The 56,013-nt window shown below is 57.7% G+C and carries 58 protein-coding genes, 1 tRNA gene and 1 riboswitch (2 of these 60 running past the window's edge); of the genes, 33 read left to right on the top strand and 26 right to left on the bottom strand.

The genetic code is table 11. The annotated features are described in order from the left end of the window. Positions 1–162: the 5' portion of an alpha/beta hydrolase gene (locus AC2FGB_RS00570; RefSeq protein ID WP_496693370.1), read on the bottom strand. It extends 819 nt beyond the left edge of the window; only the first 162 of its 981 coding nucleotides appear in the window; its start codon is at positions 160–162; the stop codon falls past the left edge of the window. Next, positions 162–911: an alpha/beta fold hydrolase gene (locus AC2FGB_RS00565; protein WP_282027330.1), complete on the bottom strand. Its 750-nt coding sequence runs from the start codon at positions 909–911 to the stop codon at positions 162–164. The genes AC2FGB_RS00570 and AC2FGB_RS00565 overlap by 1 nt, the downstream gene beginning before the upstream one ends. A gap of 218 nt (positions 912–1,129) precedes the next feature. On the opposite strand from AC2FGB_RS00565, the gene thrS reads away from it, so the two are divergent. The 5 genes from thrS to AC2FGB_RS00540 all read left to right on the top strand — a co-directional run bounded on the left by thrS (position 1,130) and on the right by AC2FGB_RS00540 (position 5,817). Continuing rightward, on the top strand, positions 1,130–3,088 hold the full coding sequence (gene thrS / locus AC2FGB_RS00560; protein ID WP_142632989.1) for a threonine--tRNA ligase: 1,959 nt from the start codon (positions 1,130–1,132) through the stop codon (positions 3,086–3,088). 221 nt (positions 3,089–3,309) lie between these two features. Further along, complete coding sequence (locus AC2FGB_RS00555; RefSeq protein ID WP_142632987.1) at positions 3,310–3,612, top strand: BufA1 family periplasmic bufferin-type metallophore; 303 nt, start codon at positions 3,310–3,312, stop codon at positions 3,610–3,612. A gap of 74 nt (positions 3,613–3,686) precedes the next feature. Continuing rightward, positions 3,687–4,544 carry an MNIO family bufferin maturase gene (gene bufB / locus AC2FGB_RS00550; RefSeq protein WP_281971867.1) on the top strand — a complete coding sequence of 286 codons (858 nt, stop codon included), beginning with the start codon at positions 3,687–3,689 and terminating at the stop codon, positions 4,542–4,544. Continuing rightward, a complete protein-coding gene (locus tag AC2FGB_RS00545) occupies positions 4,541–5,302 on the top strand; it encodes an HvfC/BufC family peptide modification chaperone (protein WP_496688542.1) in 762 nt (253 codons plus the stop codon). Before bufB ends, AC2FGB_RS00545 begins: the two co-directional genes overlap by 4 nt. Continuing rightward, on the top strand, positions 5,299–5,817 hold the full coding sequence (locus AC2FGB_RS00540) for a DoxX family membrane protein (RefSeq protein ID WP_281971865.1): 519 nt from the start codon (positions 5,299–5,301) through the stop codon (positions 5,815–5,817). Before AC2FGB_RS00545 ends, AC2FGB_RS00540 begins: the two co-directional genes overlap by 4 nt. A gap of 1 nt (position 5,818) precedes the next feature. Here AC2FGB_RS00540 and AC2FGB_RS00535 read toward each other — a convergent pair whose 3' ends face one another. Beyond that, on the bottom strand, positions 5,819–6,187 hold the full coding sequence (locus tag AC2FGB_RS00535; RefSeq protein ID WP_142632981.1) for a hypothetical protein: 369 nt from the start codon (positions 6,185–6,187) through the stop codon (positions 5,819–5,821). Positions 6,188–6,228: 41 nt separating this feature from the next. Then, complete coding sequence (locus AC2FGB_RS00530; protein ID WP_281972388.1) at positions 6,229–6,546, bottom strand: ArsC/Spx/MgsR family protein; 318 nt, start codon at positions 6,544–6,546, stop codon at positions 6,229–6,231. 216 nt (positions 6,547–6,762) lie between these two features. Here AC2FGB_RS00530 and AC2FGB_RS00525 point away from each other — a divergent pair, with 216 nt between their 5' ends. Continuing rightward, positions 6,763–6,969, top strand: coding sequence for a cold-shock protein (locus tag AC2FGB_RS00525; protein WP_142632979.1), 207 nt, complete (start codon positions 6,763–6,765; stop codon positions 6,967–6,969). A gap of 435 nt (positions 6,970–7,404) precedes the next feature. Here AC2FGB_RS00525 and thyX read toward each other — a convergent pair whose 3' ends face one another. Further along, on the bottom strand, positions 7,405–8,316 hold the full coding sequence (gene thyX, locus AC2FGB_RS00520) for an FAD-dependent thymidylate synthase (protein WP_281971864.1): 912 nt from the start codon (positions 8,314–8,316) through the stop codon (positions 7,405–7,407). 175 nt (positions 8,317–8,491) lie between these two features. Here thyX and AC2FGB_RS00515 point away from each other — a divergent pair, with 175 nt between their 5' ends. Genes AC2FGB_RS00515 through AC2FGB_RS00505 form a run of 3 tightly spaced genes read left to right on the top strand, consistent with a single transcriptional unit; the run spans position 8,492 to position 10,346 of the window. Then, positions 8,492–8,920, top strand: coding sequence for a VOC family protein (locus AC2FGB_RS00515; RefSeq protein ID WP_142632976.1), 429 nt, complete (start codon positions 8,492–8,494; stop codon positions 8,918–8,920). Beyond that, complete coding sequence (locus AC2FGB_RS00510; RefSeq protein ID WP_271947892.1) at positions 8,917–9,621, top strand: DUF1194 domain-containing protein; 705 nt, start codon at positions 8,917–8,919, stop codon at positions 9,619–9,621. Before AC2FGB_RS00515 ends, AC2FGB_RS00510 begins: the two co-directional genes overlap by 4 nt. Further along, on the top strand, positions 9,618–10,346 hold the full coding sequence (locus tag AC2FGB_RS00505) for a DUF1194 domain-containing protein (protein WP_496693369.1): 729 nt from the start codon (positions 9,618–9,620) through the stop codon (positions 10,344–10,346). The genes AC2FGB_RS00510 and AC2FGB_RS00505 overlap by 4 nt, the downstream gene beginning before the upstream one ends. Here AC2FGB_RS00505 and AC2FGB_RS00500 read toward each other — a convergent pair. The 3 genes from AC2FGB_RS00500 to AC2FGB_RS00490 all read right to left on the bottom strand — a co-directional run bounded on the left by AC2FGB_RS00500 (position 10,340) and on the right by AC2FGB_RS00490 (position 11,561). Next, the gene (locus tag AC2FGB_RS00500) at positions 10,340–10,837 is read right to left on the bottom strand and encodes a MarR family winged helix-turn-helix transcriptional regulator (protein WP_496688549.1); all 498 of its coding nucleotides are present in this window, start codon (positions 10,835–10,837) and stop codon (positions 10,340–10,342) included. The genes AC2FGB_RS00505 and AC2FGB_RS00500 overlap by 7 nt on opposite strands. A gap of 77 nt (positions 10,838–10,914) precedes the next feature. Then, on the bottom strand, positions 10,915–11,139 hold the full coding sequence (locus AC2FGB_RS00495) for a succinate dehydrogenase assembly factor 2 (protein WP_281971861.1): 225 nt from the start codon (positions 11,137–11,139) through the stop codon (positions 10,915–10,917). Positions 11,140–11,171: 32 nt separating this feature from the next. Beyond that, complete coding sequence (locus AC2FGB_RS00490; protein ID WP_142632968.1) at positions 11,172–11,561, bottom strand: helix-turn-helix domain-containing protein; 390 nt, start codon at positions 11,559–11,561, stop codon at positions 11,172–11,174. 92 nt (positions 11,562–11,653) lie between these two features. On the opposite strand from AC2FGB_RS00490, the gene AC2FGB_RS00485 reads away from it, so the two are divergent. Beyond that, positions 11,654–12,856: a pyridoxal phosphate-dependent aminotransferase gene (locus tag AC2FGB_RS00485; RefSeq protein ID WP_496693368.1), complete on the top strand. Its 1,203-nt coding sequence runs from the start codon at positions 11,654–11,656 to the stop codon at positions 12,854–12,856. An 11-nt stretch (positions 12,857–12,867) separates the two neighbouring features. Continuing rightward, a complete protein-coding gene (locus tag AC2FGB_RS00480; RefSeq protein ID WP_281971859.1) occupies positions 12,868–13,269 on the top strand; it encodes a hypothetical protein in 402 nt (133 codons plus the stop codon). A 7-nt stretch (positions 13,270–13,276) separates the two neighbouring features. Here the strand turns inward: AC2FGB_RS00480 and AC2FGB_RS00475 are convergent, their stop codons facing one another. Continuing rightward, entirely contained in the window at positions 13,277–14,641 is a 1,365-nt protein-coding gene (locus tag AC2FGB_RS00475) for an MATE family efflux transporter (protein WP_496677908.1), read from the bottom strand. A 104-nt stretch (positions 14,642–14,745) separates the two neighbouring features. After that, a complete protein-coding gene (gene ppk2 / locus AC2FGB_RS00470; protein WP_281971857.1) occupies positions 14,746–15,672 on the bottom strand; it encodes a polyphosphate kinase 2 in 927 nt (308 codons plus the stop codon). Between the two features lie 110 nt (positions 15,673–15,782). On the opposite strand from ppk2, the gene AC2FGB_RS00465 reads away from it, so the two are divergent. Next, the gene (locus tag AC2FGB_RS00465) at positions 15,783–16,658 is read left to right on the top strand and encodes an alpha/beta fold hydrolase (RefSeq protein ID WP_496693367.1); all 876 of its coding nucleotides are present in this window, start codon (positions 15,783–15,785) and stop codon (positions 16,656–16,658) included. 3 nt (positions 16,659–16,661) lie between these two features. On the opposite strand, the gene AC2FGB_RS00460 is transcribed toward AC2FGB_RS00465, so the two are convergent. Beyond that, the gene (locus tag AC2FGB_RS00460; RefSeq protein ID WP_282021855.1) at positions 16,662–17,270 is read right to left on the bottom strand and encodes a carboxymuconolactone decarboxylase family protein; all 609 of its coding nucleotides are present in this window, start codon (positions 17,268–17,270) and stop codon (positions 16,662–16,664) included. Positions 17,271–17,535: 265 nt separating this feature from the next. On the opposite strand from AC2FGB_RS00460, the gene AC2FGB_RS00455 reads away from it, so the two are divergent. The 3 genes from AC2FGB_RS00455 to AC2FGB_RS00445 all read left to right on the top strand — a co-directional run bounded on the left by AC2FGB_RS00455 (position 17,536) and on the right by AC2FGB_RS00445 (position 21,367). Beyond that, positions 17,536–18,096, top strand: coding sequence for an NYN domain-containing protein (locus AC2FGB_RS00455; protein WP_246097118.1), 561 nt, complete (start codon positions 17,536–17,538; stop codon positions 18,094–18,096). Between the two features lie 214 nt (positions 18,097–18,310). After that, positions 18,311–20,269 carry a DNA topoisomerase IV subunit B gene (gene parE / locus AC2FGB_RS00450; protein ID WP_496677913.1) on the top strand — a complete coding sequence of 653 codons (1,959 nt, stop codon included), beginning with the start codon at positions 18,311–18,313 and terminating at the stop codon, positions 20,267–20,269. Positions 20,270–20,914: 645 nt separating this feature from the next. Continuing rightward, positions 20,915–21,367 (top strand): hypothetical protein, encoded by a 453-nt coding sequence (locus tag AC2FGB_RS00445; RefSeq protein WP_496688561.1) that lies wholly within the window; start codon positions 20,915–20,917, stop codon positions 21,365–21,367. Between the two features lie 90 nt (positions 21,368–21,457). Here AC2FGB_RS00445 and AC2FGB_RS00440 read toward each other — a convergent pair whose 3' ends face one another. The 9 genes from AC2FGB_RS00440 to AC2FGB_RS00400 all read right to left on the bottom strand — a co-directional run bounded on the left by AC2FGB_RS00440 (position 21,458) and on the right by AC2FGB_RS00400 (position 31,933). Beyond that, entirely contained in the window at positions 21,458–22,228 is a 771-nt protein-coding gene (locus tag AC2FGB_RS00440; protein WP_496693366.1) for an alpha/beta hydrolase, read from the bottom strand. Between the two features lie 59 nt (positions 22,229–22,287). Then, entirely contained in the window at positions 22,288–23,433 is a 1,146-nt protein-coding gene (locus AC2FGB_RS00435; RefSeq protein WP_496693365.1) for an iron-containing alcohol dehydrogenase, read from the bottom strand. Then, on the bottom strand, positions 23,430–24,812 hold the full coding sequence (locus AC2FGB_RS00430) for an aldehyde dehydrogenase family protein (RefSeq protein WP_496688567.1): 1,383 nt from the start codon (positions 24,810–24,812) through the stop codon (positions 23,430–23,432). Before AC2FGB_RS00430 ends, AC2FGB_RS00435 begins: the two co-directional genes overlap by 4 nt. A 130-nt stretch (positions 24,813–24,942) precedes the next feature. Next, positions 24,943–26,304, bottom strand: a complete 1,362-nt coding sequence (locus AC2FGB_RS00425) for a glutamine synthetase family protein (RefSeq protein ID WP_281971850.1) — start codon at positions 26,302–26,304, stop codon at positions 24,943–24,945. 57 nt (positions 26,305–26,361) lie between these two features. Continuing rightward, positions 26,362–28,047, bottom strand: a complete 1,686-nt coding sequence (locus AC2FGB_RS00420; protein WP_142632940.1) for a Na/Pi cotransporter family protein — start codon at positions 28,045–28,047, stop codon at positions 26,362–26,364. Positions 28,048–28,193: 146 nt separating this feature from the next. Continuing rightward, positions 28,194–29,228: a TRAP transporter substrate-binding protein gene (locus tag AC2FGB_RS00415; protein WP_142632938.1), complete on the bottom strand. Its 1,035-nt coding sequence runs from the start codon at positions 29,226–29,228 to the stop codon at positions 28,194–28,196. Between the two features lie 52 nt (positions 29,229–29,280). After that, positions 29,281–30,600, bottom strand: a complete 1,320-nt coding sequence (locus tag AC2FGB_RS00410; RefSeq protein WP_281971849.1) for a TRAP transporter large permease — start codon at positions 30,598–30,600, stop codon at positions 29,281–29,283. Beyond that, on the bottom strand, positions 30,597–31,169 hold the full coding sequence (locus AC2FGB_RS00405) for a TRAP transporter small permease subunit (RefSeq protein WP_496693364.1): 573 nt from the start codon (positions 31,167–31,169) through the stop codon (positions 30,597–30,599). Before AC2FGB_RS00405 ends, AC2FGB_RS00410 begins: the two co-directional genes overlap by 4 nt. Before the next feature lie 8 nt (positions 31,170–31,177). Beyond that, entirely contained in the window at positions 31,178–31,933 is a 756-nt protein-coding gene (locus AC2FGB_RS00400; protein WP_496693363.1) for an N-formylglutamate amidohydrolase, read from the bottom strand. Positions 31,934–32,089: 156 nt separating this feature from the next. On the opposite strand from AC2FGB_RS00400, the gene AC2FGB_RS00395 reads away from it, so the two are divergent. Next, positions 32,090–32,959, top strand: coding sequence for a MurR/RpiR family transcriptional regulator (locus AC2FGB_RS00395; RefSeq protein WP_496693361.1), 870 nt, complete (start codon positions 32,090–32,092; stop codon positions 32,957–32,959). Between the two features lie 838 nt (positions 32,960–33,797). Here AC2FGB_RS00395 and AC2FGB_RS00390 read toward each other — a convergent pair. After that, positions 33,798–34,472 carry a TIGR04283 family arsenosugar biosynthesis glycosyltransferase gene (locus tag AC2FGB_RS00390; RefSeq protein WP_496688573.1) on the bottom strand — a complete coding sequence of 225 codons (675 nt, stop codon included), beginning with the start codon at positions 34,470–34,472 and terminating at the stop codon, positions 33,798–33,800. Positions 34,473–34,545: 73 nt separating this feature from the next. On the opposite strand from AC2FGB_RS00390, the gene ygfZ reads away from it, so the two are divergent. Further along, a complete protein-coding gene (gene ygfZ / locus AC2FGB_RS00385) occupies positions 34,546–35,283 on the top strand; it encodes a CAF17-like 4Fe-4S cluster assembly/insertion protein YgfZ (protein WP_496693360.1) in 738 nt (245 codons plus the stop codon). Positions 35,284–35,389: 106 nt separating this feature from the next. Next, on the top strand, positions 35,390–36,328 hold the full coding sequence (locus AC2FGB_RS00380) for an ABC transporter transmembrane domain-containing protein (RefSeq protein WP_496688577.1): 939 nt from the start codon (positions 35,390–35,392) through the stop codon (positions 36,326–36,328). Positions 36,329–36,391: 63 nt separating this feature from the next. Here the strand turns inward: AC2FGB_RS00380 and efp are convergent, their stop codons facing one another. Next, on the bottom strand, positions 36,392–36,955 hold the full coding sequence (gene efp, locus AC2FGB_RS00375; RefSeq protein WP_496693359.1) for an elongation factor P: 564 nt from the start codon (positions 36,953–36,955) through the stop codon (positions 36,392–36,394). Positions 36,956–37,173: 218 nt separating this feature from the next. Here efp and AC2FGB_RS00370 point away from each other — a divergent pair, with 218 nt between their 5' ends. Both AC2FGB_RS00370 and AC2FGB_RS00365 read left to right on the top strand, forming a co-directional pair. Next, complete coding sequence (locus AC2FGB_RS00370; RefSeq protein WP_108785849.1) at positions 37,174–37,494, top strand: DUF6280 family protein; 321 nt, start codon at positions 37,174–37,176, stop codon at positions 37,492–37,494. A gap of 204 nt (positions 37,495–37,698) precedes the next feature. After that, positions 37,699–39,156, top strand: coding sequence for a cobyric acid synthase (locus AC2FGB_RS00365; RefSeq protein ID WP_282027318.1), 1,458 nt, complete (start codon positions 37,699–37,701; stop codon positions 39,154–39,156). A 3-nt stretch (positions 39,157–39,159) separates the two neighbouring features. Here AC2FGB_RS00365 and AC2FGB_RS00360 read toward each other — a convergent pair whose 3' ends face one another. From AC2FGB_RS00360 to AC2FGB_RS00350, 3 genes are all read right to left on the bottom strand, one after another. Next, positions 39,160–39,876: a hypothetical protein gene (locus AC2FGB_RS00360; protein WP_496693358.1), complete on the bottom strand. Its 717-nt coding sequence runs from the start codon at positions 39,874–39,876 to the stop codon at positions 39,160–39,162. 75 nt (positions 39,877–39,951) lie between these two features. Beyond that, positions 39,952–41,370, bottom strand: a complete 1,419-nt coding sequence (locus AC2FGB_RS00355; RefSeq protein ID WP_496693357.1) for a TolC family outer membrane protein — start codon at positions 41,368–41,370, stop codon at positions 39,952–39,954. 95 nt (positions 41,371–41,465) lie between these two features. Then, positions 41,466–42,119: a protein-L-isoaspartate O-methyltransferase family protein gene (locus AC2FGB_RS00350; protein ID WP_142635071.1), complete on the bottom strand. Its 654-nt coding sequence runs from the start codon at positions 42,117–42,119 to the stop codon at positions 41,466–41,468. A 228-nt stretch (positions 42,120–42,347) separates the two neighbouring features. Between AC2FGB_RS00350 and AC2FGB_RS00345 the strand changes: the two genes are divergently transcribed. The 8 genes from AC2FGB_RS00345 (at position 42,348) to cobJ (ending at position 51,028) form a co-directional block, all read left to right on the top strand. Continuing rightward, positions 42,348–42,421: transfer RNA gene (locus AC2FGB_RS00345), tRNA-Cys, on the top strand. Between the two features lie 351 nt (positions 42,422–42,772). Continuing rightward, positions 42,773–42,979: riboswitch (cobalamin riboswitch) on the top strand. Between the two features lie 92 nt (positions 42,980–43,071). Then, positions 43,072–43,446: a DUF1636 family protein gene (locus AC2FGB_RS00340; RefSeq protein WP_142632902.1), complete on the top strand. Its 375-nt coding sequence runs from the start codon at positions 43,072–43,074 to the stop codon at positions 43,444–43,446. A gap of 2 nt (positions 43,447–43,448) precedes the next feature. Then, positions 43,449–44,504, top strand: coding sequence for a cobalamin biosynthesis protein CobW (gene cobW / locus AC2FGB_RS00335; RefSeq protein ID WP_142632900.1), 1,056 nt, complete (start codon positions 43,449–43,451; stop codon positions 44,502–44,504). 3 nt (positions 44,505–44,507) lie between these two features. Beyond that, a complete protein-coding gene (cobN, locus tag AC2FGB_RS00330; RefSeq protein WP_281994385.1) occupies positions 44,508–47,801 on the top strand; it encodes a cobaltochelatase subunit CobN in 3,294 nt (1,097 codons plus the stop codon). Further along, a complete protein-coding gene (gene cobG, locus AC2FGB_RS00325) occupies positions 47,798–48,925 on the top strand; it encodes a precorrin-3B synthase (RefSeq protein WP_496693356.1) in 1,128 nt (375 codons plus the stop codon). Before cobN ends, cobG begins: the two co-directional genes overlap by 4 nt. Beyond that, positions 48,925–49,554: a precorrin-8X methylmutase gene (locus tag AC2FGB_RS00320; protein ID WP_496693355.1), complete on the top strand. Its 630-nt coding sequence runs from the start codon at positions 48,925–48,927 to the stop codon at positions 49,552–49,554. Before cobG ends, AC2FGB_RS00320 begins: the two co-directional genes overlap by 1 nt. Then, entirely contained in the window at positions 49,551–50,279 is a 729-nt protein-coding gene (locus AC2FGB_RS00315; RefSeq protein ID WP_496688603.1) for a precorrin-2 C(20)-methyltransferase, read from the top strand. The genes AC2FGB_RS00320 and AC2FGB_RS00315 overlap by 4 nt, the downstream gene beginning before the upstream one ends. Beyond that, positions 50,276–51,028: a precorrin-3B C(17)-methyltransferase gene (gene cobJ, locus AC2FGB_RS00310; RefSeq protein WP_271947958.1), complete on the top strand. Its 753-nt coding sequence runs from the start codon at positions 50,276–50,278 to the stop codon at positions 51,026–51,028. Before AC2FGB_RS00315 ends, cobJ begins: the two co-directional genes overlap by 4 nt. On the opposite strand, the gene AC2FGB_RS00305 is transcribed toward cobJ, so the two are convergent. Further along, entirely contained in the window at positions 51,001–51,750 is a 750-nt protein-coding gene (locus AC2FGB_RS00305) for a cobalt-precorrin-6A reductase (RefSeq protein WP_271947960.1), read from the bottom strand. The genes cobJ and AC2FGB_RS00305 overlap by 28 nt on opposite strands. Here AC2FGB_RS00305 and cbiE point away from each other — a divergent pair. The 5 genes in view from cbiE to cobA are tightly spaced (each overlapping or abutting the next) and all read left to right on the top strand, a layout consistent with a single transcriptional unit that may run on beyond the window. Then, a complete protein-coding gene (cbiE, locus tag AC2FGB_RS00300; RefSeq protein WP_281994383.1) occupies positions 51,749–52,948 on the top strand; it encodes a precorrin-6y C5,15-methyltransferase (decarboxylating) subunit CbiE in 1,200 nt (399 codons plus the stop codon). The two genes, AC2FGB_RS00305 and cbiE, sit on opposite strands and share 2 nt — an antisense overlap. Beyond that, positions 52,945–53,313 (top strand): cobalamin biosynthesis protein, encoded by a 369-nt coding sequence (locus AC2FGB_RS00295; protein ID WP_271948085.1) that lies wholly within the window; start codon positions 52,945–52,947, stop codon positions 53,311–53,313. The genes cbiE and AC2FGB_RS00295 overlap by 4 nt, the downstream gene beginning before the upstream one ends. Next, the gene (gene cobM / locus AC2FGB_RS00290) at positions 53,310–54,104 is read left to right on the top strand and encodes a precorrin-4 C(11)-methyltransferase (RefSeq protein ID WP_271947964.1); all 795 of its coding nucleotides are present in this window, start codon (positions 53,310–53,312) and stop codon (positions 54,102–54,104) included. The genes AC2FGB_RS00295 and cobM overlap by 4 nt, the downstream gene beginning before the upstream one ends. Then, a complete protein-coding gene (locus AC2FGB_RS00285; RefSeq protein WP_496693354.1) occupies positions 54,091–55,413 on the top strand; it encodes a cobyrinic acid a,c-diamide synthase CobB in 1,323 nt (440 codons plus the stop codon). The genes cobM and AC2FGB_RS00285 overlap by 14 nt, the downstream gene beginning before the upstream one ends. After that, a protein-coding gene (gene cobA / locus AC2FGB_RS00280; RefSeq protein ID WP_496693353.1) for a uroporphyrinogen-III C-methyltransferase crosses the window boundary here: on the top strand, positions 55,410–56,013 show its 5' portion. It continues 125 nt past the right edge of the window; only the first 604 of its 729 coding nucleotides appear in the window; it begins with the start codon at positions 55,410–55,412; the stop codon falls past the right edge of the window. Before AC2FGB_RS00285 ends, cobA begins: the two co-directional genes overlap by 4 nt.

Here is a 56,013-nt window from a genome sequence, read left to right as displayed (position 1 = left end):
GGCGAATGCAGATTCCACACTTTCGAAATAGACCTGCACCCCTTCACCGAATTTGCGCGCGTCAAATGTTGGGGCCAGATCAACCTTCTCACGCGGGCCAAACCAATAGATCAGGCCAAACGCAACGATCAATGTCAGAAAAACGCGACCCAATATCCGCATTATTGGGCTGCCATCACATCGAGAACGGCTTGTTCGATCAACCCAAGGCATGGGCCATCCGAAAAGCGATGATCGGCGTGCTTGATCAATGACAGGCGCATATCGGGCCCGAACGCATGTTCAATCAGGCGCACTGCTGTTCCGATTGAAACCGCTGTGTCTTCGGTACCTTGCAAAAACCGCACGGGAAAAGGCATATGCAGAGGCTTGCGCAGGACCAAATGTTGGCGACCATCTTCGATCATCCGTTTGGTCACGATGTAAGGCTCCATATAGTCCGAAGGCAGCTCGACATGGCCAACAGTTTCCAGTGCCTGTTTCTGGTTTTTCGAGAATGAAGCCCAATACCCGTCCTCGGTAAAATCCGGCGCAGCAGCGATGGTCACCATTCCCTGAATCCGATCTGGCAGCGCTTTGGCCAACAGCAGCGCCTGCCACCCCCCCATGGACGAGCCGACAACAATCAGCGGCCCATCCGTCAATTCCGTGATCGCGGCCAGCGTATCCTCATGCCAGTCACCAATGCATCCTTCTTCGAACTTGCCCCCGCTTTCACCGTGACCTGAATAGTCGAACCGCAGAAATGAATGGCCACGCCCCTTCGCCCAGGCCTCCAAATGCACCGCCTTGGTGCCTTCCATATCGGATTTGAGCCCGCCCAGAAACACGATGGTCGGCCCGGTGCCCTCGCTTTTGTGATAGGCCAGCCGCCGTCCCTGCGCCGTTTCCAGAAAATTCGTCGCTGCCATGACACCCTCTTTTCTTTTTCCGATATCATGCACGCCCCACCCCCAAGTGCAATTCCCAGATCCCCCTTCATCTGGCCAAAAATACCTCTGGGAGCGCGAGGGGCCGGCCCCTCGCGCCGGCCCTTGACAGGTTCACCCCCACCTGACAAATGAAGCGAACACAACATAACCCGCAACCGGGCGTTCAGTGGGCGCCAAACCGACGAGGAGAGCCAGCCATGGCCTTGGACGCACAGTCAATCTCTCTCACTTTTCCTGACGGCAATGCACGATCCTATGACGTGGGTGTAACCCCTGCGCAGGTGGCCGCCGACATCTCGACCTCACTGGCCAAAAAGGCCATCTCAGCCACGGTGAATGGCCAGCATTGGGATCTGCAATGGCCCATTGAATCTGATGCCGAAATCGCCCTGCACACCATGAAAGATGAAGATCAGGCAAACGAACTGATCCGCCACGACCTGGCTCATATCATGGCCCGCGCCGTGCAGGAGATCTGGCCCGATACCAAAGTCACCATCGGCCCCGTCATCGAAAACGGCTGGTACTACGATTTCGACCGGGCCGAGCCATTTACGCCCGAAGACCTCGGCGCGATTGAGAAAAAGATGAAGGAAATCATCAACAAACGCGACACCGTGACCACCGAGGTCTGGGACCGTCAGCGCGCGATTGATTTCTACACCGAAAACAACGAGCCCTATAAGGTCGAACTGATCGACGCCATACCGGGCGACGAGCCATTGCGCATGTACTGGCATGGCGACTGGCAGGACCTGTGCCGTGGCCCGCATCTTCAGCATACCGGCCAGGTTCCGGGCGATGCGTTCAAGCTGATGTCCATCGCCGGCGCCTATTGGCGCGGTGACAGCGACCGTGCGATGCTGCAACGCATCTATGGCGTGGCTTTTACCGGCAAGGAAAAGCTGAAAGCGCACCTGCACATGCTGGAAGAGGCTGCCAAGCGTGACCACCGCAAGCTGGGCCGCGAAATGAACCTGTTCCACATGCAGGAAGAGGCTCCGGGCCAGATCTTCTGGCATCCGAATGGCTGGAAGATCTATACCACCCTGCAGGACTATATGCGCCGCATGCAGGAACGTGACGGCTATGTCGAAGTCAACACACCGCAGGTTGTTGACCGCAAATTGTGGGAAGCCTCGGGCCACTGGGACAAGTATCAGGAAAACATGTTCATCGTCGAAGTCGACGAGGAACATGCCCGTGAAAAGGCCGTGAACGCCCTGAAGCCGATGAATTGTCCCTGCCACGTGCAGGTGTTCAATCAGGGTCTGAAATCCTATCGCGATCTGCCTCTGCGCATGGCCGAGTTCGGGTCTTGCGCGCGGTACGAACCCTCTGGCGCGCTGCATGGTATCATGCGGGTGCGCGGCTTTACCCAGGACGATGGGCATATTTTCTGCGCCGAAGATCAGATCGAATCTGAAACCGCAAAATTCATCGCGTTTCTGTCGAAGGTCTATGCCGATCTCGGTTTCCATGATTGGACCATCAAGCTCTCGACGCGCCCGGAAAAACGCATCGGGTCGGATGAAAGCTGGGATCTGGTCGAAAAAGCCCTGGGTGACGCCTGCAAGGCCGCAGGATACGACTATGAGCTTCTCGAAGGCGAAGGCGCCTTCTACGGACCCAAGCTTGAATTCACCCTGACCGACGCGATCGGCCGTACTTGGCAATGCGGCACCCTTCAGGTGGACCCCAACCTGCCCGAGCGGCTGGACGCCAATTTCATTGGCGCGGACGGATCGAAGCACCGCCCCTTCATGCTGCATCGTGCAACGCTGGGTTCGTTCGAACGGTTCATCGGCATCCTGATCGAAGAACACGCGGGCAAATTGCCCTTCTGGCTGGCCCCGCGTCAGGTCGTGGTCGCTTCGATCACCTCCGAGGCTGACGGTTACGTGCAGGAAGTGGTTGAGACACTCAAGGCCGCAGGTGTCCGAGCCGAGGCGGATATCCGCAACGAAAAGATCAACTATAAGGTTCGTGAACACTCGGTCGGCAAAGTTCCGGTCATTCTGGCCGTCGGTCACCGTGAAGTTGAGGACCGCACAGTCAGTGTCCGTCGTCTTGGTGAGAAACAGACACAAGTGCAGCCGCTTGAAGCTGTAACAAATGAACTGTCGCGGGCCGCTACGCCGCCCGACCTGCTGTAACAATCAGCGGCAAATTGCACAAAATCCGGCCCTCTCTGAGGGGCCGGATTGAAACATTTGCGTTTTATCTCTTCTAAAACAAACTATTAGTTTGCAAGATGTCATGACAGTCATTGACGGGCTCGTGAGACACAGGCTCGTGAATTCAACTGTGACCTGCAACCCATTACCTTTGTCATTGTCGAACACAGACATACGCAGTCATCAAAAGGATAACCGAGATGTCGAACACCGCTAAATCCCTTGTCATCGCTAGCGCCGTAGCCGCAGCCGTTTCAGGCATGGCCACAACTGCATCCGCACAAGCCAAAGAAAAGTGCTATGGCGTTTCTCTGGCCGGTCAGAACGATTGTGCCGCCGGTCCTGGCACCACGTGCGCGGGCACCTCGACTGTTGATTATCAGGGCAATGCCTGGACGCTGGTAGATGCCGGCACCTGCGCCGATATCGACCTGCCTCAGTCAGCTGACGGCGCTGCCCGCAAGGGATCGCTCGAGCCGCTGGAGCGCGACCTGCCGGCATAAGCCTGAGTTTTTGCCAAATCTGAGGGGCGGGCAAGTATCGCCCGCCTCTTTTTTCAAGACCGCGAGGTTACCAGATGCTGGACAGCACAATCCGATCGAACAGGCTGCCTGCGGCACCAGGCGTCGGCTATAAGCCTCAGCATTTCCAGCAGATTCTGGATCACCCGCAACCGGTCGCATGGCTGGAAATCCACGCCGAGAATTACATGGGCGATGGTGGCCGCCCGCTGGCACAGCTGCGGCACTTGTCGGAACACTTCCCGATTTCCGTCCACGGCGTTGGCCTGTCCATCGGCAGTGAAGGCCCGCTGGATACCGACCACCTGGCCCGTTTGAAACACCTCGTCGGCTGGCTCAACCCCGCCAGCTTTTCCGAACATCTGGCCTGGTCGACACATGACAGTCACTTCCTGAATGATCTGTTGCCCCTGCCCTATACCGACGCAACCCTTGCACGGATTTGCGATCATATCGACCAAGTTCAGAATGTCGTTGGGCGACAGATGCTACTTGAAAACCCGTCAAGCTATCTAGCATTTGATGAAAGCACGTGGTCCGAACCCGACTTCCTGCGCGAAATTTCGGGCCGCACCGGATGCGGGCTCTTGCTGGATGTGAATAACGTTTTCGTATCGGCGACAAATCTCGACTTCTCACCGCAGAGCTATATCGACGCCTATCCGCTGGACAAGGTTGGTGAGATCCACCTTGGCGGGCATGATGAGGATGAAGACGACCACGGGCTTCCCTTGTTGATCGATAGCCACGGGCGAGAAGTGGTTGATCCGGTTTGGGCTCTTCTGAATTATGTGCTTGAACAATCGGGACCAAAACCTGTTCTGGTGGAATGGGATACCGACGTCCCTGATTGGCCTGTCTTGCGTGCCGAAGCCGATCGCGCCCAAGCGGCACTGGACCGCATTCCAGCATGAGCGTGTCGCAAGAAGAGTTTCATCTGGCTTTGCTGGATCCAGCCATGTCGGTGCCTGAGGGCCTTGTAGACGCGTCGGATCAGCCGGCGGGACGGCGTTTCAGTGTTTATCGCAACAATGTTGCCGTTTCGCTGACCGAAGCCATGCATCAGGCCTTCCCGGTTATCGCCAAGTTGCTGGGTTCGCAAAACATGGACGGGTTGGCCGGGCTTTTTCTGCGCAGCCACCCACCAACCTCGCCGTTGATGATGTTCTATGGCGAAGCGTTTCCGGATTTCCTGGCCGGGATGGATCAGCTGTCGCATATCGGGTACCTGCCCGATGTGGCGCGACTGGAACTGGCCCTTCGCCGATCTTACCACGCGGAGGACAGCGTGCCAGCGCCGGACGACGCATTAGCCGTGCCACCCGAAGATCTTTTCCGGGCCCGATTGGAATTCGCACCTTCGATGCAGATCTTGCGCTCGGACTGGCCCATCTTTTCGATATGGCGGTTCAATACCGAAGACGGCGCACCGAAACCCCAAGCTGGTGCTGAAGATACCCTGATCACGCGCCGCGAATATGATCCTGTTCCTCAGGCCCTGCCGCAAGGCGGGGCGGGTTGGATCGCCGCTATGCAGGCCGGAAACACAATCGGGCAGGCATTTGAAAACACTACCGAAACCACCCCGGATTTTGATCTTGGGGCCACTCTGGCGCTGCTGTTACAGGGCGGCGCTATCACTTCTGTGACTATTGAAAGGCTGGCAACATGACTGCCCTGATCTCTCTTCATAACAACGTCCTGGGACGGATCGACAGCTCGGCCAACTGGCTGACACCAACCCTGGCGCGTCTTGTCTTTGTTGCCGTGTTGCTTGTCTACTACTGGAACTCAGCCACCCTGAAAATCGACGGATCGATTTTCTCTCCGTCAGCGGGGGCGTTTGGGCAGATTTTCCCCAAAGCGGCAGAGGCCGTACTTTATGACGTAACCCAGATGACTTTTTTCCAACGCGTCGTAATCTTTCTGGGAACAGCCGCCGAATTTGTCCTGCCAGCCTTGTTGCTGATCGGCCTGCTGACCCGGGTGGCAGCCCTTGGGATGATTGGGTTTGTTTGGGTCCAGACCATTGTCGACGTGACCGGTCATGGCGTCAAACTGGGAGGCCTGTTCGACAACGCACTTACTTTGATGGATCAGCGCGTGATGTGGACTTTCCTGTTTCTGGTCATCGCGATAAACGGCGCAGGCCCGATCTCGATCGATCGCATCCTGCGCCTGAAGTAACTCAGAAATGTGCCTTGGGCTCGTCCGGTTTACCCGCGGCCAGCCCAAGGAGACCCGCCACGGCGGCAAAGGCGACCGGGAACATGGTGAACACATTGAACCCGAACGCATAATACATCCCAGCCGCAGAAATCAGCAGCAACACGCCACCAATCAGAGCGCGGGCATGTGCCATCGCCCCGCCCGCAATAGCCAATAAAGGCGCAAGGATCGCCGCGGTTCGGATCAACTGCGCATTGTCCACCTGCTCGGCAATCCCGTCGATTTCGCCAAACCTGTCGATCAACTCGACATATCCATAGCCAACAAACCCGACCAACATGCCGATCAGACCGGCAACTACCCCTAAAATCATCGCTGCGTTACGCATTTAGAACCCTCTAGCTTGCGACCAACCACATAAGTACCCACTCAGCCAACGCCAAGGGCTGCCTGCGTTTCAGCCGTCCAGCCCAGATAAAGTGCACCGTCTTTCTCAACAAGCGGTCGCTTCATTAAGGTTGGGTGTTCCTGCAAGAGTTCCAGCGGCTCTTTTTTGCGCTGCTCTGCATCCAACCCGCGCCACGTTGTCGACCTGGTATTGAGCAAAGCCTCGCCGAAACGTTTTAGGGCCTGCGCCAGTACCGCATCCGGCACACCTTGCGCGCGAACATCGATAAAATCCGAACCCTCAAGCAATTTCAAAGCCTTACGGCAAGTATCGCAAGTCTTCAATCCATATACGCGCATTTTCAGGCTGCTCCTGTTTCGATCTTGATAATGGGCAAATTCGCCAGTGTATTCCGGTATTTCTTGATTTTTTACTTCACCGTGCAATGTTGAAAAAGACGAAACACGTAATTCGGGCCGTGTCGTGTGGACGAGACGGTGATGTGTTGCGGTTACGTCAATCGCTACCCCCACCAATTTTGTGGGACAACGTGCAAGTAGAAGGAGACACGGGAAATGCCAACTGGCACCGTGAAATGGTTCAATACCACCAAAGGCTATGGGTTTATTGCCCCTGATGAAGGCGGCAAGGACGTATTTGTTCACATCTCGGCCGTTGAAAGATCTGGTCTTACCGGACTCGCTGACAATCAGAAGGTCGCTTACGAACTGGAAGACGGACGTGACGGCCGACAAATGGCTTCAGATTTGAAGCCACTGTAAAATCCCGTTACTGCGGGTACGAAAATCAGGACAACGGCCAATTTCAGGCCGTTGGCCATCGAAAGTGATGTGCCTATTCTCGCGCCCTGCTGCTTTCGGGGCGCGTGGTTCAATTTTTCCACATGGCACGATTCAGGACGTACTGGTCGCACAGGTGACCACTATCGTCCAGTTGCCGGATTATCTAGTCCACACTTCCATCAGTTGTTCAGGATCGCACATCCCGGCTCTTGCCCGGTCAGAGGTGAACTGGAGCGCAAGTTTTTGGTGCATGTAGCCGTGGGTTCGCAAATCACCATCGACGATGGGGGGACTCGGCCTGTGCCACGCGAGGCAGGAACAGGGTCAGACAACCGGTTTTGATCAAAACTGAAAGTGTCATGAAACGATCGCAACCATTTCATGACGCCCCGTATAGACAGACCGCAAGCGCACTCAACTTTCCTTGATGATCGCCTCGAACTCACGCCATTCCCGCCCGGTCATGCCCGAGTTTTCCTGCGTGACCGTCTCTCCGGCCAACATCCGACGCAGGCTGTCGACCATCTGCGCGGAAAGATTGACCGCACCCAGGCGGTAATCTTCAAACGCCTTATAGGCGGCCGGCACCCAATCAGCGACGATCTTGCACATGGCATCGGCGTAAACACGAATTTCGTATTGGGCATGAGGATCCGCGCGCAGACGCAGGAAGTGGAACAGGTTGTGCAGGTCAACCTTCCAGTACCATTGCGTGTAGATATTCGCCGGAAGGTTCATCCGCGCCAGTTCACGCGCTAGCCCTTGCTGCCCGTCCTGACCCATCATCGCCTCGTAATTGTCATAACAACGCGCGCTGTCAGCTTTCAAAATCTCAAGGACGCGCGCGGCTTCTTCGCCCTGCAACGTATCGCCGCGACCCTGATTGTTGATCTCGGACTGCGCGGACACGTGCTCGGGTGCCGGGATATAGAATTCACGGTCCAAAATCGAATAGCGCGCCGAATATTCATTCACATTCGCTGTCCGGTGCCGAATCCACTGTCGCGCGACAAAAACCGGTAACTTGACGTGCAACTTTATCTCGCACATCTCAAACGGGGTCGAGTGCCAGTGCCGCATCAGATAGCGGATCAACCCTTCGTCATTTTGCACTGATTTGGTGCCCTTGCCATAGGACACGCGTGCGGCCTGACAAATCGCAGCGTCATCACCCATATAGTCGATCACGCGCACAAAACCGTGGTCCAGAACCTGATGCGCCGTGTACAGGTGTTCCTCCATCCCCGCAGCTACAACACGGCGTGTTGGATGCGATTGCGCCCGTTGCGCTTCGATCTCGGCCAGTTGGTCAGAGGACAGCGGCATGAAATTTCCTTTCCAGCAATGAGTCGCCTGCCACTATATATCGCCAATCAAAAGACAGGAACCGCGATATGTGCGCCCACATTTGCATTTTCAGAATTGTGTCCGTGCGGCCTCTCGACACGTGATGTACGCGCGCTAAGGTGCAGGGCATCACCGGAACAGAAAGGAACCCGCAATGGGGCTCACTTACCTCCACACCATGGTTCGCGTGAAGGACCTGGACAAATCCATGGCGTTTTACAAGTTGCTGGGCCTTAAGGAAACGCGCCGCTATGACAGCGAACAGGGGCGGTTTTCCCTGATCTTCATGGCTCCTGCTGGGCAAGAGGATCGACCAATCGAGTTGACCTATAACTGGGATGGGGATGACGATCTGCCCAACGACAGCCGCCATTTCGGCCATCTCGCCTATGGAGTCGACAATATTTATGAAACCTGCCAGCACCTGCAGGACAATGGAGTCGTGATCAACCGGCCACCGCGCGACGGCCGAATGGCGTTTGTCAGGTCACCCGACAATATCTCGGTAGAGTTGCTACAAAACGGTGATGCGCTGGAACCGGCCGAACCCTGGGCCAGCATGGAAAGCACCGGGCACTGGTGATCCGCTGGTTGATCACACTGGGCCTAGCCTTTTTAGCCAGCCCTCTGCGGGCCGAGCCCTGTCGCCTTGCGCTTGCGCTGGCAATGGACATTTCAACATCGGTAAGCGCAGAAGAGGACGCGCTGCAAAGGCAGGGCCTTGCCGCAGCGTTGGTTGCCCCCGAGGTGACCGAGGCCTTCTTTTCCTCGCCGATGCCGGTCGCGCTGGCTGTTTATGAATGGAGCGGCCGGGACGTTCAGCATATCATACTGGGCTGGACGATGATCAACACGCAGACCGATTTGCTGGTGGCAGCGACCACGATACAGCAATCGGTCCGATCAGACAGCGACTCGGCCACGGCGATGGGGTATGCGCTGGCCTTTGGGGCGACGCTGATGCAGCAGGCCCCGACATGTCTTTTTCAAACCATTGATCTGTCAGGTGACGGTTCGAACAACGATGGATATGGCCCGGATTCCGCCTATCGGCATTTTCCCTTTGAGAATACGATTGTGAATGGCCTGGTCATTAATGCCGCCGACTTCGAAGGCGAGCTGTATCTGATTCCCTTTTTTGAAAACAATGTCCTGTACGGCCCCGGCGCGTTCCTGGAAATCGCCGACGGGTTCCAGGATTTCGAACGCGCCATGCGGCGCAAACTTGAACGCGAACTAAAAGGTATGCAGATCGGCGCATTGTCGGGCCCCGGCCAGCGATGATACGTGCGCTTGCAACGATAGTCAGCATATCGGCCACCTCTGCGGCATCAGAATGCCGCCATGCTTTGGCTTTGGGCCTGGATGTGTCGGGATCGGTCGACAGCTCGGAATACCGGTTACAGCTTGGCGGCTTGGCAGGTGCTTTGCGCAGGCCCGAGATTAAGCAACTCTTTCTTTCAAACACAGCAAACCCGGTACACATCGCGATTTATGAGTGGAGCGAACCCGGCCACCAACGCCTGTTATTGGGCTGGACCGCAGTACAATCGGACCTCGATCTGGAGCGCATAGCCACCCTGCTCGACCATGTGAAACGCAGCGGCGCTCCGCAAGGAACCGCCGTCGGGTCCGCCATGCTGTTCGGTGCCGAACTTTTGGGCCAGAAACCCGATTGCTGGAAGCGGACATTGGATCTGTCGGGGGACGGAAAGCACAATATCGGCCTGCATCCAAGAAATGCGAAACAGACGCTCTCTGACGACGGTATCACGATCAATGGACTGGTCATCGGTGCCGACGACCCTGACATCGGTAGCACCCGCTATGTTCAGGTCGGAGAGCTGCTGGCCTATTTCAAAGCATGGGTCATCCTTGGCCCCGGCGCCTTTGTTGAGGTTGCCCTGGGCTTTGACGATTACGAAGAAGCAATGACCCGTAAACTGATCCGCGAACTTGAAGGCCTGATCCTATCGGATGCGGGACAGAGGCCGACCAAGCATCAGTAGATATAGCGGATCTGATCCGTCCAATACCGTTCTACCCGCCGCAATGCTCCGGTAATGTCTTCGATCCCTTCCAGTCCAAGCACGCCGCGCGATTGTAGGCCTTCGGCATGTCTCGAAAACAGCTCGGAGACGATATCGCGGATTTCCCGGCCCTGTGGCGTCAACCGGACACGCACCGAACGGCGGTCTATTTCGCAACGTTGATGGTGCATATACCCCATCTCGACCAATTTCTTGAGGTTGTAGCTGACATTGCTGCCTTGATAGTAGCCGCGGCTTTTCAATTCACCAGCGGTAACCTCATGATCTCCGATATTGAACAAAAGCAACGCTTGAACCGCGTTGATCTCAAGAACTCCGACCCGTTCAAACTCATCTTTGATGACGTCCAACAACAAACGATGAAGCCGCTCGACCAGAGCAAGTGCCTCAAGATAGCTGGTCATGAAGCCTTTGACCCCCGGCGCGGAGACCTGCATTTCCAAACTCATACGATCCTCCGATTCATTCGCGCAGTTTCAGGCAGAATGAAGCGAAAAGCCGAAAAATCAGTTAAGCTGGATAATCTTTATTTTTGAAAGGTTTGTGCGATTTCGGAAACAAGGTCCGAGAATTGGGCAGGTGGCAGGACCTGACCGGTGACCCATTGATACAGGTCCTGATCATTCTCGTGCAACAGGGCGTCGTAAACATCCAGCCCTGTTGCATCCATGGAGTCCAGATTGCGGTCTGCATAGGCAGCCAGAATCAGATCCATCTCTTTGATGCCGCGTCGCATGGAACGCATTTTCATCCGTTTGATCCTGACATTGCGCGGTTCGGCCACTATTCCGCCTCCAGCATCATGCGCACACGTTTCTCCAGCCTTGCAGCCCGCTCGGCGCTAGCGCGCATCTCGCCTCGGATTGAACGAAGCTCGGATACGATTCCGGCCAGGTCAGGTGCGTTTTCTCCAGCCTCGACAGGGGCGTCCATCCCGTCGCCCTCGCCGGTGAGAAGCCACATGATCGAAACGTTGATCATGCCTGCCATCATCGACAGTCGGTTGGCCCGGGGCTCAGACAGATCATTTTCCCAGGCGGCAATCGTAGACTTCTTGACACCCAGCCTGCGGGCCAGATGTGCCTGCGTCATCCCCGCTGCTTCACGCGCCCCTGCCAGCCGGTCTCCGAATGTCGCCGCGTCGGGTCCGTACCAGTCATTTTCGTCGTTCATCGGGGTCTCCAAATCTCTTGTTTTATATCGCTTGATCGTCGTTCAGGCGCACCCTATGACAGTCAGGCTAAACATACAAACTGAGGCCGACCATGAGTTTCCTGTCTGCGACACTGTCACGCGTAAAACCATCTCCAACAATCGCGATGACAGCCAAGGCGGCCGAATTAAAGGCAGCCGGACGAGACGTAATCGGCCTAAGCGCCGGGGAGCCAGATTTCGACACGCCCCAAAACATCAAGGATGCTGCGGTGGCGGCCATCGCTGCTGGAAAGACCAAATACACCGCGCCCGATGGCATACCAGAGCTGAAGCAGGCGGTTTGCGCCAAGATGAAACGTGATCATGGACTGGACTATTCGCCTGCTCAGATCTCGGTCGGAACCGGTGGCAAGCAGACGCTGTATAACGCGCTGATGGCCACCATGAACGCAGGCGATGAGGTGGTCATACCTGCACCTTATTGGGTTAGCTATCCCGATATGGTTCTTCTGGCCGGGGGAACGCCTGTGACAGTTGAAACGACCTTGGAGAACAGTTTCAAACTAACCGCTGAACAGCTTGAGGCAGCAATTACACCAAGGACCAAATGGTTCATCTTCAACTCTCCGTCCAACCCAACCGGTGCAGGGTATAGCCGTGCGGAATTGAGAGCTTTGACCGATGTCCTGATCAGGTACCCGCATGTTTGGGTAATGACGGATGATATGTACGAGCATCTGGCCTATGACGGGTTTGAGTTCTGCACACCGGCAGAAGTCGAGCCCAGGCTTTATGACCGCACCCTGACCTGCAATGGTGTATCCAAAGCCTATGCTATGACTGGCTGGCGGATTGGCTATGCAGCAGGGCCTGCCGAATTGATTGCGGCAATGCGCAAGGTTCAGTCTCAATCGACCTCGAACCCCTGCTCGATCAGCCAATGGGCGGCGGTAGAGGCGCTGAACGGTACACAGTCCTTTCTGGCCCCGAACAATGAAACGTTCAAACGCCGCCGTGATCTGGTCATCAGCATGCTGAACCAGATCGAAGGAGTGACCTGCCCAACTCCGGAAGGTGCGTTTTACGTCTACCCTTCCATTTCCGGGTTGATCGGAAAGACCACGCCTGCAGGCACTTTGATCGACACAGACGAAGCCTTCGCAACCGCGCTTTTGGAAGAGGCTGACGTTGCAGTCGTCTTCGGCGCTGCGTTTGGGTTGTCCCCCAACTTCCGCGTCAGCTATGCTACGTCAGATGAAGCGCTGACCGAAGCCTGCACGCGCATTCAGAGGTTTTGTGCTTCGCTGACCTGATCGGAGACCTTATGACTGCCGAATTGCCTGAGTACTATTTCCGCATACGCGAAAACGGTGCCGCGGTTTTCCGGATCGACACGGAAAACCGCCAACGTCGGATTGAAATGAACCAGATCGCGGTCATCAACATCCGCAATGGAGAGGTGAAGCCGCAGGGTCAGCGCGCTCTGACTGAGGCGGATCAGGCCGAAATCGAGCGCTGGATGGCAGAACGTAAAGATCTTCTGGCGCAGCGCGATATCGACGATATTCACCGCGCGGTGGACTATCTGAACCTAACCACACAGTGGGCCCAGTCCAAAGCGACTGACCAACAGCTCGAGGACGTTACGGACCGGCTACTACTGGCGATGCATGATCTGCGCAGCGTATTGGTTCGGAAGAAAGCCGACCGGCTGAACAATGGCTAATTTGCCTTCACGCTGCCGGTTCAGCGATTATACGCACTGATCGCAGCCAGAAGCGCGCCATCAACAGTACGGCGGCACAGGCAAGACCCAGCACAAGGCCCAACCAGACACCGACGCCCTCCATGCCGCGGATGAACCCAAAATAGTAGGACGCCGGAATTCCGACGACCCAATAGCTTAGCCCCGCCATGACCATTGGCACCTTGGCATCCTGCAATCCGCGCAATAGGCCCAGCGCGATCACCTGTGCACCGTCCACCAGCTGGAACAACGCAGCCATGGCCAGCAACCCGGTACCTATGGCCAGAATCTCGGGGCGTTTCGGATCCTGCGGTTCCACAAATACGGAAATCAGAGGCTCGGCGCAGGTCAGGAACAGGATGATTGTCAGGATAGACACCACAAGGGACATCCCTGTCACGGCGACGGCACCTTTTTCCAGATGCGCGCGGTCCTTGCGGCCAAGCGCATTGCCCGCCCGGATCGTGGCAGCGTTGGACAGGCCCAGATGCACCATGAATGTCGCCGAGGCGAGGTTCAGAGCGATCCCATGCGCCGCCAGCGGCACCTGACCGATCCAACCCATCATAAAGGCCGACATCGCGAACAGAGACACTTCGGCCAGCAGGGTCAGCCCGATGGGTATGCCTAGCTTCAGAACGCTCAGCAGCATCTCCCAGTCGGGCCGCCAAAACCTTTGGAACAGGCTATGCTCGGGCAGAACTTTTACAGCATAGATGATAACCGCAATTAACGACACGGTCTGCGTCACGACCGAAGCGATAGCGGCGCCCATCACGCCCAGTTCAGGCGCACCCCAGTTGCCAAAGATCAAAGCATAGTTGGTCAGACCGTTCACCACCGCAGCAGCAACGGTGATCCACAAAACAACCTGGGTTCGCTCCAACGCCGCAAGGTAGGACTTCAAGACCATTACCACCAGAGCGGGGAACAGACCCCAGCCTGCAACCCGCAGGTATTCCGATGCAGTTTCCGCCACCTGTGGATCCTGATCTGTGGCGATCAAGATCGGGTATGACCACCACAGCAATGGCATTACCACTGCTGCATATAGCAACGACAACCAGAGCCCCATGCGGGTCGAACGGCGAATGCTGGTTTCATCGTCTTCGGCAGCGGCTGTTGCCACCATTGGCATAACGGCCAGACCGAACCCGCCCCCGAACAGGAACAGGACAAAGTAAAAGCTGCTGGCCAACGTGACCGCCGCCAAAGCTTCGACCCCGTACCAGCCAAGCATGATCGTGTCCGTCAGACCGATTGCGAACTGCGCCAGATGCCCGCCAACCAATGGCAGGCCCAGGACGGCAATGGCACGGAAATGGCCTTGATATGTCATCACCTTATTCATTCCACCAGCCATAGGCCCGGCGAAAGGCCGGGACAAGACCGGAACAGAGAAATTTCAGAGTGAGACATGGATCCGGGACAGGTGCCCTGCCCCGAACCTTAGGCCTAGCAGCGGGCGTCAGGATGCAGTGCGTTGCCCAGAATATGCTCGGATCGGTGGATCACATGATGCGCCTGACCCACGATCAAAGGATCGGGCTCGCCAACAATGCCGTGATCCTTGTCCGGGTAATCAAGTGTCGACAGAAAGTGGCGCATACAGTTCAGACGAGCGCGTTTTTTGTCATTCGATTTCACGATGGTCCAGGGCGCATCAGCGGTGTCTGTATAAAAGAACATCGCCTCTTTCGCCTCGGTATAGTCATCCCATTTGCCAAGGCTTGCCTTGTCGATCGGAGATAGTTTCCATTGCTTCAACGGATCGGTCTCACGGCTTTGAAACCGCCGCTGTTGTTCGGGTTGCGTGACCGAAAACCAGTATTTGTAAAGCTGAATTCCCGACCTCACCAACATCCGTTCAAGCTCTGGCGTCTGGCGCATAAACTCTAGGTACTCGTTCGGAGAACAGAACCCCATCACCCTCTCGACCCCGGCGCGGTTGTACCAAGAGCGGTCGTAGAACACCATTTCACCAACGGTGGGAAGCTCGTGCACATAGCGCTGATAGTACCATTGGCCCTTTTCTTCCCAGGTGGGTTTGTTAAGGGCGACCACGCGCGCCTGACGGGGGTTTAGGTGTTCCATAAACCGTTTGATTGTACCGCCCTTACCAGCCGCATCGCGCCCTTCGAACAGCAATACGAACCGTTGACCGGTTTCCTGCGCCCACAGCTGAACCTTAAGCAACTCAGCCTGCAGTTTGGCCTTCTCGGCCTCATAGACCCGCCGGGGCATCTTGCGATGATAGGGATATCTTCCGCTTTCGAATGCCTTGCGGATCTTTTCCGGGCTTGGCTCGGAAACAGCACCTGCAACAGATGTTTCGTCATTCACGCGAGGTAGATTTTGCTCGGGTTGCGCAGCTGCATCCATTCATATTCTCCTTTTTTCACTGTTCGAAAAAACGGCTAGCAGAACCGAAGCTTTCGCGCTTTGATTGGGGTCAAACCAAATTCACTTATACGGCGAAAAGGCCAAGAAACATGGAAACCCGATTTCAGATCCTGAATGGCCAGAGGTTTCATATTCGCCGTTGGGGGTCATCCGACCTGCCACCCTTGCTGATGCTGCACGGCTTTCCGGAATATGGTGGGGCATGGGCCGATCTGGCGCCACATCTGGCATCTCATTTCCATTGCATTGCCCCTGATCAACGCGGTTACGGCCAAAGCTGGGCACCAGAGGGTGTCGGCCAATATGCCACGTCCGAGCTGGTCTCGGATATGATCGCACTTGTCGAAGGTCTGGATACGCCAATCAGTGTTCTGGGCCATGACTGGGGCGCCGCGGTCGCCTATGGCCTGGCCATGTTCCGCCCAGATCTCGTCGGTCGCCTGATCATCGCAAACGGCGTTCACCCGGTGCCCTTCCAACGGGCTATGGCATCGGGCGGCGCACAATCCGCGGCCTCTCAATATATTAACGCGCTACGGGCCCCTGATGCCGCAACACACTTTGCCGCGAACAATTTTACCCGCTTAGAAAGTTTCTTTCGCCACGGGATGGGCTTGGACTGGCTGTCCGATGACCGGATGGAGGACTATCGCACTGAATGGGCCCGTCCCGGTCGTCTGAATGCCATGCTGAACTGGTATCGGGCATCTCCGCTGGTTGTGGCGAAACCGGGCGAGCCCTGCACAGACCTGCCCCGGCTTCCGGTCGAGCGGCTGATGGTTCTTTGTCCACATCTTTTGCTATGGGGCTCCGATGACAAAGCGCTGCTGCCCGAGGCGACAGACGGTCTGGAAGATTTCGCGCCCGACCTCACACGAGTCGATATTCCGGGCACGGATCACTGGTTACACCACCAGAAGCCCGAAGCAATGGCACAGGCAATCATTGAGTGGACAGACGGCTGAGGCCTATTTATGCCCCCAATCAGCAGGATCAGCCGAGTTATTGGGGGACAGCCCCAGAATATCACCCTCGGTGGAACATCCCAGCCCCAGAACGGTGCGGTTGGCATAGGCAAAATAGGCGCAGACCTGATTGATCTCGAGGATTTCACCATCGTCCCACCCTGTGTTGCGCAGGACGGCTATGTCGTCTTCCACCAGATCCGCCGGGGCCTGCGTCAGCTTGCGCGCATACAACATGGCCGCAACCTGAGCAGCCTCCAATGGAGCGCTTTCGGGTGTCCCAGCTTCGATCGCGGCACGGATTGCATTACCGCGCACTTCGTCGCCTAACAGCCTTTGCAACCCGTTGAAATGATGCTCGACACAGTACCCGCAGTGGTTCAGAGAACTGACCCAGACACCCAGAGTTTCGAGAAACCACTTGGGAATCTGATTGGCCGAATGGTGCAGCACATTCTTGTACAACGCCATATGTCCTTCCATCGAATGCGGCCGCAAGGAATGCGCCATCATGATGTTGTCGACATTGTTGTCGGGGCCGGTCACCCGCTCATACAGCTTGCGCAGCTTGCCCGTAGCTTGTTCGAAAGGAATGGTTTTGATCCAGCTCATTTAGCATGCCTTGTTACTGTTGTTCAGCTTCGCGAAAAGACTAGAAGCGAAAACTGAGCGTTGCGAGGTAAAAAGCAGAGCTTTTAGTACCTCGGGGCATCGAACCAGATAGATACACAAGGTTCGGGATTATTATACAACGTTTTGGGGTGCACATAGCGCCAAACCCAACACCACGTCGCCCCGGGCCCCACTATATTACAATTTTCATTTCGGTGTTTTATTCGCTTCAGTCACATAGACTATCAATTTTGCGAAAGAGATTTTGGAATTGCGCATACTCTGTACTGTCTTCGTGCTCTCCGGGATAGGCACCGTCGTCGCATTGACGCAACCCGGGCTCACCGATTGGGTATTGCTGGCTGGGCCCTGCTCATTGGCAAGTGTGGTATTGCTACTCAAAAACTGGCTGAAGCGATTTCAAAAAGCAAGAAAGTGGGCAGTCGTTGACGGATCAAACGTCATGCACTGGAAGGACGATGTTCCAAGTATCGAGACCGTTCGCGAGGTCACGATCGCACTGACCAAAGCAGGGCTAACGCCCGGAGTGGTCTTTGATGCGAATGTGGGATACAAAATTTCTGATCGATACATGAGTGACAAATATCTGGCGTCCAAGCTTAGGCTACCGAGAGATCGCGTTATGGTCGCTCCAAAAGGAACACCAGCAGACCCATTAGTCTTGCAAGCCGCCAGGGATTATCAAGCCAGCATCGTTACGAATGACCGATTCCGCGATTGGGCTGATGACTACCAAGATGTTCTAAACGACAGAAAACCAATACGCGGCGGTTACAAGGACGGAATGCTTTGGTTGTCCCTTTGATACCTCACCAATTTGCGGGTAGTTTTGCCTGACGTATTCGCTTGTATGTCTGTACTTAGCTAAAGACAGACACCACAGAACGTCCAATTCCAAAGCATCGCTCCTACTCCTCGCGCTTCCAAGACCCAAACCATCCACAACACCTCGCGTCCCTCTTCCCCCGGACCACATCACCTGCCATAATGGGGGAAACTCAAAAACAAGAGCAGCCCATATGCCCGACGATCTGTTGACGCCCGAAGCGACCAATACCTATGACGCCTCATCCATTGAGGTGCTCGAAGGTCTTGAACCTGTTCGCAAACGCCCCGGCATGTATATCGGCGGCACGGATGAGCGTGCGCTGCACCATATGGTCGCTGAAATCCTCGACAACTCGATGGACGAAGCGGTGGCAGGCCATGCCAACCGGATCGAGGTCGAACTGCACGCAGATTACGCCCTGACCGTGCGCGACAATGGGCGCGGCATTCCGATCGATCCGCACCCGAAATTCCCCGACAAATCCGCGCTTGAGGTCATCCTGTGCACATTGCACGCGGGTGGCAAGTTCTCGGGTAAGGCGTATCAGACCTCGGGCGGTCTGCATGGGGTTGGTGCATCTGTGGTCAATGCTTTGTCGGATTCCATGGTTGTTCAGGTGGCCCGGGACAAACAGCTGTTCGAACAACGCTTCTCGCGCGGAGTACCTCAGGGACCGGTTGAAAAGGTTGGTGCTGCCCCCAATCGGCGCGGCACCACTGTGACCTTCCATGCCGATCCCGACATCTTTGGCCACCACAAATTCAAACCCGCGCGGCTGTTCAAATCCATCCGCTCCAAAGCCTACCTTTTCTCGGGCGTCGAAATCCGATGGAAAACCGCCATCGATGACGGCGAAACCCCGACCGAGGCGACGTTCCACTTTCCCGGCGGGTTGTCGGATTACCTCAAGGAAACGATGAACGGCTCGTCCACCTATGCCGATCAGCCCTTTGCCGGCACCGTGGATTTCCGCGAAAAATTCAACGCCCCCGGCAAGGTCGAATGGGCGATCAACTGGACCCCCTCACGCGACGGGTTCATCCAATCCTACTGTAACACCGTCCCCACGCCCGAAGGCGGCACCCATGTGGCAGGCTTCTGGGCCGCTGTCCTCAAGGGCATCAAAGCTTACGGCGAGCTGATCAACAACAAAAAGGCCGCGCAGATCACCCGCGACGACCTGGTCACCGGCGGCTGCGCCCTGGTGTCCTGCTTCATCAGCGAGCCTGAATTCGTCGGCCAGACCAAAGACCGTCTCGCCACGGTCGAAGCACAGCGGCTGGTCGAAAACTCGGTCCGTGACCATTTCGACAACTGGCTGGCCGCGGATAACAAATCCGCCGGAGCGATCCTCGACTTCCTCATTCTAAGGTCCGAGGAACGCCTGCGCCGGCGAGCCGAGAAGGAAACACAGCGCAAGTCCGCCACTAAGAAACTTCGTCTCCCCGGCAAGCTGGTGGACTGTTCCAGTTCAACACGGGACGGCACCGAATTGTTCATCGTCGAGGGCGACTCGGCGGGCGGCTCGGCCAAGATGGGCCGTAACCGCAAAACACAGGCGCTGCTGCCCCTTCGCGGCAAAATCCTGAACGTGTTGGGCGCGGCCAGTTCCAAGCTGGGCACCAATGCCGAGATCAACGATCTGACCCAGGCGCTGGGTGTCGGGCTTGGCACCCGTTTCAACGTCGATGACCTGCGCTATGATAAGATCATCATCATGACCGACGCGGATGTCGACGGCGCGCATATCGCGGCGCTGCTGATGACGTTCTTCTTTACCCAGATGCGGCCCATGATCGACGCGGGCCACCTCTACCTCGCCTGCCCGCCGCTGTATCGCCTGACGCAAGGCGCCAAACGCGTCTATTGCCTGGACGAGGCCGAGCGCGACGCATGGATGGAAAAAGGTCTGGGCGGCAAAGGCAAGATCGACGTTTCCCGCTTCAAGGGTCTGGGTGAAATGGACGCCAAAGACCTGAAAGAAACCACGATGGACCCCGCGTCCCGGAAATTGATCCGGGTCACCATCGACGAGGACGAACCCGGCGAGACCGGCGACCTAGTCGAGCGTCTGATGGGCAAAAAACCCGAACTGCGGTTCCAATACATTCAGGAGAACGCGCGGTTTGTGGAGGAGTTGGATGTTTGAAACGAGCTTCAGCCGATAATAGATTTCCCCCACAAAAAAAGATGAACGCCAAGGAAGAAATCCGAGCAATCAATCGCACGATAGCAGTTTTTAGTACGTGTTGGGCATTGACTATAATCTGGGTCTTGTTCTTTCCTCACCTATTTCCAACTACCGGCATCTCGCTATCCAAAGCGTACATCTTTATCTTTGCTTGGTGGCCAGCGGCGTTGTTGCTGTATCTAATAAAAAAGAGTGTGTACAAACGCCAATGAGGCAAACGCTTTCGCACATCAGAAAGGACTAACGTGGCGAAACCTGCGACCTTGCTGAGCGCCTGATGGGCAAAAAAACCGAACTGCGGTTCCAATACATACAAGAGAACGCGCGGTTTGTGGAGGAGTTGGATGTATGATAAACACGATTTCACAAGTAGAGCTTAGATCGTCAAATTGGATTTGCAGGGTCAGTATGTACCGAAATTGCCCGTAAATTTCAGCGAAAATCCAGTTTCTTTAAAATTGATGGGATGAGAAAATTAGAATTTTTCTTTCACTTTCTTGTTACATAACACTCCTGATTGTTTCTGTAGTTTACGGCCAACCATCAGCCGCACAATACGAAAAAGCTGGTTCAGATAGTGCACGCTCAATTTCAGAGTGGTTGATGGATATTGACCCCACTTCTTCTAGAAATCAAGAAATTCGAGATCGACTTGAAAAGTGTATAGCTGATCTCGGAATCGTTGAATTCTCCGAAATTGCACCATCTGATACAGGAAACTTAGTAACTGTGAGAGTAAACAATGTTACCAGCATACCAATTTCAGGCCTCATTGTAATATCTAATGACAAGGTAATTGAATTACTGGAATTGGATGGCCGAGCGATTATTGAATTCGACCCTATTGCACCGGGAGAATCCGCGACTTATTCAGAGCAGGTATTTGATGTTCGAGATTTATTTCCAAATCGAATTCAAGTTCAAACAATTGCGCTGGATGTAATAGATACTCAGGGAGTGCAAATTATCGACGATCTTTTCATGGCAAACTGGCCCAATTTGAAATCACAAGAAGATTTGGATTTCGCAGTTAAAACGTTTTGCGAAAAACGCTAGATGAAATGAATAAATACAGGCAATCGTTGGTTAGATGCTCGCACCCATATATTTACGCACTGCAATCAATGATGGGTGTAAATGCCCATCCTACTCTGTTTTCTCATCCAACCACTCCACTATCTGCCCGGCAGGCCCTTCCCACCCCGGCTCCATGAATAGAAAATGCGCGTGGTTCTCGACCGGCAGAAACGTCGCGCGGTCTCCGTAGAGTTTCGCCAACTCACGGCAGGTGTTGGGGTTCACGGCCCGGTCCTCGGTGCCGGACACGATCAGAACCGGACAGTCGACCTTGTCGATATCCACCTTCATCGCGTGGTGATCGTCGAACATCCAAAAGAACATCTCGAACATCACCCGGCCGCTTTCCGGGCCAAGCTGGTCGAACACCTCATGCCGCTGCGCCTCGGGCATTTTGTTGAGTGCAAAGGGCGCCATCAGATCGAACTCAACGCGCATGGGCTGTTTCCAGAACGCCCCGCCCTCCATCAACGCACGCGGAACGGCGCGTTCGTCGTCGGTTTCGGGCAGTGTGCCCCACGGCGCGTTCGGGTTGATCAGAACGATGGCGCTGGCCAAGCCGCGCGCTGCCACCTGCTGCGCCACAACGCCTGCGATGGCGTGACCCAGCAGCACCGGTTTGCTGTCCAGCCCCTGCACGAACTCTGCAATGTCGTTGGCATAATCGGTGACGCTGACGTCGGTCAGGCCCGGATCGGGTTCGGCCTTGGGGTCGCCGCCATGGTACCGCAGAGCAGGCGTGTGCACGGTCCAGCCCCGGTCGCGGAAGAACCCCGCGTAATCGGCCATACACCACGGTCCGGCAAAGGCTCCGTGGATCAGAACAATCTCTTTGGTCATGGAAACGCCCCCTCACCTGCCATCACTATGAGAGATGAGGGAGCGGATCGGCAAGAGGCTTACAGCGCCGCTTTGAACAGCGCTGTCAGGTTGTCCTCGGTCAGTTCAATCGGATTGCCGCCGCAAGAGGGGTCGATGATCGCCCCCTTGACCAGTTCGGGGATTGCCGCATCGGTCACTTTCATATCCGAGAGTTTGCGGGGGATACCCAGCGAGTCATTAAACTCCTGCACAAAGGCGCGGAACCCGTCAAAGCCTCCATCGATGCCCAGATAGGCCGCGGCCTGCTGGAACCGGTCGGCGATGGCGGGGGCGTTGAACTCTAGCACCGCGGGCATGCAGACTGCGTTGGTCGTCCCGTGATGGGTGTTGAACACCGCGCCAATCGGGTGGCTCATCGCGTGGATCGCGCCGAGGCCCTTTTGAAAGGCCGTGGCCCCCATCGCTGCCGCGCTCATCATCTGGGCGCGGGCTTCGATATCGGTGCCATCGGCATAGGCGCGCGGCAGGTAGTCCTTGACCAGCCGCATCCCCTCGAGCGCGATGCCGTGTGACATAGGGTGGTAATGCGGGCTTGAGAACGCCTCGACACAATGGGCAAAGGCGTCCAGACCAGTGCCAGCGGTGATGAATTTCGGCATTCCCACGGTCAGTTCCGGGTCACAGATCACCACGGTTGGCAGTACCTTAGGGTGAAAGATAATCTTTTTCGCATGAGTTTCCGAATTGGTGATGACGCTGGCGCGCCCGACCTCGGACCCGGTGCCAGCGGTGGTCGGAACCGCAATGATCGGAGCAATGACATCGGCATCGGCGCGGGTCCACCAGTCGCCAATATCTTCGAAATCCCAGACCGGGCGCATCTGACCGGCCATGAAGGCCACCATCTTACCCAGATCCAGCCCCGAGCCACCGCCAAATGCGATTACCCCGTCATGGTCGCCTGCCCGATACGCCGCAACGCCGGCCTCAAGGTTCTTCTCATTGGGGTTCGGGTCCACTTCGCTATACAGGCCACGCCCCAGACCCGCAGCCTCAAGAATATCCAGCGTCGCCGAGGTGATCGGCAGATCAGCCAGCCCCTTGTCCGTGACCAGCAGAGGGCGTTTCATTCCGGCCGCAGCGCAGGCTTCGGGCAGTTCCTTGATGCGGCCAGCGCCGAATTTGATCGCGGTCGGATAGGACCAGTTTCCAGACAGGCTCATGATGTCACCTTCTTCAGATGGTAGGATTTGGGGCGGGTAAGGTTGTGATAGCCGATGACAGAAAGACCACCGCCACGCCCGGTATTCTTGCAACCGGTCCAGCACAGGCCCGGATCCAGATAATCGGCGCGGTTCATGAAGACGGTGCCAGTTTCAATCTGGTCCCCGACCTGCGCGGCCCGGTCCACGTCGCGGGTCCAGAGGCTGGCGGTCAGGCCAAACTCGCTGTCATTCATCAGCGCGATGGCTTCGTCATCCGACGACACTTTCATGATTCCAACTACGGGGCCGAAACTCTCATCCCGCATCACCCGCATGTCGTGTGTGACATTGGTCAGGATTTGCGGGGTCAGATATGCCCCCCCATCATCCTCGGGGAAAGTGTCGATATGGGTAACTGCGCCATCCGCGACTGCCTCGGCAATCTGCGCGCGGACCTCATCGGCAAAGCGTATATTGGCCATCGGTCCAATCGTCGTCTCTGCATCCAGCGGATTGCCCAGCTTATAGCCCTGAACAATCTCAACCGCTTTGGCAACGAACGCATCATACAGGCTTTCGTGCACATAAATCCGCTCAATCCCGCAGCAGCACTGGCCCGCGTTGAACATCGCACCGTCGATCAGCGTATCAACAGCTGCGTCCAGATCGGCGTCGTCCATGACATAGCCTGGATCCTTGCCGCCCAACTCGGTACCGACCCCGGTGAATGTGCCCGCCGCCGCACGTTCCATCGCCTGACCACCACCGACCGAGCCAGTGAAGTTCACGAAATCAAACGCATTTCCAGCGATCAAATCGTTAGTCACATCATGACTCAGGAACACATTCTGGAACACATTCTCAGGAACACCTGCCGAATGGAAAGCCTGCGCCATCCGCTCACCCACCAACAAGGTCTGGGTCGCGTGTTTCAGCACCACGGTATTGCCCGCAATCAACGCCGGGGCCACCGTATTGATCGCAGTCATGTACGGGTAGTTCCAGGGCGCCACGACAAAGACAACCCCATGCGGAATGCGTTTGATATAGCGCCTGAAGATCTCATCCTCGCCCACCGCAATATCGGCCAGTGCACCCTGCGCGATCTCGGCCATATGGCCGGCGCGCTCGTTGAACCCGCCGAACTCTCCGCCGTAGCGCACTGGGCGCCCCATCATATGGGCCAACTCGGGCACGATTTCGTCATTCATCGCACCAACAGCGGCGACACCCGCCATCACAAGATCAATTCGCTCTTGTAATGGGCGTGCTGCCCAGGCTGTTTGCGCTTCCCTGGCCCGCGCGGCCACCTCAAACGCTGCTTCGCGCGATAAGGTTTCGCGCTCAGCATAAACCGATCCATCGATCGGCGAGATGCATTTCAACATCTGCCCCATCTCCACTCCATCCTCTAAAAAGCAGAATCTCCTGCTTTATCTGGCCAACACAAACCTCGGGGGCCGTCATTGATGCGCCATTGGCTCAAGCACCAATAGCGGCAGGCAGGGCCCCCAGCTTCGTCCACCCTCAGGCCCTTTCGAACCCGCGGGCAATTTCCCAATCAGTAACCACGCTTTCGAATTCCTCGATTTCCACCTCGGCGGCGCGCGCATAGTGATCAACAACTTCGTCCCCCATAGCGGCCCGCAACATGGTTGAGCCAAGCAGGGCATCCCGCGCAGCGGGCAGGTTCCCGGGGATCATGCCGGACTCGCTCTGATACGCATCGCCTTTGGTTGGTGGCTCAAGCTCCAACCCTTCCTTGATGCCCGCGATACCCGCCGCCAACATACCAGCAATCGCCAGATACGGGTTCATATCCGAGCCCGGAATACGGCATTCCACGCGAACCGATTTGGTTCCATCACCACACAGTCGGAAACCGGCGGTGCGGTTGTCGACCGACCAGATGATCCGCGTCGGCGCAAAACTTCCTTTTTGGAAACGCTTGTAGCTGTTGATGTAGGGGGCCATGAAACACGTATAATCGGCAGCGTATTTCAACAACCCGGCCATATAGCTTTTCATTACTGCCGACATGCCGAGCGGATCTTTTTCGTCGAAAAAGATTGGCCTTCCCTCAGACCACAGCGACTGATGCACATGGGATGAACTACCAACCTTGTCATGATGCCATTTCGGCAGGAACGTGGCCGCATGCCCGTGCTGCCAGGCGATTTCCTTCACCGCATTCTTGGCGATCGAGTGATACTCGGCCGTTTCCATGGCGGCGGCGTATTTGATGTTCAACTCTTCTTGACCGGTCTCGGCCTCGCCCTTCGTATTCTCGACCGGGATGCCCGCGTTCCACAAATGATTGCGGATGGGACGCATCACATGCTCTTCCTTGGTGGTCTGCAGGATATGATAATCCTCATTATAGCCCGAGATCGGCGCCAGATCGCGAAAGCCTTCCTTGCGGATCTGGTCAAAGCTCTTCTCAAACAAAAAGAACTCCAACTCGGTGGCGCACATCGCGTCGTAACCCATGGCTTTCAGGCGTTTGACCTGTTTCTTCAGGATCGACCGGGGCGCGTGCGGGATCTCTTCATGCGTGTGGTGATCCAGAACATCGCACATCACCATCACCGTGCCCTCAAGCCACGGCACCGGGCGCAAAGTGCTGAGATCAGGTTTCATGACGTAATCGCCATAGCCCCGCTCCCAGCTGGTCGAGGCATATCCGTCAGGCGTGCCCATTTCCAGATCTGTCGCCAACAGATAATTGCAGCAATGGGTCTCTTGCCAAGCGCCTGCCACAAAGTGACCGGCATGAAACCGTTTGCCCATCAGCCGCCCCTGCATGTCCACCATGCAAACAAGAACGGTGTCTACTTCACCTGCTTCAACCTTGGTTTTGAGGTCCGCCAACACAACATCATGACCCATCATGTTCATCCTTCATCACAATCGGGCCCACCGCGCCCCTGTTCCCATCGACGGCCGTTAGTCTTCGGCCGCTTCTTTCTCCATTTCCATAACCAACCGCGTTTCCAGAACCTGTCCGCTTTTGTAGAGGATCGGATAGGCGATGGCCGCGATATGGCCGTGCAGATCGCGCATAGCGCGCAGTGCCTCCAGATGCAGATCGCTGGACTGGAAACTTTCCGTTTGACCACGCTCCAGCCGCTTTAGATGCGCCTTGCGGCTGTCGCGGGACATCCTTTTGATCTCGGCCTTGTCCAGAACAAGACGGCGGGCACAGTCGACGTCATCCACCAACAAAACGTGTCGCGCCAGCGAAAAACTTTCCTGAATGGTGGCGTGTAAATCCTTGAGTTCTTTCCACCCCTGGGCGGAAAACTCGGCCCTTTCCATGTGTTTAATCTTTGCTGAACGCGTCATTCTGTTCGACACGACATCTCCAGCGGCCTCGAGCCGAATAGCGTATTCCACCAGACCACGGGCGGCTTTGATCTGAGACTTGCTCATATTCTGCCGCGGCAACCGCGCGACAAAGCGTCGGATTTCCGTCAACTGGGCGTTTACCATTTCATCCTGCTGCGACAGGGCAGCAATGGTATCAATGTCGTCACGCTCATAGATATCCAGCACCGGGCGGAACATGCGTTCGACCTGCGTGACCATCTGCAACAATTCGTGGCGCACCGAGGACATCGCAACATCAGGGCCTGTGGCGCTGGGGTCGCCTAGCGGATTAAGAGCACCCGAGAACTGATCTGCCACACCAGATTCAGGGTCGGTCTCGGGCATGAGCAAAGCCATCGGCGCTTCCATCCGGGTGACGAATCCGGTTGCCAGCAGAAACACCACGAGGTTGAAACCGATATGGGCAAAGATCAACGATTGCCCCGGCCCGCTGATCATCAATGCGGCATGGGTCCCGGTGACGTTGACAGCAAACAGCATCACAAGCGCCGCACTGCCGCGCAGCAACAGGTTGGCTATCGGTATCCGGCGGGCCGAAACGATCTGGTCGCGCGTCAACCAGATCGGAATAAAGGCCGAGCCCAAATTTGCCCCCAATACCAACGACAAACCCGCCGCGAATGGGATTGCCCCGATCTGTACCAGCGTCACGCACATCAGGATTGTCGCAACCGAGCTGTGCATGACAAAGGCAAGCACAGCCCCAACGATGAAGGCACTGAAATAGTCGCTTTCAAGATAGCCCGCGATAGCTGGCAAAAAGGCACTTTCACGGATCGGATCAACTGCATCGCGCAAAAATTGCAGTGATACCAAAATGAAGGCCACACCCAGAACAATCCGCCCCATCAGGCGAACATTTGCCCGATCGGATTTGAGGTAGAGCCACCCGCCCAGCGCCAGCAATACCGGCTGCAACCATCCCAAATCATAAGACAGTATCTGAATGACCAGAGCCGATCCCAGATCGGCCCCCAAAACCCCCGCCAGGGCGATGCCAAAACTGACCATTCCGGCCGCCGCAAACCCTGTCAGCAAAACCGCCACGGCGGCTGAACTTTGCAGGATCGTAGCCAGAACCATACCCGCGCCACCGGCGACAAAACTGTTTGAATGTCGGGTCAAAAGCGATTGAAATAGCGCGCCAAATCGCCGCTCAATCCCCGTACGAACCAAGCGAACGGCGAAAAGCAGCAACATGGTTGCGGCAAAAATCTCGATCAGAAAACCAGCGATGGCCATGTGTTCATACCCCGTCCGACCGGTGAGCAGCACTGTGCATCCGGTTTCGCATCTCTGTTATTGGGATTGATATGAACATAAGAGGTGTCGCCAGGTGATGTCCAAACCCGACGCGAGAGGAGTTACCCGCGTCGGGAAGTTGCTTATTATCCGTAACGATAAGGCCGACCGGCCTTGAGCATGTCGGCGTTGTATTGCTTGAATATCTCAACAACCCTCGCCTTGATCTCAGATTCTGCTGCAATCTCATCCCAGAATGCGATTGCCGCGCCTTCGACCTGTGCCCATTCCTCATCCGGGATCGTGGTCAGCTGCATTTTGTCTCCATTGACCCGCAAGCTGGCCTCGCCGCCCCAGTACCACCACTGGCGGTAATAATGCGACTGGTCACAGCATACACGGAACAGGGTTTGCAAATCTTCCGGCAACTCGTTCCAGCGATCCATGTTGGCAAAGAAAGACCCGGCCCAGGCGCCTGAGATGTTGTTGGTCAGGAAGTAGTTGGTCACATCCGCCCAGCCGACAGTGTAATCCTCGGTGATGCCCGACCATGCGATGCCGTCCAACTCGCCGGTCTGTACGGCGACCTCGATATCTTCCCATGGCAGTGTAACTGGTACCACACCGAACTGGCTGAGGAAGCGACCCGCTGTTGGGAAAGTGAAGACACGCTTGCCTTGCAGATCCGCCAGGCTGTTGATTGGGTCCTTGGTGGCGAAATGGCACGGGTCCCAGGCGCCCGCCGAGATGTGCTTGACCCCGACTTTCGAGTATTCTTCGTCCCAGATTTCGTTCAGACCGTACTGATTGAACAGAACCGGTACATCCAGGGAATAGCGCGAGGCAAACGGGAAATAGCCGCCGAACACTGTGACATCGGTGGGCGACGCCATTGAGTCATCATCGGACTGTACCGCATCAATGGTACCTTTCTGCATGGCACGGAACAGTTCGCCTGTCGGAACAAGCTGGTCAGCATAGAACAGCTCGATCTGCATCCGGTCACCGGCGATCTTGTTGAACATCTCGATTGCCGGGTCGATCACATGCGCCGCCAGCGCAGGACCGGCATAGGTCTGCATGCGCCACGTGATCGTGCTTTGAGCCAGCGCCGGTGCGGCCAGAGGTGCGGCTGCGACCCCTACCCCGGCGGTTTTCAGAAACTTACGTCTTGTCGTCATGTCAATTTCCTCTCTGTTGAAGTGCTTCGTGCCTCTTCGAAAGGCATTCTTGTTAATTTCCATAGACATAGCCGGGCAGCCAAAGAGCCAGTTCCGGGAAGATCATGATAATCGTAAGCGCCAGAACCATCACGGCGACGAACGGAAAGATCGAGCCATAGATATCCCTCAGCGTGATTTCTGGTGGGGCCATCGCGCGCATCAGAAATAGGTTATAGCCGAAAGGCGGTGTCATATAGGCGATCTGTGTGGTGATCGTGTACAGAACCCCGTACCAAATCAAGTCAAAGCCCAGCGCACCAACCAGCGGTACATAAAGCGGGGCGACAATGACCAGCATCGCGGTGTCGTCCAGAAACGTGCCCATGACAATAAAGCTGAGCTGCATCAAGATCAGGATCATCCAGGGTGACAGGCCCAACTGGTCGGTGAACAAGTTGTCGATTGCCTTCACCGCACCAAGCCCGTCGAAAACCGCGCCAAAGCCCAGTGCAGCCAGGATGATCCACATGAACATGCACGATATCGCCAGCGTATGCTTGGTACAGGTTTCAAAAATCGCCCAGGTCATTCGACGTTTGGCCACCGAAACCACCAATGCCGCCAGCGCTCCGATGGCCGAACTTTCAACCAGTGACGTCCACCCGTTCACAAAGGGCACCATCATCGCAGCGAAGATAATCAGCGGCAACGCACCCGCGCCCAGCAACCGGATTTTCTCGGCCCGCGGAACCTCGTGCGCGTCTTTCATCGCTGGACCAAGCTCGGGCTGAATGCGACAGCGGATCCATATATAAAGAATGAACATGCCAGCCATCATCAGGCCGGGCACGATCCCCGCCAGCCATAACTGTCCCACAGGTTGACGGGCGATCATCGCATACAGCACCAGAACCACCGAAGGCGGTACAAGGATACCCAGACTGGACCCGGCCTGAATAACACCGGTCACCATCGTCTTGTCATACCCACGCCGCAGCAGTTCGGGCAGCGCAATGGTGGCCCCAATCGCCATCCCGGCCACGCTGAGGCCATTCATGGCAGAAACCAAGACCATCAAACCAATCGTCCCGATGGCAAGCCCGCCATTCACCGGTCCCATCCAGACATGGAACATGCGATACAGGTCATCCGCCAGCCTGCTTTCGCTGAGCACATAGCCCATGAAAATGAACATTGGCAGGGTCAGCAGCGGATACCACTTCATCAGCTTCATCGCGGCTGAAAATGTGATGTCCTGCCCTCCGGTTCCCCACAATGAAAGCGCCGCGATCGTCGCAACCGCACCGATCGCACCAAAAACGCGCTGACCTGTGAACAGCATCAGCATCATCAACGCGAACATGAAGATGGCGATATATTCCTGGCTCATGCCCGCTGTACCCCGATTTCCTGCCCGTTGATCCGCGCAATGTCTTTGAAAAATTCCGAGACTGCCTGCAGCAACATCAGGAAGAAGCCCAACACCATGATGGATTTGACCGGCCAGATATACGGTCGCCACGCGGTCGAGGAACGTTCAAGCCGACCGATCTCTTCACTGCCGGTCAGCAGTCCGGTGAAGTAGGAAATGGGTTCGTCGCCCCAATAACCAAGGCTGTACGCCGTCGATCCAAGCCCACCGTAGAACAGCACACCCAGATAGAGGATCAGCAAAAGCACGGTGAACGCATCGAACCACGCTTTTCGTTGGGGGCTCCAGTTGTGGTAAAACAGGTCCATGCGCACATTCGAACCCAGCTGGATCGAATATGGCCCACCCATGATGTAATAGGTCACCATCGCAAACTGTGCCATTTCAAGTGTCCAGAGCGACGGTAGGAAGAAGGTCTTTGATATCGAAGACCACAGCAGGATGCCCATCATGACAAACAGGCCCCACATCATGACCCGCCCGATCCGATAGTTGATCGCATCCACGATACGGACATATGCGCTCATCGCTTTGATCACGCTGACGCCCCTTCCTGAAAACCGGACAGAACACGCGCAATCCAGGGCACCAGGCAATCGGCCATCTCTGCCTGCTGCTTAGGCGTGCGGATCAAGTCATTGCGGATCTCGATCATCACGTTCAGCAAGCGGTGGGGCAGCGCCTGGGTATCCAGTGTATGAGCTACTCCATCCGCCGCAGAATAAGGCTCATTCAGCCTGATGAGAAAAGGGCTGCCGATAGCTTCGTCAGCCATCATCGCTGTGGCAAACTGGTTGTCCACACCGTGCAGAATACCCAGTTCGACCTGCCGTTTCTGCCCCAGATAGATCGGCGTGAAACTGTGGATTGTCACCATCAGCCTAAGTGAAGCGCTGTGCTGATCGATCAAATCCGACAGAGCGGCGCAAAACGGCTGATACACGTTTTCGATTCTGGCCACTCGCTGCTCGGGCGACATGTTGATGTTCGCCGGGATTTCGTAATCCTCGCTGCGGATCGGCATTGCACCCGCCGCCTCGGGCGGGCGATTGCAGTCATAGACCAGCCGAGACACCCCGCCATGGACCAAAGGTGCTGACATGCGTTTGGCCATAGCCTGCGCCACGACCAGTGCGCCTGGATCCCAGGCAATATGACTTTCGCGTGCTTCAGCGCTTAGCCCCATATCGCCCAGAAAAGCCGGGATACGATTAGACGCATGTTCGCACACCAGCACGACCACAGGCGCATTGCCCGCCAAATCCGTATGAACAACTTTGCCGAAGTCCAATCTACCGTCCTGCGATTCCAAAATGAGACATTGTGGAAAAATTTCCACAGACCGCATCATCCTGTCAATATTTTTTCTGTATAAATTTTTCCAAGCTTGATCTTGCTGAAAAATTATTCACATTATGGTCTGGTCGCATAATAGGAGGACACGCCAGTGCGGGTGACAGACAGGCTTCTGGCCCATCGGGACAAGATGACCCCGTCTGAACGGCAACTGGTCAGCGTTCTGCTGGATGATTACCCGATGGCCGGGCTGGGTAGTATTACCGAATTGGCCAGTACCGCCTCAGTCTCGACCACTACGGTTGCACGGATGCTGCAAAAGACCGGTTTTGACGGATATCCTCAATTTCAGGCCGCGCTGCGTGGTGAGGTCAAAGAAATGATCTCGGGGCCAGTAGCCAAACGTGATGTCTGGCAGAATGACCTGCCCGAAGAACATATCCTCAACCGCTATTCCCAGCGTTCTCTGGCCAACCAGAAGCGCACAATCGACGAGATCGACCCCGACGAATTCGATAGCTTCTGCAGCCTGTTGAGCGATCAGAACCGGCGTATTTTCATCACCGGTGGCCGCATTACCGGAACACTGGCGCAATACCTGTATCTGCACCTGCAAATGATCCGACCGGATGTCCGCCTGTTGCCGGTCGCCGCATCCTGGACCCATGATCTGTTGGACGTGCGTCAAGGGGATGTGCTGATCGCGCTGGATGTCCGGCGCTATGAGAATGCGAGCCTGCTGATTGGTCAGCTCTGCCACGAGCGCGGGGCCGAAATCGCGCTGTTGACCGATCAGTGGCGCTCGCCAATCCACCGGCTGGCCAAACACACATTCGCGGCGCGCATCTCGGTGCCTTCTGCCTGGGATTCGATGGCTGCGATACTGACCCTGATGGAATGCGCCATAGCCGAAGTTCAGGAACGGCTTTGGGATTCGGTCAAAGATCGCACGGTCGAACTGGAACAGGCCTTTGATCGCACCAAGCTGTTTAGGAAATTCGGTCAAAGTTCGGGCTCTTAGCTTCGGATTGTTCCAAAACTACAACTGCCCGTGAGGAGTGTTGCCACTTGACCGGCGGTTGGTCACTTTGTTTCCATGACATTTATTACCGAAAACCAGCTGCCGCTGCTGATTCTGTTTTTTCTGATCGGCACAGTTGGCACAGCGTTCCTGTTTCGCAAGCCAGCCGGGCATCGCGCATGGAAACTGGCTGATCTGGTCTGGGTGGTTCTGGGCGGGGTCGGCGCATTGGTTGCGGTGATGGCCGGGCTTTATACAGCGGACAGTTCCCGTCTGGACCGGCAGATTGACGTTGCCTATGCCGCAACGCTTGCCTTTGACCGCGACGCCGCGCGGTTTCGTTTGCGGTTCTGCGACCCGGCCTATGACAAGGATATCGGAGCGCTGTGCGAAAAAGTTGAGTTCCTTTCAGCCTCAACCGCAAGCAACGCTGACCTGCCCTTGTTTATTGCCGTAACAAACGAAGTCGCCCCTCTGAGGGGGCTACAATTCCTGTTTGGACGGCAGGCCCGGGAAGAGCGCGATGACATGCGCGCGATGACATCGAAGGTGCACTCATTCGACGTCGACCAGTTTCTTGTGTTCACAACGCTGGATGACTCGACACAGGAAGCTATCGACAATCTGCGCAGGAAAGTTCCCGCAATCGCAGGCGACTATTTGATCTTGGCTCAAAGTTACGATGATCTTGTCACTCAGGTTGGCAAGCTTAAGGATGAATGGGAATATTTGCAGGAAAACGGGCATATTCTGGTGCTTCAGATCATTGCGCTGTGCCTTGTCAGTTTCGCCGCCCCGTTCCGGCTGGGCAAATCCATTGTCGAACTCAGAACGACGCTTACTGCCGGTACGCCCGCGCCAACCGCTCGGGATCAGCGCCCAGAAGATAGCGGGTCAGAGTCCACAGATTCCGACCACCACGACGCAACCACCCCGCCCGTTCGTACCGGTCCGCGCTCGTAAAGGCGCGGGCGGACAACAGCGTGATGCGGCGCAACTCTTTGGCAAGCGCCACGTCCTCCATCAAGGGCTGTTCCGGGAAACCGCCTGCATCTTGATATTCAGAACGCCGGACTAGCAAGCCCTGGTCACCATAGGGCAACCCAAAGATCCGGCTACGAAGATTGGCCCATCCGGCAACCCAGGATGGCGCAAAGCCCGCGGCCACAAAGGCCAGTCTGAACGCCGCAGGTCGCCCGGAGGGCAGATGATCCCGCACAACATTGCTCCACCCGTCCTGCAAAACCGTATCCGCATGAAGTACCAACAGCCAATCGGCTTTGGCGGCTGCACAGCCACGGCGCAGCTGCCCCCCGCGCGAGGCTTCTCCGGTCACGATCCTGGCCCCAGCATTCTCTGCGATTTCATGGGTTTTGTCGGCGGAGCCAGCGTCCGACACAATTAGCTCGTGGATCAACCCTGCGCGCAGCCCTTCCATCAGCGCCCCAAGTGTCGCAGGCAAGGTTTCGGCCGCGTTCAGGGTTGGAATTACAATACTGATCGGTGCCGGCACGTCGGATATCCTCTGGTCTTATGAGCGACTTCTCATATATCACGAGCACCATGGAAAAGACGAGGACTCTGCCATGCCCAATCGCCGCATTCTGCGCCTAACCGGTGCCGACGTTAACAGCTTCTTGCAGGGGCTGGTGACCAATGACATTGCCGGGCTTGATAATGGTCTGGTCTACGCGGCCCTACTGACCCCACAGGGCAAGTATCTGGCCGATTTCTTTTTGAAACGCCAGGGCGACGATATCTTGCTGGACGTCGCCGAGGTTATTGCCGACGGATTGGTCAAACGTCTGAGCATGTACAAGCTGCGCGCCGACCTAACGATCGAAGCCAGCGGCCTGAATCTGCAACGCGGCACTGGCCTGGCACCCGATGGGGCCCTGCCCGATCCGCGCCATTCAGATATGGGCTGGCGCGCATATACGGAAGATGCCGAAAGCGAGGACGGAACCGATTGGAACGCGATCCGCGTGCTCCATTGCATTCCCGAAACCGGAATCGAACTGACCGCGGACAGCTATATTCTGGAATCAGGGTTCGAGTTGCTGAACGGCGTTGATTTCAAAAAAGGGTGTTATGTCGGTCAGGAAGTGACCGCGCGCATGAAACACAAGACCGAGCTGCGTAAAGGGCTGCGCACGGTAAATGTCGCGGGCACCACGCCTGTCGGAACCGAAATAACTGCTGACGGGAAATCCGTGGGGCGCCTGTTTACCCAAGCGGATGGCCAGGGGATCGCATATCTCAGGCTCGACAGGGCCAAGGGTGATATGCAGGCGGGCGACGCGACCGTGCGCCTGAAGGAATGAAAATTCTCGAATACAGCCTGGTCATGGCCCCGCCAGCCCCGGAACCATTTGATCCGCCCAGCACAGGCTGCCAAACTAGGTTTGGTTCAGTGATCCGGGTGAGTTGATGTTTCGTCTGTATAAAGCAATTTGGCGTGCCAGTTCCGCCCGGCAGATCATCCTTATCATCCTGTCTATTGCGGTTGCCGCTCTGGCAGCCGTCCCGCTGGAGTTTCAGCGCGATATCATCAACCACCTGACCTCGGACGATGTATCTGTGGACCGAATGATCCTGCTTGGTGCGGGTATGATGGTGGTTATCTTGCTGAGCCTGGGGCTGAAATGGCTGCTCGGCTATCGGGCGGGAACATTGGGCGAGGATATGATCCGCCTGATCCGGCAAAGGCTGCTGGTCCGGTCCGCCGATCTGGATGAAACCGGCGAGACCATGCGCAAGGGGACCATGACTACCGCCATTTCTGCCGAAGCAGAAGAGCTGGGTAAATTCGCAGGCGGTGCCTTTTCCGACCCGGTGGTCCAAATCGGCACTCTGATCAGCGTGATTGGTTATATCTCGTCTACACAGCCGGGGTTGGGTTTGATCGCTTTTTCGATGGTCGCGCCGCAGATCATCATCGTTCTGGTTTCGCAACGCAAAGTGAACGTCTTTGTCGCCGAACGCGTTCGTATACTGCGCCGCGCCACCGACAGTTTGACAGCAGAAAAGATTGACGCGGCCGCGCACGAGATCGAAGCGGAATTCGACGAAATCTACGAAACTCGCCGAAAGATGTTCATCTGGAAGCTCTCGGCCAAATTCCTTCTAAGCGTGATCAATGGCGCCGGGACGGTTGGGGTTCTGATGCTGGGTGGCTGGCTTGTCCTTCAGGGCAGAACCGATGTCGGCACAGTTGTTGCCGCCACCAGTGGGCTCAGCCGTATTCAAGGCCCCACGGCTTTTCTGATCGCCTATTATCGCCAGGTCAGCGCAAACCGGATCAAATTCGAACTGATGCTCGAACTATTTGGCCCGAACCCCGAAAAATACCGACGCGTCAAAGACTAAAAATAGAAAGAACCGCGCAGCGCGGGCTGTCGCGGTTCTCGGTGTCTTGAAGCAGAAGTGCAGTTACGCGCGTTCCGAATAGTCCATGGTTTCAGTATTCACCACGATCATTTCATCTTGGCCCACAAATGGTGGCACCATGACTTTTACACCATTGTCCAGAACGGCCGGTTTGAACGAGTTCGCAGCGGTCTGACCTTTGACCACAGGCTCGGTCTCGACGATCTTGCACGTCACTTTCTGTGGCAGTTTGGCGTTCAGTGCCTCACTTTCGTAAAATTCTACGACGATAGTCATGCCGTCCTGCAGAAACGGGCGGCGATCACCCAACAGATCAGCGGACAGTTCGATCTGCTCATAGGTCTCGGAATCCATGAACACCAACATGCCGTCGGATTCGTATAGAAACTGCTGGTCTTTCTGTTCCAGGCGAACACGCTCGACCTTGTCAGCTGAGCGGAAACGTTCGTTCAGTTTGGAACCATTGCGCAGATTGCGCAGTTCGACCTGTGCAAAAGCCCCGCCTTTACCGGGCTTTACATGATCAACTTTGACAGCGGCCCATAGCCCATCGTTATGCTCAAGCACATTGCCGGGGCGAATTTCGTTCCCATTTACCTTGGGCATGACTTAAATCCTTCACAAACGGTTGATGCGTCAGTCGCGCACCCTATATCTGGCGTGGCCGCACCTGACAAGACAACGACACCTTGTGCTGCAGCCGCAGCAAGCTATGCGCGTGACGCAACGCAACTATGCACATTAGGTGTATCCGAATCGCACTTAATAGGTCATAAGAACCGTCACGCCGAAAATGCAAGAGCAAGAACAACAAGGAAGACGAGATGAGAGATTTCGTTGACGGCACCGCCTTTAACAATGAGCAAGGCAACCGTGCTCGTAAACTTTTCGCAGCCGTCGTTTTGGCTGCGCTGGATGATGCTATCGCCGACGACAAAAAGTATGGCAATGGCCCAGAACAGATCGCCCGCTGGGCACGCTCGCGCGATGGGCGCGAAGTGCTGTCTTGCGCGGGTATCGACCCAAATGAACGGGTTGTCAGCGGATTGATGGATTTCGTTGGTCGCGGTGTGCGGACTTCGGTCGCTCTTTCGCGCGAAGAAAGCGAGCGCCGCAACGCCGCCCAACAGGCCGAAGCCGCCTGATCACAGACACGAGTCTGTTTGAAAAAACGCGCCTCCTATTGATGGAGGCGTGTTTTTTTGTTGCATAGACCCCGAATATGAATTCCGGTGCGAAACTGCGCCCTCACCCGATGACTGAAAAATGATGACAATGCCGCGTCATCCGGGGCTTTCCCTTCACCGTCAAATCAGGTCATCTGCGCGTTAGCTAACAGGAGACACGGCATGGTTCGCGCCATCATGATTCAGGGCACAGGCAGCAATGTTGGAAAATCGGTTCTGGTGGCCGGATTGGCACGCGCCTATACGCGCCGAGGCCTGCGGGTTGCCCCGTTCAAACCGCAGAACATGTCGAATAACGCCGCAGTAACCGAAAATGGTGGCGAGATCGGGCGCGCGCAAGCCCTACAAGCGTTGGCGGCACGACGCGCCACACATACGGATATGAACCCGATCCTTTTGAAGCCTGAAACAGATACAGGCGCGCAGATCGTCATTCAGGGCAAACGCGCCGGAACGATGCAGGCTGGCGATTACCGCAAGGATAAATCCAAGCTGATGACAGCCGCGCGCCAGAGTTTTGACCGGCTCTGCACCGACGCTGATCTGGTGTTGGTTGAAGGGGCCGGAAGCCCGGCCGAGACCAACCTGCGTCAGGGTGATATTGCCAATATGGGCTTCGCCTGCGCCGCGGGTGTGCCGGTCGTACTTGTCGGCGATATTCACCGAGGTGGGGTAATTGCTCAGATCGTCGGGACTCAGGCCGTGCTGGATGCTGGCGATCTGGCAATGATCCGAGGCTTTGCCATCAATCGCTTTAAGGGCGATGTATCCCTATTCGACGAAGGTCGCGATGACATCGCCGCTCGAACAGGCTGGGCCTGTATCGGTGTTGTGCCTTGGTTCGACGATGCCTGGAAGCTGCCAGCCGAAGATATGATGGATATCCGGTCCCACAGTGGCGGTTCCTGTAAGGTTGCAGTACCTCAGTTGGAACGGATGGCCAATTTTGATGATCTTGATCCGCTATCGGCAGAGCCTGGCATCACGGTCGAGATCGTGCCCGCTGGCCGCGCGCTGCCCGGCGACGCCGATCTGGTCCTGCTGCCCGGAAGCAAGTCAACCATTGGCGATTTGGCCTACTTCCGTGCTCAGGGCTGGGATATCGACCTCTATGCCCATGTCCGACGTGGCGGCCATGTGTTGGGGCTATGTGGCGGCTACCAGATGCTCGGGAACACCATTGCTGATCCCGATGGTGTGGACGGGCGGCCAGGTACAGTCGATGGATTGGGGCTGTTGGATGTGGATACCGTTATGGTCGGCGAGAAAAAGGTGACCCTGCGGACTGCACGCGCCCTGCCGGGGCACCAACCGCTAACCGGATATGAGATCCATATGGGCCGCACCGAAGGCAACGATTGCACCCGCGCTTGGCTGGAGGTCGAGGGCCGCCCGGAGGGCGCAGCTGATCGGACTGGCCGGATACGCGGAAGCTACCTACACGGTATATTCTCATCCGATCAATTTCGGGCCGACTACCTACAGCTTTTGGGAGTCTCTTCCACCCTGCACTATGAGGACGGTGTCGAAGATACGCTTGATCGTCTGGCCGACCATCTGGAACGACATATGGATCTGGACCGCTTGCTGGAACTGGCTGAAACGCCGATTAAAGGCTGACTTTTACTCGGCTTTTTGCTCGGCCAACGCACGGTAGATTTCGCGGCGAACCATTTTTCGAACGTTCCGCGTAATGCGTTCACCCAGTACGCCCTGCAGTTCTTCACGAACAACCTGCGCAATCAAAGAGCGCAAGCCATCGTCATCAAGCCGGGACATGGCAGCATCTGCTTCTGAACCTGTTGTATCCGCGGCAACCGATACCTCTGGGTCCCGTACAAACACTGCCTTTTCAACAGTCTCAGTCTCTGCATCTGGGGCTTCGTCTTGGGGTTGCCATTCCAACGGTTGATTTGGCGTTCCTGAATAGGCATCTACGCTGTCACCGTCGGGCTCCCACTGATCTTCGGTCCTGGCGATCGCGGCTTCCAGCGCCTCAATTTTGGCACTTAGACTTTTGGCTATGCCCTCTTCCGCAACTGGATCAGGTGAATGCTCTGTAGCCGACTCCGCTTCATCACCCGCAACAACATCGCAGGCGCGCAGAAGCATCGGTTTCACCGATTTTTCAGCGCTGTACGCAGCATCCAGCTTTAAAGGCTGCGTCTCGACACCTGTTTGCTCGCCAACCCTGAGCGCATCAGTCAGAACAAGCCGCCCTGGCTTTCGCTCTGACTTGGAACGCACCAGATCGGGAACTTTTCGACCTTCTTCGCTGACCAGCCGCTTGACCGATGACAGTACGTCTTCGATCCCGGAGTTCACGACATTGTCTGTCATTGTTTTCTACCGCTCTAACCTCAGGTCCGAGTGTAGCCAAACAATGCAGACCTCACAACAGGCAGTATTAGGTCTTTAATCCCGACGCAGTGCTTTCAGGACCCGATCCAGATCTTTGCTCTGCTTGCTGACCTGTGCCGGAGCCTTCTTCACCAGATTATAGTAAAGGGTCGGATCGTAAATCTGAACCGCCAGACCCAAACGCTCGGCCGTGAGCAAACCTTGGGCCTGCAGCAACTGATAAGCCGCCAGAGATCGCTCGGTTCTGGAAGCAATTTCTGCAAGCTGTGCGTCCAGCAAATCCTGCTGAGCAGCCAGCACGTCCAGAGTGGTCCGCGCACCCAAAGTTGCCTCTTCGCGGATACCATCAAACGCAACTTCCGAGGCGCGCACACGTTCCGAAGAGGCCCTCAGGCTTGCGCTTGCAGTTTGAAACCGGACATAGGCATCAGACACACCCTGCGTAATGTTCTTTTGCACATTCAGCAGATTGGCACGTGACCCATCCCGCGAGGCCATTGCGCGGCGCACGCTTGCCGCGAGTCGACCACCCGCATAGATCGGCTGGCTGAAGTTCAGCGAGATACTCGCATCATTCACATAATCGTCGTCATCATAGCTCTCGGTGACGCCCGCATCAGCGTTCAGGCTGACATTCGGACCCAGGCCCGCGCGCTGCTGCTGCACGACCAGATCAAGGGCGCGCACCTGATGCTGGGCGGACAGAATGGATGGGTGATTGCGTTGGGCCAGGCTGACGGCCTCGCTCTGGGACCGGGGCAAGCTTGGCAGGCTGGGCTGACCAGCAGTACGGCCCGGCAGTTTGCCAACTGCGTTCACATATTCCGCCTGAGCAGTGCTCAGATCGCCGCGCGCATTCGCCAGATCGGCCTGCGAGCTTGCAAGCTGAGCCTGAGACAATGCGACGTCTGTGCGGGTAACTTCCCCAACTTCGAAACGATCCTGCGAGGCGCGAAGCTCTTCTGCGGACAGTTCAACGTTGTTTTGACGAATCGATACGGTCTCTTCCTGCAGCAGAACACTCAGGTAAGCGGTCGCCGCGCGGAATAGGACCTGCTGTTCGATATCGATCAGCGCCTGCCGGGTCGACAGCACCGTTTCCTGCGCTGATTGCTTGCCCAGAATCGAGGCTCCGCCATCGTATAAAAGCTGGCTCAGCGTCAGGCCCGAGAAGAAGTTCGAAGGATCAACACTGTTCGTAACACCACTGTTTCTGCTGCGCGTATAGTCTTGGCTAACCGCGACGGTCCAGTTGATAATAGGGCGCAAAGCCGACAGCGCGATCGCCACATCCTCGTCCGCAGCCCGCAGCAGCGCCCGGTTCTGTTCCAGCAAACCGCTGGTATTATAAGCTCCGATGAACGCATCAGTCAGGTTATCGGCCCAAACCGCCTTACCGGGAAACGTGCCCAGAGCAATACCCGCAGTCACTGCCAGAGTCCTGACCAGCTTGCCTCCTGCTGCAAAACGCATGGCGAAATCCTCTCAAATCAAAATAACGCAGCCCTCAGGGCAGTTTGCGTCTTTGTGTTGAACTAATCAAGGCAGCAGATAAATCTGCCCGCCGACTATAGCGAAAATGCACTCTCGGCCGAGAAAGCCTTCAGAACTGGTGCACTGGCGTTGAATGCCTGGCGCCAGGTAACGCGATCGCCTGATTTGTGGCCTATACGGACGGTCCCAAGATCACCTTCCATGAACAGGCAGGCGATACGCCCATGATCCTTAAGTTGGTCAATCAATGCAGACGGGACCTCTTCTACACCGCCCTGGATCATGACCACGTCATAAGGCCCATGCTCGGCAGCGCCCTCATCCAGCGGCCCCACGTGAACGACCACATTATCCGCGTCAGCCTCCATCAGCAGCGTTTGCGCTTCGGCAGCTAGCGCTTCATCCGCTTCCACCGCTACGACCAACTGCGCCATACGGGCTGCAACAGCAGTCGAATATCCCAGCGCCGGAGCAATATCCAGAACAACCTCATCATTGGTAATGTTCAGCACATCCAACATCTTGGCCAGTGTTCTCGGTTCCAGAATGCAGCGTCCAGCCTCAAGTTCTATCAAACCCTCGACATAGGCGGCTTCGCGTTGCGCGTCTGGCACAAAATTCTCGCGCTTGACGGACAGCATGGCATCAATGATCGGGAACTTGGTAACGTCCGAAGGCCGGACCTGCGTATCCACCATGGTGCGGCGGCGGGCTGCGAAATCTGTCATTGGATCGCTCATTCATTTCCCAAGGTTGCTGGGCTTGTGCCACATCCCGGGCAAACCAGCAACGGCCCGCAAGCGGAAACTTTCGTCTGTCGTGAAGATTTTAGAGTGATCCGATTGGGTGAACCAATTTTCAGTTCCTCAAATTTAGACCGAACCCACTGGACGCCCCGGATTAAAGCTGCTAAAACGCCTGTCACACCACGGCAAGTATTTGATATTACTTGAAAAGGCGAGTTGGCGGAGTGGTGACGCAGCGGATTGCAAATCCGTGTACACCGGTTCGATTCCGGTACTCGCCTCCAATACTTTCAAGCAGTTGCTTCGCATTCGGTTTTTCGAGCCTGCGACATGCCGTCTCGCTACATCAGTGCTCTGCTGAGTGAAGCTTGGCACCGGATTGATCAGAAGGCGGTGAACTCACTGGCTCGGCCAGTAAATTTGACCGCTCTATCGATTCCACGCGATATGACCTTTGAAGTAATGGGCCCGCGAATCCTTTCGTCTGGATATCTTCGAGGCGCAAAGCCCAAATTCGCCTGCGGTCATTTTACGTGTGGCTGACCAAACATGCCGCTGACAGGCATTGGCAGGTCGCTTTTCCATTCTCGATGATTTCCGTGCGTCGGCCGCGCTTGACAAGCCCCCTGCCCGTGCCGCATGTCCGATCCGTTGGTGTCTGCATATGCAGATGAAAAGGGAATGCGTCAGCGGTTTACCGTCAAACGCAGCCGCCCCCGCGACCGTGACCGGAGAGGGTGCCCAAAGCCACTGGCCAGACAGGCCGGGAAGGCGGGACATCTGCCAGAGGCCAGCCTCTGACATCCGCAAGCCGGGAGACCTGCCAGCACCCGAAGATGAAACCGGACGGGGTGTTCCGGTGTCGGTCCATGTGCACACGCGTGGCCCGCATGAAACCCCGTCCCCCACAAAGAGGATTGGGGGGATGAGAGACATGACCGAGACCACTCCGGTCGAGCTGCTGGTCTGCACCACCTGCCGCCGCGGCCTGCCCGTCGAGAACGATGCAGATCGTCCTGGGGCGTTGCTGCACAAGGCGTTGGAGCAGGCAGAACTTCCTGATGGCGTCACTTTGAAGGCAGTAGAATGCCTTTCAAATTGCGATCAGGGCTGCTCGATTGTGCTGCGTGGCGGACCCAAACGTTGGACCTTTGTCTATGAGCATCTCGATGAAACCGATCATGTCGAGACCATTGTTGAAGGTGCGACCAAATATCTCGCGACCCAAGATGGCCTCGTTAAATGGCGCGAACGTCCTGAACATTTCCGCAAAAACTGTGCGGCCCGCATTCCCCCGATTGGAGCTTAGATATGAGCAATCTCGAAAAACTGCCCGTCACTGTGATCACCGGCTTTCTGGGCTCGGGAAAGACCACGCTGGTGCGTCATCTGATGCAGAACCCGCAGGGCAAGCGCCTGGCCATTGTGGTCAACGAGTTTGGAGATGTTGGCGTCGATGGCGATATCCTCAAATCCTGCGCGATCCCCGATTGCCCGGCGGAAAACATCATGGAATTGGCCAATGGATGCATCTGCTGCACCGTGGCAGATGATTTCATCCCGACCATCGAGGCGCTGATGGCGCTAGAGCCGCGCCCCGATCACATTCTGATCGAAACCTCTGGCTTGGCCCTGCCCAAGCCGCTGCTGAAAGCGTTCGACTGGCCGGATATCCGCTCGAAAATCACCGTGGATGGCGTAATTGCTCTGGCCGATGCCGAAGCTGTGGCCGCCGGTCGCTTTGCCCCGAATGTCGCTGCGGTGGATGCCCAGCGCCTGGCCGATGACTCGATTGATCACGAAACGCCGCTATCCGAGGTGTTCGAGGACCAGATCTCCTGCGCCGACATCATTCTGCTGACCAAGCCTGATCTTGCTGGCCCCGAGGGGGTCGCCAAGGCCAAGGAAATCATCGCGGCAGAGGCTCCGCGCCCGCTGCCCGTGGTCGAAGTGGCCGAAGGCGCTGTGGATGTACGTGTTGTGCTGGGGCTTGAGGCCGCTGCCGAAGATGACATGGAGGCACGTCCCAGCCATCACGATGGCCACCACGATCACGAGCATGATGATTTCGAAAGCATCATTGTCGAGCTGCCGGAACAGACCGATCCGGCCCAGCTGGTCGCCAATATCGAACGTCTGGCGAATGAACTGAACATCCTGCGGGTCAAAGGCTATGCCGCTGTTACCGGCAAACCCATGCGCCTTTTGGTGCAGGCAGTCGGGGCCCGTGTGCGTCATCAGTACGACCGCCCGTGGGAGCCAGGTGAAGAGCGTCGCTCGCGTCTGGTGGTCATCGCCGAGCATGACGACATCAAAGAGGCTGAAATCCGCGAAATCCTCGTGGGTGTGACCGAGGCTGCCGAGTAAACCATGCACGTCGTCTTCCGCGAAAGCCACGGGTTAGAGGAAACGGAGACCCCGACCGATCTGGGCCAGAGCCCGGCGGATCTGGTGGTGCTGTCCTTTTCCGACAGTGATCTTGGCGCTTTCGCGGCAGGCTGGCATCGTGGGGGTGGACCCGAAGGCCGGATGCCGACCCTGCGGCTGGCCAATCTAACGGCGCTGAAGCACCCGCTTTCTGTCGACACCTATGTCGAGCAGACGCTGGAGGGCGCCAAAGGCATTCTGATCCGCCTGATCGGTGGCGTGCCCTACTGGTCCTACGGATTGCAGCAGGTTCTGGCACTGGCCCACGCCAAAGGCATCGCTGTGGCAGTCCTGCCGGCGGATGGACGTGAAGATACGCGCCTGGATGACTATTCTACCCTGCCCGTTTCAACCCTGCGGCGGCTGGCGCATCTTTGCGACACAGGCGGTGAGGTCGCAGCGCAGGCTGCGCTGGCGCAAATGGCACTGGCCGCGGGGCTTTATTCTGGCCCAGTGATGGGGGCCAAGACGATCCCGGAATGTGGCGTATGGTGTCCGGATCGCGGTGTGATCCCGGCGGATACCGCATTCGCCGGTGATGCCAAGCGCATCCTCGTGACCTTCTATCGCGCCTATCTGACCTCGGCAGACACTGCCCCGGTCGCGGCCCTGATCCACCGTCTGCGTGCGCGTGGGTTTCAGGCTGTTGGCCTATTTGCGCCGTCGCTCAAAGCCCCTACCGCCGCTGACTGGCTGCGCGAACAGGTCGTAGCGCTGGCCCCCTCGGCAATCATCAACGCCACCTCCTTTTCGGGCAAAGGCGCCTCGGGAACGTCCCCGCTGGACGCCGCCAATGTGCCGGTATTTCAGGTCGCCTTGTCCACCGCACGCCGCAAGGCTTGGGTCGATGCGGAACGCGGGCTGTCCCCCGCCGACCTCGCAATGCATGTGGTCCTGCCCGAGGTGGATGGCCGCATTTCGGCGGGCATCGCTTCGTTCAAGGAACCGGGCAAGCGCGACCCGTATCTGGAATATTCCCGTTTTGCCCACCGCCCCGAGCCGGAACGGGTTGAGGCGATCATAGACCGGGTGGACGGCTGGCTGCGCCTAAGCGACAAACCCAAGCCAGATCAGGTTCCAGCGTTGGTGCTGTCGACTTATCCCGGCAAGGACTGGCAGATGGCCCATGCGGTTGGCCTGGATGCGTTGGCCTCGGCCGAGGCGATGCTGTCCGATCTGCAGGCTGAAGGCTATGATACAGCACCCGGCGAACCGATAGCCGAGACGCTTTTGGATGCGCGACTGGCTTGGCCGCTCGCGGCCTATCAGACCGCGCTGGCAGACTTGCCGGAACAGTTGCAAACGGATCTGCAATCCATTTGGGGCAAGCCTGAGGACGACCCGGTTTTTGCCGATGGTGCGTTCCACTTTACCGCCTTGAACCGGGGCAAGACACTGATCGCGCTGCAACCGGAACGCGGCACGCCCGAGCTGCGCGATGACGACTATCACGATCTTTCGCGCACCCCGCGCCACAGCTATGTTGCCTTCTATCTCTGGCTGCGTAAGGGGCATGGCGCGGACGCGCTGATCCATATCGGCGCGCATGGCACGTTGGAATGGCTGCCAGGCAAATCGGTCGCCCTGTCCCAAAACTGCTGGCCTGAGGCGTTGGTCCGAGATCTGCCGGTGATCTACCCCTTTATCGTGAATGACCCCGGCGAGGCCGCACAGGCCAAGCGCCGGATCGGCGCGGTTACACTGGGCCATATCCCGCCCCCGATGCGAACAAGTGACACGCCGGACCGTATGGTGCGGCTGGAATCCCTGCTGGACGAATTCTCGAACGCCGACGGGCTGGACCCCAAACGCCGCGACCGACTACAAGAAGACATACGGGATGAGGCGCAGGCCATTGGTCTGGAAAGCGATCTGGGTCTGGATCAGGCAACCTGTACCGCCGAAGCGATCACCCGTATCGACCGATTTGTCTGCGACATCAAAGAAAGCCAGTTCGGCGACGGCTTGCACGTCTTTGGCCGCGTCCCCGAAGTGACCGGCAATTTTGATGCCACGCCTTCAGCGCATGCGGAACGTCAATCACTTTTGGACGCACTGGCCGGGAAACGGATCGAGGCTGGCCCGTCTGGCTCACCCTATCGCGGGCGCTCGGACGTGCTGCCGACAGGGCGAAATCTTTACACCACCGATCCGCGTTCGGTTCCAACACGCGCGGCCTATACCCAAGGTGTCAAACTGGCCGAGGAACTAGTGCGACGGCATCTGCAGGAAGAAGGCGATTACCCCAAGGGGCTGATTGTCGACCTCTGGGGCTCGGCCACGATGCGCACTGCGGGTGAAGAATTCGCCATGGCGCTTCACCTACTGGGTGTGAAACCGGTTTGGGACAAGGGGTCGGAGCGGGTTTCCGGTATCGAGGTGCTGCCAATCACTGATCTCAGCCGTCCACGGCTAGACGTGACCTTGCGTGTCTCGGGCCTGTTCCGCGATGTATTCCCGACGCTTTCTGCGCTGTATGGCCAGGCAGTGCGAGCATTGTGTGAACGGGACGAGGCAGCAGACTGGAACCCATATGCCGGGCAGGCACCGGCCGCCCGTGTCTATGGCCCCGCCCCCGGCAGCTATGGCCTGAACATGACGCAGCTATCCGAAATCTATACGGACGAAGCGCGCGCACAGGCCGGTCAGGCTTGGCTGGATGCCAGTTCCTTTGCGCTTGAGGGCGAGCAAATTGCACGGGATGTCGATGGTATTACCCAACGCGTTGCCCACGCCGATAGCTTTGTTCACCTTCAGGACCTGACCGAAACCGATCTGCTGTTGGCCAATGACTATGCCACGCATGAGGCCGGTTTTGCCGCCGCCAAGAAAGTCACTGGCGGTACTGCGCAGCTGTACCATCTGGACAATACCAACCCAGACACCCCCCGCGCCCGAACCCTCTCTGAGGAAATCAGCCGCGTTGTCCACGCGCGCGCGGCTAATCCTGACTGGATCGCAGGAATGCAACGGCACGGATTCCGCGGCGCCGCCGAGATCGCGGCAACGCTGGATCATATGGCAAGCTTTGCCCATCTGTCGGGAACCGTTGCACCGCATCTGTTTGACATCTACCACGATGCCACACTGGGTAACGCCGAGGTTGATGCCTTTCTGCAAGAGAAGAACCCACAGGCGCATCAGGCCATGCAGGACCGGTTCCGTGCTCTGCTCGAGGCTGGCCTGTGGAACACGCGCCGAAACTCGATCCGAGCCGATCTGGAGGGGTTGGGATGAGTGCACCGATCGTTCAGGGCTGGTGCCCCGGCGCCCATCGCCCGATGATGTCGGGGGACGGGTTGGTCGTGCGGGTTCGGCCGCGGCTGGCGCGCCTTGAGGCTGCGCAGATGTTAGGCCTGTGCGAACTTGCCGACCGGTTTGGCAATGGCACAATTGACCTGACCAACCGCGCCAATCTGCAACTGCGCGGTGTGGCCGAGGCCGATCACCAACCTTTGCTAGAAGAACTCGCTGCGCTGAACCTTTTGGATGCGGAACCGGGTATCGAGGTGCGGCGCAATATTCTGGTGACGCCGCTCTACCAATCCGGCGATCTTACCGCACGACTGACGCAGGAACTGATCGACCGGTTGGGTGAATTGCCGTCGCTACCAGCCAAGTTTGGGTTTGCCATCGACACCGGACCAAATCGCCTGTTGGTCGGAGATTCGGCGGATATCCGGCTGGAGACAGGCCCCGACGGGCTGATCCTACGCGCTGATGGGGCCGAAACAGGGCGTCGCGTGACCGAAAAAATCGCCATCGACCACCTGATCGCGCTGGCCGAATGGTTCGCGGATCACCACACTCCCGAGGCCCGGCGCATGGCCCGCGTGGTTGCGTCACAGGATTTGCCGTCAGAATGCCAAGGCAGCGCACCGGGTGATGTTGGCGCTCTGCCTGAACCGGGCATCGTGGAACTGGGTGCGTTTTACGGAGCCGCGTTCGGTCAGTTGCCAGCGCGCGGGCTTGCGGGGCTGATTGAGACCTGCGGTGCCTCTGCGCTGCGGGTCACCCCTTGGCGGCTGCTCCTGATGGAAGGCGGGGCGGCGATACCCGCCCCAGCGTTCGTCACCGATGGCACCGACCCGCTGATGACCACTGACGCCTGCCCCGGCGCCCCGCTCTGCCCGCAGGCGCAGGTGGAGACCCGCGATATCGCCCGCGCGCTGACCTCGCGTATTCCCGGCCACTTGCATGTCTCGGGCTGTGCTAAAGGATGCGCGCGCATGGGACCAGCTGATGTCACCCTGGTCGGCCACGATGGTCGATTTGATCTTGTCAAACAAGGCCGCGCGGGAGATGAGCCAAACCTGCGCGGGTTAAGCCCCGAAACACTTATGACCATGGACTTCTCCTGATGCCCTATGAATACGAAACCGACGGCGCGGCGATCTACAAACAAAGCTTTGCCACCATCCGTTCCGAGGCCGATCTGGCACGGTTCGACGCCGATGAGGAACAGGTCGCCGTTCGGATGATCCACGCGGCAGGTATGGTGGGGTTGGAAGAGTTCGTGCATTTCTCAACCGGTTTTGTGACCTCGGCCCGTGCCGCGTTGGAAGACGGCGCACCGATCCTGTGCGACGCCCGCATGGTCAGCGAGGGTGTGACCCGGTTCCGCCTGCCCGCCGATAACGAGGTGATCTGCACCCTGCACGACGAACGTGTGCGTCCGCTGGCTGCCGAGATGAGCAACACCCGGTCCGCCGCTGCGCTGGAGTTGTGGCGCCCGCATCTGCAAGGCGCCGTGGTGGCCATCGGTAATGCGCCCACCGCCCTGTTCCACCTGCTGAACATGCTGGAAGACCCCGACTGCCCGCGCCCTGCGGCCATCATCGGCTGCCCGGTGGGCTTTGTCGGTGCGGTCGAATCTAAAGACGCTCTGTGGGAGGCGCAGCCAGTGCCGTCCTGCATCGTCAAGGGTCGCCTTGGTGGCAGCGCCATCACGGTCGCCGCGGTCAACGCCATCGCGAGCCGCGCCGAATGAACGCGGGCAAGATATACGGTGTCGGCCTCGGCCCCGGCGATCCGGACCTGATGAGCGTCAGGGCCGACCGCCTACTGCGCACTGCCCGCCACGTGGCCTTTTTCCGCAAACCGGGTCGCAGTGGTCAGGCCCGCAAGATCGTCAATGGCATGATCCCAGAAGGCGCGGTGGAATTCCCGATGGAATACCCCGTGACCACAGAAATTCCATTGAGTGATCCGCGGTACAATGAGCTGCTCTCGGCGTTTTATGAAGATTGTGCCGCGCATCTGAAGACACTGTCGGATCAGGGCGAAGACGTGGTGGTCCTGTGCGAGGGTGATCCGTTCTTCTACGGATCATTCATGCATCTTTACAATCGATTACGTAGCGAGGCTAAAGTTGAAGTCGTGCCTGCGATCACCGGTATGTCCGGCGCGTGGACCGCAACCGGCGACCCCATCACCTGGGGAGACGACGTATTGACCGTGCTGGTCGGCACATTGCCCGAAGACGATCTGGCCCACCGAATGGCCCAAACCGACGCGCTGGTGGTGATGAAGATCGGGCGCAATATCGACAAAGTGAAGCGGGCCCTGAAGACGGCCGGTTTGTATGACCGTGCTTGGATCGTGGAATACGCTCAGATGCCCAATCAACGCGTGTGCAAATTGTCGGAAAATTGCGAGGGGATCACTCCGTATTTCTCGATCATCATCGTTCACGGACAAGGGCGGCGGCCATGAGCGGTTGGGTCAAGATCGCAGGACTCGGGCCAGGAAACGAGGCTTTGGTGACGCCCGAAGTGACCGCTGCGCTGGCTGGGGCGACGGATGTCGTCGGCTACATTCCTTACGTCGCGCGCATCGCCGAACGCCCCGGCCTGACGCTGCATGCCAGCGACAACCGGGTTGAGATCGACCGCTCTCAGCATGCGTTGCAAATGGCGGCCGAAGGGAAGCGCGTAGTGGTCGTATCCTCGGGCGATCCGGGCGTATTTGCCATGGCAGCAGCGGTGTTCGAAGCGCTGGAGAACGGCCCCCGTGAATGGCGCGACCTATCGGTTGAGGTGCTGCCCGGGATCACCGCGATGCTTGCGGCCTCCGCCCGCGCTGGCGCCCCGCTTGGGCATGATTTCTGCACCATCAACCTGAGTGACAACCTCAAACCTTGGCCTCTGATTGAGAAGCGCCTGCGTCTGGCCGCGCAAGCGGATTTCGCGATGGCGTTTTACAACCCGCGCTCGAAATCCCGCCCCGAAGGCTTTGTCAAAACGCTGGAAATCCTGCGCGAAGAATGTGAACCCGAGCGGCTGATCCTGTTCGCCCGCGCTGTCAGCCGGGCGGATGAGGCAATCCGGATTTCAACCTTGGTCGAGGCCACGCCTGATATGGCCGATATGCAGACCGTTGTCATCGTCGGCTCATCGCTGACCCGCGTGATAGAACGCGCCGGTGACCCGATCGTCTATACGCCGAGGTTCACCCCGGAATGAGCCAGCCAGTCCAGAACCTGCGGAACGCTCGACAGTTCCAGCCGCTGCGGCAGGGCTGGACGGTCGATCATCAACACCGGTATGTCCAGCGCCCGCGCGGCGTCCAGCTTGGCGCGCGCGCCGGCGCCGCCCGCGTTCTTGGATACCACCAGTTGCGTGCCGTGGCGCTGCATCAACGCCCGGTCATCAGCCTCGGCAAAGGGTCCGCGCGCCACGACAACCTCGCAATTCGGCAAGGGCAGGACATCGGGTTCATCCACCAGCCGCAACAGGTAATGGTTCTGGGGCTGGCTGACGAAATCTTCGAGATGCATGCGCCCGACCGCAAGAAACACGCGCTGCGGATTACCGGACAAAGCGGCCACCGCTGCGGCGATATCCGGGACGCGCAGCCAGGTGTCACCGGGCTGCGGTGCCCATTCGGGCCGTGTCAGCGCAACAAGTGGAATCTGCGCCGCATGGCAGGCCTCAATCGCGTTACGGCTCATCCCGGCAGCAAACGGGTGGGTCGCGTCGATAACGTGGCTTATGCTGTGGTCATGGATATATTTCACCAGCCCTTCGGCCCCACCGAACCCACCAACACGCACCGGCAGGGCTTGCGGGCGCGGGTTGTCCACGCGTCCTGCATAGGAGTAGGTCGCGGGAATACCCCGGTCGGCAATGGCTTTTGCCAGCGCGTTGGCCTCGGTCGTGCCGCCCAATATCAGGAGGTTGGACATGTCTGAAGCTCCGTGGCTGACCGTTTTGGGTTTGGGCGAAGATGGACTGGATGGCTTGCCCCCCGCAAGCCGTCAAGTGCTGGAACGCGCTGAAATCATCATGGGGCCACCGCGACACCTGTCCTTGGTTCCCGATTTCGGAGCCCAGCAGGTGGAATGGCCTGTGCCCTTTGCCGATGGTCTGCCGATCCTGACCGGTTTTCGCGGGCGATCAACCGTGGTTCTGGCCTCGGGTGATCCGTTCTGGTTCGGCGCCGGATCCGTGATCGCGCGGAATTTCGAAGCCGGGGAATGGGCCGCCCTACCCGGCCAATCCACTTTTTCGCTGGCCGCTGCGCGGTTGGGTTGGCCGCTGGAAAGCACGCAGACATTTGGTCTGCATGCAGCCCCGCTGACCCGCCTGCGCCCCCATCTGGCCCCCGGCCTGCGCGCGATTCTGCTATTGCGCGATGGCAAGGCCGTGACCGAGCTGGCCACCTATCTGACCGACACTGGTTTTGCCGACACACATCTGCACGTGATGGAGGCCTTGGGCGGCCCGCGTGAACGGGCGCGCAGTGTCTCGCTGACCGAGGCGCTGCTGGGTGGGTTCGATCACCCGGTATGCGTCGGGCTCGAGGTTGCTGGCGGCGGGCAGGCCTTGCCGCGCGCCTCTGGCAAGCCGGATGAGATTTTTGAGACCGATGGGCAGATAACCAAACGCCCTATCCGTGCGCTGACCCTATCGGCGCTGGCCCCGCAGCGGGACGAGCATCTGTGGGACATTGGCGGTGGCACCGGGTCAATCAGCATCGAATGGCTGATGTGTGATCCAACGCTCAGCGCCACAACGATCGAACCCCGCGAAGACCGCGCCGAGCGCATTCGCCGAAATGCCGACGCGCTGGGTCAAGACCGGCTGCAAGTCGTGCATGGCACAGCCCCGGATGCGCTGGACGGCCTGCCCCTACCCGATGTCGTTTTCATTGGCGGCGGGCTGAGCAGTGAGCTGTTGCAATGGCTGCATACAACCCTGCCCTCCGGCACGCGGCTGGTGGCCAACGCGGTGACGCTGGAGAGCGAAGCGCTGCTGGCGCAATGGCAGGATAAGCTGGGCGGTGAGCTGCTGCGGATCGAATTGGCACAGGCTTCGGCCCTGGGGCCACGGCGCGGTTGGAAATCGGCCTATCCGGTGGTGCAATGGAGCGTCACGTTATGATCGTCGCAGGCATCGGATTTTCCTCGACCGCTACGCTGGACAGCCTGCGCGCCGCCTATGATCAGGCGAGTGCCGGCCACGCTGTGGACGCGCTGGCCACAGTTGCCGACAAGGAAGGTCACGCCGCGCTGACAGATTTTGCCTCGACCATTGCCCTGCCGCTGCATTTCATTGCCCCCGCCGATCTGGCCGGGCAGCGCACCCTCACCTGCTCGACCCGCAGCCGCGCCACCTATGGCACCGGCAGCGTTGCCGAAGCGACCGCCCTTGCCGCCGCCGGACCTGGTGCGCGGCTGATCTCACCCCGACAGATTTCAGACGACCGGCTGGCCACCTGCGCCATCGCCATCGGAGGACAGACATGACCGTTCATTTCATTGGCGCCGGACCGGGCGCCGCCGACCTGCTGACCCTGCGCGGGCGCGATATCATCGCCGCTTGCCCGGTCTGCCTGTATGCGGGTTCGCTGGTGCCAGAGGAAATTCTGGACCATTGCCCCGACGACGCCAAGATCGTGAACACGGCGGCGATGGATCTGGACCAGATCATGGCCGAAATCGCAACCGCACATCAGGCCGGTCTGGATGTTGCGCGACTGCATTCCGGCGACCTGTCGGTCTGGTCCGCGATGGGCGAGCAGATCCGCCGCTTGAAAGAGCTGGGCATCCCGGTCAGCGTGACCCCTGGCGTGCCGTCTTTTGCCGCTGCGGCCGCATCACTGGGCACGGAACTGACCCTGCCCGGACTTGCGCAATCAGTGGTCCTGACCCGGACACCGGGACGCGCATCGTCGATGCCCGAGGGCGAGACGTTGGCGAATTTTGCCCGTACCGGGGCGACGCTGGCCATCCACCTGTCGATCGGCAATCTGGGTACGGTGATCGCCGATCTGACACCTGCCTATGGGGCCGACTGCCCAGTGGCCGTTGTCTATCGTGCCAGCTGGCCCGATGAGCGGATCATCCGTGCGACGCTGGCAACCCTAAAAGACGCGTTGGACGAGAGCATCTCGCGCACTGCGCTGATCATGGTTGGCCCGGCACTGGCTGGTGAAGGATTCGACGAAAGCTGCCTGTATTCAAAGGATTACGACCGCCGGTATCGCCCGCAAAGCGCGGACAGCCCTTGGTCAAGCTGGAGCCATGGTGATGACTAACCCTCCGGGTATTCTGATTTCGGCACCGTCTTCGGGGACTGGCAAGACCACCGTGATGCTGGGCCTGCTGCGTGCGCTGGCCGAGGATGGCCTGACCGTCCAACCATTCAAAAGCGGCCCTGACTATATCGACCCGGCCTTTCACCGGGCGGCGGCTGGGCGCGCCTCGTTCAATCTGGACAGCTGGGCGATGGGTGATCCTCTGCTGAACGCAATATCGGCACAGGCTGACGGCGCGGATATCGTCGTAGCCGAAGGATCGATGGGTCTGTTCGACGGTGTCGCCAAACCTGGTGAGATTGGCCATGGATCTAGCGCGGAAACCGCGCAGCGTATGGGCTGGCCTGTGGTGTTGGTTCTGGATGTCGGCGGTCAGGCGCAATCAGCTGCAGCCACGGCGCTGGGGTTTCGGATGTACAACCCCGACCTGCCCTTTGCCGGGGTAATTTTGAACCGCTGCGCCAGCCCGCGCCACGAGCGTCTGACCCGGTTGGGTATGGAACGTGCAGGCCTGCCGGTTCTGGGCGTTCTGCCACGGCGCGGAGACCTGACACTTCCCGAGCGTCACTTAGGTTTGATCCAGGCGGTGGAACATCCCGATCTGGAAAGCGCCATTGTCGGCTATGCTGCGTTCCTGCGTGAACATGTCGATCTGGAGGCGATCAAGCGGGCGGCTTCCTCAAGCCCAGATAGGCCATCGTCAGCCGTGCTGCCGCGCCCTCCGGCGCAGCGGATCGCACTGGCCCGGGATGCTGCGTTTTCGTTCACCTATCCGCATTTGCTGGAAGGCTGGCGCGCGGCGGGTGCAGAAATCCTACCGTTTTCACCACTGGCGAATGAAGCCCCTGCCCCGGATGCCGATCTGGTCTGGCTGCCGGGTGGGTATCCCGAGTTGCACGCAGGCACATTGGCCGCCGCCAACACCTTCCAGACTGGGCTGCGCAAACATGCCGAGACAAGACCTGTGCATGGCGAATGCGGGGGCTACATGGCGCTGGGTCAGGCGTTGATCGACAAAGAGGGTGCCCGGCACGAAATGGCGGGCCTTCTGGGCCTTGTGACCTCCTATGAAAAGCGCAAGTTCAACCTGGGTTATCGCAAGGCGGAATTACTGGCCCCAATGGCCGGATTTGCCGAAGGCACAGCGCTACGCGGGCATGAGTTCCACTATTCCTCGATCATCGAACAGCCTGACGCCCCGCTCGCGCGCGTGTTCGACGCCGAAGGCGCGGAAGGCCCGCAAACCGGATCGGTGCGAGACAATGTCACCGGGACATTCTTTCATCTGATCGCCGAGGCCTCGGCATGAGTGGTTTTGTGTCCTTCATCGGTTCAGGCCCCGGCGACCCGGAATTGCTGACGCTGAAGGCGGTAGACAGGATGCAGAAAGCTGATGCGGTGCTGTTTGACGACCTCAGCAGCGGCCCGATCCTGAGCCACGCGCGTGAGGATGCCGATCTGGTTGGGGTCGGCAAACGCGCCGGGCGCCCCTCACCCAAGCAGGATCATGTCAGCCGCTTGTTGGTCGAATATGCACAAACCGGTCAGCATGTCGTGCGGCTGAAATCCGGTGATGGCGGCATGTTCGGCCGGCTTGAAGAAGAACTGGTGGCCCTGCAAGAGGCCGGGATCGACTATGAAATCATCCCCGGCATCCCCTCGGCGGTAGCGGCGGCGGCAGCGGCGGGCATTCCGCTGACCCGGCGACTGACCGCGCGGCGTGTCCAGTTCGTCACCGGCCACGATGTCAGCGGCAAACTGCCCGAAGATCTGAACCTGGCAGCTCTGGCTGATCCACAGGCTACGACCGTCGTGTTTATGGGCAAGCGCACCTTTCCCCTCTTGGTCGGGGCCTTACATTCCCACGGCCTTTCGCTGGATACACCTGCTTTGATGGCCGAATCCGTCT

The organism is Ruegeria sp. CDSC021 (genome assembly GCF_059610845.1).
This window is presented reverse-complemented; position numbering and strand designations above follow the sequence as displayed.

Coding starts and splice junctions, on each gene's coding strand:
- AC2FGB_RS00465 (WP_496693367.1), top strand. CDS start 15,783: ATGGAAACCCGATTTCAGATCCTGAATGGCCAGAGGTTTCATATTCGC.
- thyX (WP_281971864.1), bottom strand. CDS start 8,316: ATGCCGCTGTCCTCTGACCAACTGGCCGAGATCGAAGCGCAACGGGCG.
- AC2FGB_RS00370 (WP_108785849.1), top strand. CDS start 37,174: ATGAGAGATTTCGTTGACGGCACCGCCTTTAACAATGAGCAAGGCAAC.
- cobJ (WP_271947958.1), top strand. CDS start 50,276: ATGAGCGGTTGGGTCAAGATCGCAGGACTCGGGCCAGGAAACGAGGCT.
- AC2FGB_RS00540 (WP_281971865.1), top strand. CDS start 5,299: ATGACTGCCCTGATCTCTCTTCATAACAACGTCCTGGGACGGATCGAC.
- AC2FGB_RS00545 (WP_496688542.1), top strand. CDS start 4,541: ATGAGCGTGTCGCAAGAAGAGTTTCATCTGGCTTTGCTGGATCCAGCC.
- efp (WP_496693359.1), bottom strand. CDS start 36,955: ATGCCCAAGGTAAATGGGAACGAAATTCGCCCCGGCAATGTGCTTGAG.
- AC2FGB_RS00555 (WP_142632987.1), top strand. CDS start 3,310: ATGTCGAACACCGCTAAATCCCTTGTCATCGCTAGCGCCGTAGCCGCA.
- cobM (WP_271947964.1), top strand. CDS start 53,310: ATGACCGTTCATTTCATTGGCGCCGGACCGGGCGCCGCCGACCTGCTG.
- AC2FGB_RS00445 (WP_496688561.1), top strand. CDS start 20,915: ATGGATATTGACCCCACTTCTTCTAGAAATCAAGAAATTCGAGATCGA.
- cobW (WP_142632900.1), top strand. CDS start 43,449: ATGAGCAATCTCGAAAAACTGCCCGTCACTGTGATCACCGGCTTTCTG.
- AC2FGB_RS00505 (WP_496693369.1), top strand. CDS start 9,618: ATGATACGTGCGCTTGCAACGATAGTCAGCATATCGGCCACCTCTGCG.
- AC2FGB_RS00415 (WP_142632938.1), bottom strand. CDS start 29,228: ATGACGACAAGACGTAAGTTTCTGAAAACCGCCGGGGTAGGGGTCGCA.
- AC2FGB_RS00305 (WP_271947960.1), bottom strand. CDS start 51,750: ATGTCCAACCTCCTGATATTGGGCGGCACGACCGAGGCCAACGCGCTG.
- AC2FGB_RS00405 (WP_496693364.1), bottom strand. CDS start 31,169: ATGAGCGCATATGTCCGTATCGTGGATGCGATCAACTATCGGATCGGG.
- thrS (WP_142632989.1), top strand. CDS start 1,130: ATGGCCTTGGACGCACAGTCAATCTCTCTCACTTTTCCTGACGGCAAT.
- AC2FGB_RS00525 (WP_142632979.1), top strand. CDS start 6,763: ATGCCAACTGGCACCGTGAAATGGTTCAATACCACCAAAGGCTATGGG.
- AC2FGB_RS00365 (WP_282027318.1), top strand. CDS start 37,699: ATGGTTCGCGCCATCATGATTCAGGGCACAGGCAGCAATGTTGGAAAA.
- AC2FGB_RS00490 (WP_142632968.1), bottom strand. CDS start 11,561: ATGAACGACGAAAATGACTGGTACGGACCCGACGCGGCGACATTCGGA.
- AC2FGB_RS00350 (WP_142635071.1), bottom strand. CDS start 42,119: ATGACAGATTTCGCAGCCCGCCGCCGCACCATGGTGGATACGCAGGTC.
- AC2FGB_RS00320 (WP_496693355.1), top strand. CDS start 48,925: ATGCCCTATGAATACGAAACCGACGGCGCGGCGATCTACAAACAAAGC.
- AC2FGB_RS00380 (WP_496688577.1), top strand. CDS start 35,390: ATGTTTCGTCTGTATAAAGCAATTTGGCGTGCCAGTTCCGCCCGGCAG.
- AC2FGB_RS00440 (WP_496693366.1), bottom strand. CDS start 22,228: ATGACCAAAGAGATTGTTCTGATCCACGGAGCCTTTGCCGGACCGTGG.
- ygfZ (WP_496693360.1), top strand. CDS start 34,546: ATGCCCAATCGCCGCATTCTGCGCCTAACCGGTGCCGACGTTAACAGC.
- AC2FGB_RS00315 (WP_496688603.1), top strand. CDS start 49,551: ATGAACGCGGGCAAGATATACGGTGTCGGCCTCGGCCCCGGCGATCCG.
- bufB (WP_281971867.1), top strand. CDS start 3,687: ATGCTGGACAGCACAATCCGATCGAACAGGCTGCCTGCGGCACCAGGC.
- AC2FGB_RS00355 (WP_496693357.1), bottom strand. CDS start 41,370: ATGCGTTTTGCAGCAGGAGGCAAGCTGGTCAGGACTCTGGCAGTGACT.
- AC2FGB_RS00460 (WP_282021855.1), bottom strand. CDS start 17,270: ATGAGCTGGATCAAAACCATTCCTTTCGAACAAGCTACGGGCAAGCTG.
- cobN (WP_281994385.1), top strand. CDS start 44,508: ATGCACGTCGTCTTCCGCGAAAGCCACGGGTTAGAGGAAACGGAGACC.
- AC2FGB_RS00425 (WP_281971850.1), bottom strand. CDS start 26,304: ATGGGTCATGATGTTGTGTTGGCGGACCTCAAAACCAAGGTTGAAGCA.
- AC2FGB_RS00410 (WP_281971849.1), bottom strand. CDS start 30,600: ATGAGCCAGGAATATATCGCCATCTTCATGTTCGCGTTGATGATGCTG.
- cobG (WP_496693356.1), top strand. CDS start 47,798: ATGAGTGCACCGATCGTTCAGGGCTGGTGCCCCGGCGCCCATCGCCCG.
- AC2FGB_RS00485 (WP_496693368.1), top strand. CDS start 11,654: ATGAGTTTCCTGTCTGCGACACTGTCACGCGTAAAACCATCTCCAACA.
- AC2FGB_RS00530 (WP_281972388.1), bottom strand. CDS start 6,546: ATGCGCGTATATGGATTGAAGACTTGCGATACTTGCCGTAAGGCTTTG.
- AC2FGB_RS00295 (WP_271948085.1), top strand. CDS start 52,945: ATGATCGTCGCAGGCATCGGATTTTCCTCGACCGCTACGCTGGACAGC.
- AC2FGB_RS00515 (WP_142632976.1), top strand. CDS start 8,492: ATGGGGCTCACTTACCTCCACACCATGGTTCGCGTGAAGGACCTGGAC.
- AC2FGB_RS00420 (WP_142632940.1), bottom strand. CDS start 28,047: ATGGCCATCGCTGGTTTTCTGATCGAGATTTTTGCCGCAACCATGTTG.
- cbiE (WP_281994383.1), top strand. CDS start 51,749: ATGTCTGAAGCTCCGTGGCTGACCGTTTTGGGTTTGGGCGAAGATGGA.
- AC2FGB_RS00495 (WP_281971861.1), bottom strand. CDS start 11,139: ATGAAAATGCGTTCCATGCGACGCGGCATCAAAGAGATGGATCTGATT.
- ppk2 (WP_281971857.1), bottom strand. CDS start 15,672: ATGGATGCAGCTGCGCAACCCGAGCAAAATCTACCTCGCGTGAATGAC.
- AC2FGB_RS00285 (WP_496693354.1), top strand. CDS start 54,091: ATGGTGATGACTAACCCTCCGGGTATTCTGATTTCGGCACCGTCTTCG.
- AC2FGB_RS00360 (WP_496693358.1), bottom strand. CDS start 39,876: ATGACAGACAATGTCGTGAACTCCGGGATCGAAGACGTACTGTCATCG.
- AC2FGB_RS00565 (WP_282027330.1), bottom strand. CDS start 911: ATGGCAGCGACGAATTTTCTGGAAACGGCGCAGGGACGGCGGCTGGCC.
- parE (WP_496677913.1), top strand. CDS start 18,311: ATGCCCGACGATCTGTTGACGCCCGAAGCGACCAATACCTATGACGCC.
- AC2FGB_RS00500 (WP_496688549.1), bottom strand. CDS start 10,837: ATGAGTTTGGAAATGCAGGTCTCCGCGCCGGGGGTCAAAGGCTTCATG.
- AC2FGB_RS00430 (WP_496688567.1), bottom strand. CDS start 24,812: ATGGGGCAGATGTTGAAATGCATCTCGCCGATCGATGGATCGGTTTAT.
- AC2FGB_RS00435 (WP_496693365.1), bottom strand. CDS start 23,433: ATGAGCCTGTCTGGAAACTGGTCCTATCCGACCGCGATCAAATTCGGC.
- AC2FGB_RS00340 (WP_142632902.1), top strand. CDS start 43,072: ATGACCGAGACCACTCCGGTCGAGCTGCTGGTCTGCACCACCTGCCGC.
- AC2FGB_RS00535 (WP_142632981.1), bottom strand. CDS start 6,187: ATGCGTAACGCAGCGATGATTTTAGGGGTAGTTGCCGGTCTGATCGGC.
- AC2FGB_RS00475 (WP_496677908.1), bottom strand. CDS start 14,641: ATGAATAAGGTGATGACATATCAAGGCCATTTCCGTGCCATTGCCGTC.
- AC2FGB_RS00480 (WP_281971859.1), top strand. CDS start 12,868: ATGACTGCCGAATTGCCTGAGTACTATTTCCGCATACGCGAAAACGGT.